The sequence below is a fragment of the Bacillus niameyensis genome (genome assembly GCF_001375535.1).
GTDB lineage: Bacteria > Bacillota > Bacilli > Bacillales > Bacillaceae_C > Lederbergia > Lederbergia niameyensis.
Genome location: NZ_LN831197.1, coordinates 1141160 through 1198830, shown reverse-complemented (window position 1 = coordinate 1198830; position 57671 = coordinate 1141160). Strand labels below are relative to the sequence as shown.

Annotated in this window: 50 protein-coding genes (1 of these 50 cut by a window edge); 38 read left to right on the top strand and 12 right to left on the bottom strand. The window is 36.3% G+C overall.

Annotation, left to right across the window (positions count from 1 at the left end; translation table 11 throughout):
- From BN1243_RS05945 to addA, 4 genes are all read left to right on the top strand, one after another.
- A protein-coding gene (locus tag BN1243_RS05945) for a S9 family peptidase (RefSeq protein ID WP_062105315.1) crosses the window boundary here: on the top strand, positions 1 to 1445 show its 3' portion. The gene continues 547 nt to the left of window position 1, outside the view; 1445 of the gene's 1992 nt are visible here — the last part of the coding sequence; its start codon lies off the left edge, out of view; the stop codon is at positions 1443 to 1445.
- 174 nt (positions 1446 to 1619) lie between these two features.
- Positions 1620 to 2228, top strand: a complete 609-nt coding sequence (locus tag BN1243_RS05940; RefSeq protein ID WP_062105314.1) for a TVP38/TMEM64 family protein — start codon at positions 1620 to 1622, stop codon at positions 2226 to 2228.
- Positions 2229 to 2369: 141 nt separating this feature from the next.
- The gene (addB, locus tag BN1243_RS05935; RefSeq protein WP_062105313.1) at positions 2370 to 5885 is read left to right on the top strand and encodes a helicase-exonuclease AddAB subunit AddB; all 3516 of its coding nucleotides are present in this window, start codon (positions 2370 to 2372) and stop codon (positions 5883 to 5885) included.
- Positions 5857 to 9606: a helicase-exonuclease AddAB subunit AddA gene (gene addA, locus BN1243_RS05930; protein ID WP_062105312.1), complete on the top strand. Its 3750-nt coding sequence runs from the start codon at positions 5857 to 5859 to the stop codon at positions 9604 to 9606. The genes addB and addA overlap by 29 nt, the downstream gene beginning before the upstream one ends.
- A 41-nt stretch (positions 9607 to 9647) precedes the next feature.
- Here the strand turns inward: addA and BN1243_RS05925 are convergent, their stop codons facing one another.
- Genes BN1243_RS05925 through BN1243_RS05900 form a run of 6 tightly spaced genes read right to left on the bottom strand, consistent with a single transcriptional unit; the run spans position 9648 to position 11567 of the window.
- A complete protein-coding gene (locus tag BN1243_RS05925; RefSeq protein ID WP_062105311.1) occupies positions 9648 to 9866 on the bottom strand; it encodes a spore germination protein in 219 nt (72 codons plus the stop codon).
- Between the two features lie 21 nt (positions 9867 to 9887).
- Positions 9888 to 10262 (bottom strand): spore germination protein GerPE, encoded by a 375-nt coding sequence (locus BN1243_RS05920; RefSeq protein ID WP_268258063.1) that lies wholly within the window; start codon positions 10260 to 10262, stop codon positions 9888 to 9890.
- Positions 10243 to 10437 (bottom strand): hypothetical protein, encoded by a 195-nt coding sequence (locus tag BN1243_RS05915; protein WP_062105309.1) that lies wholly within the window; start codon positions 10435 to 10437, stop codon positions 10243 to 10245. The genes BN1243_RS05920 and BN1243_RS05915 overlap by 20 nt, the downstream gene beginning before the upstream one ends.
- Positions 10434 to 11057, bottom strand: a complete 624-nt coding sequence (gene gerPC / locus BN1243_RS05910) for a spore germination protein GerPC (protein WP_062105308.1) — start codon at positions 11055 to 11057, stop codon at positions 10434 to 10436. Before gerPC ends, BN1243_RS05915 begins: the two co-directional genes overlap by 4 nt.
- Before the next feature lie 32 nt (positions 11058 to 11089).
- Positions 11090 to 11314 (bottom strand): spore germination protein GerPB, encoded by a 225-nt coding sequence (locus BN1243_RS05905; RefSeq protein ID WP_062105307.1) that lies wholly within the window; start codon positions 11312 to 11314, stop codon positions 11090 to 11092.
- A 31-nt stretch (positions 11315 to 11345) separates the two neighbouring features.
- Positions 11346 to 11567 carry a spore germination protein gene (locus tag BN1243_RS05900; protein WP_062105306.1) on the bottom strand — a complete coding sequence of 74 codons (222 nt, stop codon included), beginning with the start codon at positions 11565 to 11567 and terminating at the stop codon, positions 11346 to 11348.
- Positions 11568 to 11805: 238 nt separating this feature from the next.
- Between BN1243_RS05900 and BN1243_RS05895 the strand changes: the two genes are divergently transcribed.
- From BN1243_RS05895 to BN1243_RS05880, 4 genes are all read left to right on the top strand, one after another.
- Positions 11806 to 13014, top strand: coding sequence for a DUF418 domain-containing protein (locus BN1243_RS05895; RefSeq protein WP_062105305.1), 1209 nt, complete (start codon positions 11806 to 11808; stop codon positions 13012 to 13014).
- A complete protein-coding gene (locus tag BN1243_RS05890; protein ID WP_062105304.1) occupies positions 12995 to 13891 on the top strand; it encodes a fumarylacetoacetate hydrolase family protein in 897 nt (298 codons plus the stop codon). The genes BN1243_RS05895 and BN1243_RS05890 overlap by 20 nt, the downstream gene beginning before the upstream one ends.
- Before the next feature lie 91 nt (positions 13892 to 13982).
- Complete coding sequence (locus BN1243_RS05885; RefSeq protein ID WP_062105303.1) at positions 13983 to 14354, top strand: YisL family protein; 372 nt, start codon at positions 13983 to 13985, stop codon at positions 14352 to 14354.
- Positions 14355 to 14553: 199 nt separating this feature from the next.
- On the top strand, positions 14554 to 15957 hold the full coding sequence (locus tag BN1243_RS05880; RefSeq protein ID WP_062105302.1) for an alpha-amylase family glycosyl hydrolase: 1404 nt from the start codon (positions 14554 to 14556) through the stop codon (positions 15955 to 15957).
- 66 nt (positions 15958 to 16023) lie between these two features.
- On the opposite strand, the gene BN1243_RS05875 is transcribed toward BN1243_RS05880, so the two are convergent.
- From BN1243_RS05875 to BN1243_RS05870, 3 genes are all read right to left on the bottom strand, one after another.
- Complete coding sequence (locus BN1243_RS05875) at positions 16024 to 16515, bottom strand: YajQ family cyclic di-GMP-binding protein (protein WP_062105301.1); 492 nt, start codon at positions 16513 to 16515, stop codon at positions 16024 to 16026.
- A gap of 103 nt (positions 16516 to 16618) precedes the next feature.
- Entirely contained in the window at positions 16619 to 16753 is a 135-nt protein-coding gene (locus BN1243_RS21540; protein WP_084781825.1) for a DUF3941 domain-containing protein, read from the bottom strand.
- Positions 16754 to 16814: 61 nt separating this feature from the next.
- Positions 16815 to 17675: a DegV family protein gene (locus BN1243_RS05870; protein WP_062105300.1), complete on the bottom strand. Its 861-nt coding sequence runs from the start codon at positions 17673 to 17675 to the stop codon at positions 16815 to 16817.
- Positions 17676 to 18091: 416 nt separating this feature from the next.
- On the opposite strand from BN1243_RS05870, the gene yjfP reads away from it, so the two are divergent.
- The 3 genes from yjfP (at position 18092) to clpB (ending at position 22085) form a co-directional block, all read left to right on the top strand.
- On the top strand, positions 18092 to 18877 hold the full coding sequence (gene yjfP, locus BN1243_RS05865) for an esterase (RefSeq protein ID WP_062105299.1): 786 nt from the start codon (positions 18092 to 18094) through the stop codon (positions 18875 to 18877).
- Between the two features lie 75 nt (positions 18878 to 18952).
- On the top strand, positions 18953 to 19261 hold the full coding sequence (locus BN1243_RS05860) for a metal-sulfur cluster assembly factor (protein WP_062105298.1): 309 nt from the start codon (positions 18953 to 18955) through the stop codon (positions 19259 to 19261).
- 202 nt (positions 19262 to 19463) lie between these two features.
- A complete protein-coding gene (gene clpB / locus BN1243_RS05855) occupies positions 19464 to 22085 on the top strand; it encodes an ATP-dependent chaperone ClpB (RefSeq protein ID WP_062105297.1) in 2622 nt (873 codons plus the stop codon).
- A gap of 278 nt (positions 22086 to 22363) precedes the next feature.
- On the opposite strand, the gene BN1243_RS05850 is transcribed toward clpB, so the two are convergent.
- Positions 22364 to 22549, bottom strand: coding sequence for a DUF2929 family protein (locus BN1243_RS05850; protein ID WP_062105296.1), 186 nt, complete (start codon positions 22547 to 22549; stop codon positions 22364 to 22366).
- 250 nt (positions 22550 to 22799) lie between these two features.
- Here BN1243_RS05850 and BN1243_RS05845 point away from each other — a divergent pair, with 250 nt between their 5' ends.
- From BN1243_RS05845 to BN1243_RS05820, 6 genes are all read left to right on the top strand, one after another.
- The gene (locus BN1243_RS05845; protein ID WP_062105295.1) at positions 22800 to 23375 is read left to right on the top strand and encodes a hypothetical protein; all 576 of its coding nucleotides are present in this window, start codon (positions 22800 to 22802) and stop codon (positions 23373 to 23375) included.
- Between the two features lie 146 nt (positions 23376 to 23521).
- Complete coding sequence (locus BN1243_RS05840; protein ID WP_062105294.1) at positions 23522 to 24454, top strand: beta-ketoacyl-ACP synthase III; 933 nt, start codon at positions 23522 to 23524, stop codon at positions 24452 to 24454.
- An 80-nt stretch (positions 24455 to 24534) separates the two neighbouring features.
- Positions 24535 to 25770, top strand: a complete 1236-nt coding sequence (gene fabF / locus BN1243_RS05835) for a beta-ketoacyl-ACP synthase II (RefSeq protein WP_062105293.1) — start codon at positions 24535 to 24537, stop codon at positions 25768 to 25770.
- Between the two features lie 242 nt (positions 25771 to 26012).
- Positions 26013 to 26801 (top strand): DUF2268 domain-containing putative Zn-dependent protease, encoded by a 789-nt coding sequence (locus BN1243_RS05830; RefSeq protein WP_062105292.1) that lies wholly within the window; start codon positions 26013 to 26015, stop codon positions 26799 to 26801.
- A gap of 84 nt (positions 26802 to 26885) precedes the next feature.
- On the top strand, positions 26886 to 27110 hold the full coding sequence (locus BN1243_RS05825; RefSeq protein ID WP_062105291.1) for a YuzI family membrane protein: 225 nt from the start codon (positions 26886 to 26888) through the stop codon (positions 27108 to 27110).
- A gap of 56 nt (positions 27111 to 27166) precedes the next feature.
- Positions 27167 to 27916 (top strand): YjbA family protein, encoded by a 750-nt coding sequence (locus BN1243_RS05820; RefSeq protein WP_062105290.1) that lies wholly within the window; start codon positions 27167 to 27169, stop codon positions 27914 to 27916.
- Between the two features lie 155 nt (positions 27917 to 28071).
- Here BN1243_RS05820 and trpS read toward each other — a convergent pair whose 3' ends face one another.
- The gene (gene trpS, locus BN1243_RS05815) at positions 28072 to 29061 is read right to left on the bottom strand and encodes a tryptophan--tRNA ligase (RefSeq protein ID WP_062105289.1); all 990 of its coding nucleotides are present in this window, start codon (positions 29059 to 29061) and stop codon (positions 28072 to 28074) included.
- 262 nt (positions 29062 to 29323) lie between these two features.
- On the opposite strand from trpS, the gene BN1243_RS05810 reads away from it, so the two are divergent.
- From BN1243_RS05810 to pepF, 5 genes are all read left to right on the top strand, one after another.
- Complete coding sequence (locus BN1243_RS05810; protein WP_407638880.1) at positions 29324 to 30499, top strand: putative glycoside hydrolase; 1176 nt, start codon at positions 29324 to 29326, stop codon at positions 30497 to 30499.
- 438 nt (positions 30500 to 30937) lie between these two features.
- The gene (spxA, locus tag BN1243_RS05805; RefSeq protein ID WP_062105288.1) at positions 30938 to 31333 is read left to right on the top strand and encodes a transcriptional regulator SpxA; all 396 of its coding nucleotides are present in this window, start codon (positions 30938 to 30940) and stop codon (positions 31331 to 31333) included.
- A 448-nt stretch (positions 31334 to 31781) separates the two neighbouring features.
- Positions 31782 to 32441 (top strand): adaptor protein MecA, encoded by a 660-nt coding sequence (mecA, locus tag BN1243_RS05800; protein ID WP_062105287.1) that lies wholly within the window; start codon positions 31782 to 31784, stop codon positions 32439 to 32441.
- 70 nt (positions 32442 to 32511) lie between these two features.
- Complete coding sequence (locus BN1243_RS05795) at positions 32512 to 33729, top strand: competence protein CoiA (protein WP_084781824.1); 1218 nt, start codon at positions 32512 to 32514, stop codon at positions 33727 to 33729.
- Between the two features lie 94 nt (positions 33730 to 33823).
- Positions 33824 to 35644 carry an oligoendopeptidase F gene (pepF, locus tag BN1243_RS05790; protein ID WP_062105285.1) on the top strand — a complete coding sequence of 607 codons (1821 nt, stop codon included), beginning with the start codon at positions 33824 to 33826 and terminating at the stop codon, positions 35642 to 35644.
- Positions 35645 to 35819: 175 nt separating this feature from the next.
- Here the strand turns inward: pepF and BN1243_RS05785 are convergent, their stop codons facing one another.
- The gene (locus BN1243_RS05785) at positions 35820 to 36272 is read right to left on the bottom strand and encodes a YkyB family protein (protein ID WP_062105284.1); all 453 of its coding nucleotides are present in this window, start codon (positions 36270 to 36272) and stop codon (positions 35820 to 35822) included.
- A gap of 186 nt (positions 36273 to 36458) precedes the next feature.
- Here BN1243_RS05785 and BN1243_RS05780 point away from each other — a divergent pair, with 186 nt between their 5' ends.
- The 16 genes from BN1243_RS05780 (at position 36459) to BN1243_RS05705 (ending at position 57501) form a co-directional block, all read left to right on the top strand.
- On the top strand, positions 36459 to 36719 hold the full coding sequence (locus BN1243_RS05780; protein WP_062105283.1) for a YkuJ family protein: 261 nt from the start codon (positions 36459 to 36461) through the stop codon (positions 36717 to 36719).
- A 99-nt stretch (positions 36720 to 36818) separates the two neighbouring features.
- Positions 36819 to 37265 (top strand): cyclic-di-AMP-binding protein CbpB, encoded by a 447-nt coding sequence (gene cbpB / locus BN1243_RS05775; RefSeq protein WP_062105282.1) that lies wholly within the window; start codon positions 36819 to 36821, stop codon positions 37263 to 37265.
- 102 nt (positions 37266 to 37367) lie between these two features.
- Entirely contained in the window at positions 37368 to 38240 is an 873-nt protein-coding gene (locus tag BN1243_RS05770) for a LysR family transcriptional regulator (RefSeq protein WP_062105281.1), read from the top strand.
- A gap of 43 nt (positions 38241 to 38283) precedes the next feature.
- On the top strand, positions 38284 to 40647 hold the full coding sequence (locus BN1243_RS05765) for a tripartite tricarboxylate transporter TctB family protein (protein WP_062105280.1): 2364 nt from the start codon (positions 38284 to 38286) through the stop codon (positions 40645 to 40647).
- Complete coding sequence (locus BN1243_RS05760; protein ID WP_062105279.1) at positions 40644 to 41576, top strand: ABC transporter ATP-binding protein; 933 nt, start codon at positions 40644 to 40646, stop codon at positions 41574 to 41576. The genes BN1243_RS05765 and BN1243_RS05760 overlap by 4 nt, the downstream gene beginning before the upstream one ends.
- Positions 41573 to 42400: an ABC transporter permease gene (locus tag BN1243_RS05755; protein WP_062105278.1), complete on the top strand. Its 828-nt coding sequence runs from the start codon at positions 41573 to 41575 to the stop codon at positions 42398 to 42400. Before BN1243_RS05760 ends, BN1243_RS05755 begins: the two co-directional genes overlap by 4 nt.
- A gap of 17 nt (positions 42401 to 42417) precedes the next feature.
- Positions 42418 to 44010 (top strand): hypothetical protein, encoded by a 1593-nt coding sequence (locus tag BN1243_RS05750; RefSeq protein WP_062105277.1) that lies wholly within the window; start codon positions 42418 to 42420, stop codon positions 44008 to 44010.
- An 8-nt stretch (positions 44011 to 44018) separates the two neighbouring features.
- Positions 44019 to 45020 carry an AAA family ATPase gene (locus BN1243_RS05745; RefSeq protein ID WP_062105276.1) on the top strand — a complete coding sequence of 334 codons (1002 nt, stop codon included), beginning with the start codon at positions 44019 to 44021 and terminating at the stop codon, positions 45018 to 45020.
- The gene (locus tag BN1243_RS05740; RefSeq protein WP_062105275.1) at positions 45017 to 45883 is read left to right on the top strand and encodes a DUF58 domain-containing protein; all 867 of its coding nucleotides are present in this window, start codon (positions 45017 to 45019) and stop codon (positions 45881 to 45883) included. Before BN1243_RS05745 ends, BN1243_RS05740 begins: the two co-directional genes overlap by 4 nt.
- Positions 45884 to 45892: 9 nt before the next feature.
- The gene (locus BN1243_RS05735) at positions 45893 to 47677 is read left to right on the top strand and encodes a vWA domain-containing protein (RefSeq protein WP_062105274.1); all 1785 of its coding nucleotides are present in this window, start codon (positions 45893 to 45895) and stop codon (positions 47675 to 47677) included.
- Positions 47661 to 50435: a VWA domain-containing protein gene (locus tag BN1243_RS05730; RefSeq protein ID WP_062105273.1), complete on the top strand. Its 2775-nt coding sequence runs from the start codon at positions 47661 to 47663 to the stop codon at positions 50433 to 50435. Before BN1243_RS05735 ends, BN1243_RS05730 begins: the two co-directional genes overlap by 17 nt.
- 409 nt (positions 50436 to 50844) lie before the next feature.
- Complete coding sequence (locus BN1243_RS05725) at positions 50845 to 52599, top strand: ABC transporter ATP-binding protein (RefSeq protein WP_062105272.1); 1755 nt, start codon at positions 50845 to 50847, stop codon at positions 52597 to 52599.
- 8 nt (positions 52600 to 52607) lie between these two features.
- Positions 52608 to 54434 carry an ABC transporter ATP-binding protein gene (locus tag BN1243_RS05720; protein ID WP_062105271.1) on the top strand — a complete coding sequence of 609 codons (1827 nt, stop codon included), beginning with the start codon at positions 52608 to 52610 and terminating at the stop codon, positions 54432 to 54434.
- 131 nt (positions 54435 to 54565) lie between these two features.
- Positions 54566 to 55726, top strand: coding sequence for an MFS transporter (locus BN1243_RS05715; protein ID WP_062105270.1), 1161 nt, complete (start codon positions 54566 to 54568; stop codon positions 55724 to 55726).
- Positions 55727 to 55962: 236 nt separating this feature from the next.
- A complete protein-coding gene (locus BN1243_RS05710; protein ID WP_062105269.1) occupies positions 55963 to 56820 on the top strand; it encodes a CvfB family protein in 858 nt (285 codons plus the stop codon).
- A gap of 24 nt (positions 56821 to 56844) precedes the next feature.
- On the top strand, positions 56845 to 57501 hold the full coding sequence (locus BN1243_RS05705; RefSeq protein WP_062105268.1) for a potassium channel family protein: 657 nt from the start codon (positions 56845 to 56847) through the stop codon (positions 57499 to 57501).
- Positions 57502 to 57671 lie beyond the last annotated feature (170 nt).

Below are 57671 nucleotides of genomic sequence, written 5' to 3'. Positions count from 1 at the left end.
AAACGGAAAAACTGGAACAATTAACGGAAGGTGAGTATAATTTCCGACTTGAAACATGGTCTCCAGACGGAAAATTCCTAGTTTATACGGCCGATTTGTCAGAGGATACGGATTTCTCCTTTACAAATGATATTTATTTGCTGCATATGGATTCAAGGCAAATACGAAAATTGACAGAAGGTACAGGTATGTTTCATCAAACATCATGGTCACCAGATTGTCGTTATCTTGCCTATGTAGGAAGCGAGCGTGAATATGAAAATGCAACTCAAGCAAAATTGTGGATTTATGACTTGGAAAATGACACAAAGGTATGTATAACAAGTGACTTTGATGCTCCAATTGGAGATTTTGTCGTTGGAGATTTTTTGCAAGGAACCGTATCTCCTGGTGTACAATGGCTGGCAGATAGTCGAAGCTTTTATTTTCAAGTGACAGATTATGGTAATACATCTATCTATTTCGGAAACGTAGATGGTGAGTTATACCCAGCTTTCAATGATAAGCAACATACCTATGGTTTTTCTCTTGATGCCGATAGTGATAAGGCGGTTGTCGCGATTAGCACGCCTACAGAACCAGGTGACCTTTATTACGTAAATTTACAGTCTGGTGATAAAGAACGGTTGACTGAGGTTAATCAGAACTTTTTAAGTACACGAAAATTATCGGTACCTGAAGAAATTGAATTTGCTGGGAAAGATGGCTGGACGGTTCATGGCTGGATTATGAAACCAATTGGCTGCGAGGAAGGGGAAAAATACCCGCTTATTCTAGAAATTCATGGTGGTCCACATGCGATGTATGGGAATACTTATTTTAATGAATTCCAAATTCTAGCGGCTGAGGGGTATGCAGTTCTTTATGTCAATCCGCGAGGCAGTCATGGGTATGGACAGAAATTTGTTAATGCGGTTCGAGGTGATTATGGAAACGGAGATTACCAAGATTTAATGGCTGCAGTTGATTATGCCATCGATACATATGATTATATTGCTAAAGATCGATTAGGTGTAACTGGAGGAAGCTATGGTGGCTTTATGACAAACTGGATTGTTGGCCATACGAATCGCTTTAAAGCAGCTGTTACCCAACGCTCTATCAGTAATTGGATTAGTTTCTATGGTGTAAGTGATATTGGATACTATTTTACAGAGTGGCAAATTCTAGCTGATTTGAGTGATATTGAAAAGCTGTGGGGGCACTCACCGTTAAAGTATGTGAATCATGTCGAGACACCGCTATTAATCATCCATAATGAAAAAGATTATCGTTGTCCTATCGAACAAGCAGAGCAATTATTTATCGCATTAAAACGTCAGAAGAAAGAAACGAGGTTTATCCGCTTCCCTGAATCGAATCATGAGTTATCACGGAGCGGTAAACCGACATTACGAATTAATCGTCTTGAATATATTCGCGATTGGTTTATCAAATATATATAAAGTAAAAAAGCAGTCGATTCAGGCTGCTTTTTTTAGTGCGTAAAAATTGTTACAACCCTGTGAATTTATGCTTTTTCATAAAAACTGTTACTAGGGAAATTTTGAATTGAATTAATTTATGGTATAATTTAAGGGATTTTCCACTATTTTGTAAGAATGGATCGAGGAATTAGTATGGATTTTCAATCGATTAAGGATTGGTTTACATTAGAAAATGTTGTTGATTTAATTGATCAATATCGCTCGTTCGGGCCATTGCCAGGTGTCTTATTACCAATGTTAGAGGCTTTTTTGCCTTTTTTACCATTGTTTTTATTTGTTATGGCCAATGCTAATGCTTTTGGATTAGGGCTTGGCTTTTTATATTCATGGCTTGGTGCAGCAATAGGGGCACTTTTAGTATTTTTACTTGTAAGAAGATACGGAGACACGCGTTTTTTTCGCTTTTTGCTAAGAAGGAAGAAAGTTCAAAGTTTAACTTTATGGTTAGAAAAACGCGGGTTTGGACCATTATTTCTATTATTGTGTTTTCCGTTCACCCCATCCGCACTTGTAAATATAGTAGCAGGGATTTCGAAAATTAGTATTTATCAATATATGATTGCAGTCTTTGCTGGAAAAGCAGTTATGATTTTCACTTTAAGTTTTATTGGACATGATATTGTTTCACTGATTAAACAACCGATTCGTACTGGAATTGTTCTCGTCGTTATCTTAGTTCTCTGGTATATTGGTAAGAAGATTGAAGAGAAACTGAAAGAGAAGGGACTTTCTGAAGGATGAACTAAATATTAAAAAGGCAAGCACTGCTTTAGCAGTGTTTTTTACTGGAAACAACTCGAACGTATGTTTTAATATAGGGTTTTGTGATATAATAGCACTATTATTAATAACATAGTGTTCCAAGCAAAAGGGGTTGGAGATATGTCACTTCGTTTTGTCATTGGTCGATCGGGATCAGGTAAGACAACTACGATTTTGAATGAAATAAGAGAAAAGTTAATAGGGAAACCTGAAGGTGATCCTGTATTATATATTGTTCCAGATCAAATGACTTTCTTATCCGAGTATCAGCTTGTCAACTCACAAGAGTTATCGGGAATGATTCGTACTCAAGTATTTAGCTTTACAAGACTCGCTTGGCGAGTTCTTCAAGAAACAGGCGGTGTAAGTCGTCAACACATTTCCAGTACGGGCTTAAATATGTTGATCAGAAAAATAATAGAAGATCATAAAGATGAACTAACATTATTTAAGAAAGCATCTGATAAAACGGGATTTATCCAACATGTTGAAACAATGTTAACGGAATTTAAACATTATTGTATTAAACCGAAGGAATTAAAGGAAAAGCAAGAGCAATTAGTTTTTGGAGCTTCTACACGTGTACTTGCTGATAAATTACATGATTTAGAATTGGTATATAGCAAATTTGAGCAAGCATTAGTAGGAAAATACATTGGCTCAGATGACTATTTACATCTACTCGCAAATTCAATTAGTGAATCTAATTACTTGAAAAATGCTGAGATCTACATTGATGGCTTCCAAAATTTTACCCCACAGGAATATTTAGTGATTGGGGAGTTAATGAAAACATGTAAACGGGTTTCAATTGCCCTTATGTTGGATCGGCCTTTCAAATTTGGAACGAGACCAGATGACTTATACTTATTTAGAATGACAGGGGACACTTATTCAATTTTGTTTGAAATGGCAAGAACAAATGAAATTGAAATAGAAGACGATGTTTATCTTGCTGATTCGCCAAAATTTGAAGATAAAAGTTTACAACATCTCCAAAGTCAATTTGAAAAACGCCCATCTAAACCTTATAACGAAAAACCAGCTATTGCCTTAAAAATTGCAACTAATCGACGTGCAGAAATAGAAAGTATCGCGCGAGAAATTCGTAAATTAGTCATGGAGTCAGGGTATCGCTATCAAGATATTGCTGTTCTTATAAGAAATGGGCAGGATTATCAAGAAACGCTTCAAACGGTTTTTCGTGATTATGATATTCCATTTTTCCATGACCAAAAAAGAACGATGTTAAATCATCCATTCATTGAGTTTATTCGTAGCTCACTAGAAGCAATCAGTAGTCATTGGCGCTATGAACCCATTTTTCGAGTGGTTAAAACGGAGCTTTTGTTTCCAAGTGAATCTAAACCAGAATTGATTAGAGAGAGAATGGATAGGCTGGAAAATTATGTCCTTTCGCATGGAGTAAAGGGTGAGCAATGGACGAATAAGCGAAGATGGCCTTATAAACGCTACGTTGGGCTTGAAATGGAAAGAGTAGTTCAAACGGATGCAGAGAGGAAAATGGAAGATGAAATTAATGATTCACGAGATCTCGTAATTCAGCCACTATTAAAGCTTTCTAAACGCTTGAAAGGTGCACAAACTGGTCGGGGACTTTGTGAAGCAGTTTATCGTTTTATTGAGGAACACGATATTCCTAGTAAATTGGAAGATAAAAGTTTCGCGGCAGAAGAAAAAGGTCAATTAGTCTCCGCAAGGGAATATGATCAAGCCTGGAATACAGTTATAGGATTATTGGATGAATTTGTTGAAGTTTTGGGAGATCAAAAAATCTCGCTTCCGAAATTTATTGCAATATTAGATTCTGGTTTAGAAGCAGCAAAATTTTCTTTAATACCACCTGCGCTTGACCAAGTTTTTATTGCTGACATGGAGCAGTCCCGTTTGTATGGAATTCGAGTTGCTTTTGTTGTTGGTCTAAACGATGGTGTATTGCCAAAGGCTCATGGAGATGAGGGAATACTATCAGATGAAGATCGCGATGCTTTGGTAAATGTTGGAATAGAAGTTGCACCAAGTGGGAAAAAGAAGTTATTAGACGAGGATTTTGTTGCTTACCGAGCTTTTACTACTCCGCAGAGCCGATTATATATATCTTACCCTTTAGCAAATGATGAGGGGAAAGCAATGCTTCCTTCCCCATATGTAAAAAGGATAAAAGATATATTCCAAGAAATTGAAGAGAATTACGAAGTGAATGATCCTGGGGAATTGGCAGAAGAAGAACAATTCGCCTATATTTCTCATCCAACAACGGCAATTGCCTATTTATCTGCTCAATTGCAATTGAAGAAAAGACATTACCCTATACCTGACTTTTGGTGGGATGTATTTAATTATTATATGGACAATCCTCAATTAAAACGAAAGGCAACCCGAATTTTATCTAGTCTTTACTACCGCAATGAAGTAGTTCAGTTATCAGAGACAACGAGTCAGGATCTATATGGGAAGGAAATATTGGCTAGTGTTTCCAGAATGGAAATGTTTCATGGTTGTCCATTTTCTCATTTTAGCTCGCATGGACTTAAGCTTCATGAAAGGGATGTTTTCAAGCTCGAAGCGCCACATATTGGAGATCTATTCCATGCAGCACTTAAATGGATTGCCGATGCTATTGAGAGGGAAGGATTATCATGGGCTAATCTCACTGAACGTGAATGTGAGAGGTTTGCAAGAGAGGCTGTCAAACAGCTTGCTCCAAAACTATTTAATCAGATTCTATTAAGTTCCAATCGTTATATTTACATTATGAGAAAACTAGAAAGGATTATAACGAGAGCATCGCTGATTCTTGGTACTCAATCCAAGCTAAGTGGATTTAAACCTGTTGGGCTTGAGTTAACCTTTGGACCAGCAAAAGAACTTCCGCCACTTTCTTTCACACTAAAAAATGGGACGAAAATGCAACTGCAAGGGCGGATCGATAGAGTCGATAAAGCGGAAGATAATGATAACATTTATTTACGTATTATTGATTATAAATCCAGTTCTAGAGAAATTGATCTTAATGAAGTGTATTATGGGCTGTCGTTACAAATGCTCACTTATTTAGATATTGTGTTAACCCATTCTGTTAAATTAATTGGAAAGAATGCACTTCCCGCAGGTGTACTCTATTTCCATGTGCACAATCCGATGATCAATGGAGATGATATAACGACAATCGAGGATGTAGAGAAAGAACTATTAAAAAAGTTTAAAATGAAAGGATTATTACTTGGGAATTCACAAGTTATCCAGTTAATGGATAGTAGCTTAACCACAGGTAGTTCAGATATTGTTCCGGCAGGCTTAAAAAAAGATGGGAATCTTACGGCAAGATCAAATGCTGCTAGTAGGGAAGATTTCGGTGCGTTACAGAACTATGTTCGAAATTTATATCAACAATCAGGTGATCGGATTGTTTCAGGAGAAGTTGAAATTGCGCCGTATCGATTAGCTGATCGAACTCCTTGTCAATTTTGTCCATTCAAACCAGTTTGTCAGTTTGATCAGAATTTAGGGGGAAATGATTATCGTGAAATACCTAAATGGCCATTAGATGATGTACTTGAAAAGATGAAAGGAGTCGAAATTGATCATGAAAACAGCGATTCCAATAAAGCCTAATACTGTTCATTGGACAGATGACCAATGGAAGGCGATTATGGCAAAAGATCAAGATATACTCGTAGCGGCTGCAGCAGGCTCGGGAAAAACAGCTGTCTTAGTTGAAAGGATTATTCAGAAAATATTAGCTGAAAAGGATCCCATTAATGTCGATCAATTACTAGTTGCAACTTTTACTAATGCAGCAGCAGCTGAGATGAGGCATCGAATTGGAGAGGCGTTGGAAAAGGCGATTAGTCATGATCCGTTATCCTCTCATCTACGCAGACAACTCGGGCTATTAAATAGTGCGGCTATCTCCACACTTCATTCGTTTTGCTTAAATGTTGTTCGTAAGTATTATTATTTAGTTGATATTGATCCAGGATTTCGAATAGCGGATCAAACTGAATCAGATCTTCTGCGAGATGAAGTACTTGATGATTTATTTGAAGCTCAATACGGTTTAGAAGAAAACGAACGTTTTTTTCGACTAGTAGACACTTTTACTAATGATCGAAGTGATCTTGCCTTACAGGAACTGGTCCTTAAACTCTATGATTTTTCACGTTCACACCCAAATCCTGATCAATGGCTAGACAGAATTATTGAAATGTATGATGTTACAGAGGGTATGAGTGTTGAGGAGTTGCCCTTCATAGATGTATTAAAATTTGATATATCTTTACAATTATCGGCTGCTAAAGAGAATATAAGTCAGGCAATGGAATTAGCTAGAATGCCAGGGGGACCAGCCCCTAGATTCGAGAACTTCCAAGATGATCTATTGATTATCGAAAATATCGAACAAGCTGCGTACGAGGGATGGGAGCAATTGTACGATGTTATGAATCAATGGAAATTTTCTAGAGCGAAACCATGTAAAGGTGATGAGTACGACCCGAATCTAGTTAAAGAGGCCGATCAATTAAGAAAGAATGCCAAAAGTGCCCTTGAAAAATTGCAGAAAGAATTCTTTTCGAGAAAACCTGAATATTTTTTGAAAGATATGCGAGGGATGAAGCCGGAATTAGAGAGTCTCATTGAGCTAGTTAAACGATTTTCAAGACAGTTTGCAATAAAAAAGGCTGAGAAAGGTATTGTAGACTTTTCTGACCTAGAACATCTTTGTCTTGATATTCTAGTTGAGCAACAAGCTGGTGAGCAGGAGCCTCAACCATCGGAAGTAGCTTTTTCTTACCGCAGTCAATTCACAGAAGTATTAGTCGATGAATATCAAGATGTCAACATGGTGCAAGAAACGATTATTCGATTAATTTCAAACGGCGAAGAATTCAATGGTAATTTGTTCATGGTAGGAGATGTCAAGCAATCTATCTATCGTTTTCGTCTAGCAGAGCCTAATTTGTTTTTGGATAAGTATATTCGTTTTACTTCAGAAGGTAATGAGACGGGTCTCCGTATTGACTTATCTCGTAATTTTAGAAGTAGAAGTGAGATTTTAGATGCAACAAATTTTTTATTCAAACAAATCATGGGAACTGGAGTTGGTGAAATTGAGTATGACGAATCAGCCGAACTCGTGAAAGGATCGGCTTATCCAGTCATATCTGACAATCTTTATCCTGTAGAGATAGCAATCCTTGATCAATCTGAAAAATCAGAAGTGGATCAAGAGGGAACAAATGAAGAAAGTTTTGATAGAGTTGAGCTTGAACAATCGCGTCTAGAAGCTCGTTTTATATCCCGAAAAATAAGGGAAATCATTGATGAGCGGAAACCTATTTATGATTTAAAAGCTAAAAACGAGCGACCAATTCGTTATAAGGACATTGTTATCCTTGTTCGTTCTTTAAGTTGGGCATCGGATATAATGGAGGAATTAAAAGCGGCTGGAATTCCAGGCTATGCAGATTTATCAAATGGATATTTCCAAACAACGGAAGTTTCAATCATGATGTCTTTACTAAAAATTATCGATAATCCGGATCAAGACATTCCTCTCGCTGGAGTACTTCGTTCACCTATTGTCGGATTGGATGAAGAAGAGCTTGCCTATATTCGTTTGCAATCCAAGAGGGGGAGCTATTATGAAGCAGTTAAAAAATTTGTTTCTACATCAGCAGACAATCGTTATATCCATGCCTGGGAGTTAACTTCCGAATTTATAGAACAACTAGGAAAATGGCGAGGTTTAGCAAGAGAAGGGGCCTTGTCACAATTGATATGGCAACTTTATCGTGATACTGGATTTTATGAATTTTCTGGGGGACTTCCAGGAGGGAAGCAAAGACAAGCTAATTTACGAGCGTTATATGACCGTGCTCGCCAATATGAAGAAACCACTTTCCGGGGGTTATTTCGTTTCTTACGGTTCATTGAGAGAATGCGAGAACGTGGTAATGACTTAGGAGTTGCACATGCATTAGGCGAAGAGGAAGATGTCGTCCGAATTATGACGATTCACTCTAGTAAAGGGCTAGAATTTCCGGTTGTCTTTGTTGGAGGAATTGGCAGGAAATTTAATATGAGAGATATTAATAGTAGCTATCTATTTGACAAAGAGTTTGGATTTGCTAGTAAATATGTGGATTCTGAAAAAAGGATTTCATACACTTCTTTACCGCAAATTGCTCTACGGAAAAAGAAAAAAATGGAACTTCTTGCGGAAGAGATGCGTGTCTTATATGTAGCTATGACAAGAGCAAAAGAAAAACTCTACTTGGTTGGCAGTGCCAAAAATGCCGATAAGGAAGTTAAGAAATGGTTAAAGGCTGCTCATCATTCGGACTGGTTGCTTCGTGATCATGATCGTTCGAGTGCTGTCTCTTATTTAGATTGGCTAGGAATGGCTCTAATGAGACACGAGGAAGGCTCTGATTTTTTTCCTGAAAAGGGAGAAGGGCATTATTTAGAACATCCTTCTTTATGGAAAATGGACATTTTTTCTAGAGAGGATTTCTCAGAAGAGCCGACTAGAGAAGACAATATGGAAGATGAATGGCTTAATACAATAAAAGCCGAAAAGCCATTTCTGATGACTTCTGCTCGAAATACAGAAGTGATATCCAGACTACAATGGAAGTACTCTCATAGCCAAGCAACAAGTAAGATGTCTAAACAATCCGTCACGGAATTAAAAAGAATCTTTGAAGTTAATGATGAAACGAGTGACACAAGATTTATTAAACGTGATCCTAAAGCAGTTTATGATCGGCCAAAATTTATGAAGGAAAAAGGGCATTTATCGCCGACGGAGTATGGTACGGCAATGCATACTGTTATGCAACATATTCCATTAGAAGACGTTCCGACTTTATTATCTGTTCAAACTTGTTTAGCAAAGTTAGTTGAGAAAGAGATACTTACAGCAGAGCAGGCTGAAATCGTTTCATGTGAACAAATTGTTCGTTTTTTTGAAACAGAAATTGGACAGAAAATGCTTTCAGCACGTAGTATACAACGAGAAGTTCCTTTTACAATTGGGGTTCCTGCTAAAGAGGTATACATTGATTGGGATGGGGAAAATGAAAATGTATTAGTGCAAGGAATTATTGACTGTATATTGGAGGATGAGACTGGGGTCTATCTAATTGATTATAAGACCGATACGATACACGGGAAATTTGCTGGTGGTTTTCCTAAAGCAAAGAACACATTAGCTAATCGGTATCGCACACAGTTGAATTTTTATGAACGGGCAATCCAAGAAATTCTTGGAAAAAAAGTAATAGGTAAGTATTTGTATTTCTTTGATGGTGGTCATTTTTTGGAAATGTAAGAAAAAGCTGCCCTGCAACTTTTATGTTGAGGGGCAGCTTTTTAATTATTCCCAAAAGTTGGTTGATCAATTAGATTAGGATCGATCATTGTTGTCACACTCACACCATTAATGGTGGTTACAAGTGCGCCGGAACTGCTAGAGCCAGAACCAGTACTTGCTTTACTAGCTGATTTTGGTGAAATGACAGCAGTATCACCGAAATGAACAGTGCCTCCTTCAATATTAAATATTTGAATCGGTCCTGTAATAGCTGGCATAGACTACAGACCTCCTTTCTGTTATTCAGGAAGATGTCTAATATGCTTAACGCGGGATTCCATATAGGCATTGTTTGTATTTCCAACTTGAACAACGGCAGATGCTGACATACCAGTGATTTTTATATGATTCACATTTATATTAGGTAAATCATGGTGTTTGTGAATGATGGGAGCGGAAAGTGATGATATTGGTAGTGGAATGGGCTCTGAAAAAGTCGGATAGGCGGAAAAACTCCCTTCATTTCCTAAAAAAATAGAGTGTTGTCTATGGTCAGCTAGTGCTTTGCTACTTGCTTTCGTTTGTATGGAATCACCAATCTCCAAAACTGAACTAAATATGATGTTATTCACAAATATAGTCTGAACGATCGAATTACGTTGCCACAATTTCATCTTCCTCAGTTATAGGTTCAAAAGGACCGATAATTAATGATTCTGGTGGAGTATCAAATGTAGACGCTAATTGAATCATATTTGCATCCCCAATTAGCAATAGTGAGGAAGTAGTAACCCCCATAATATCAATATTCCCAACTGATAATTCCCGATTTACAACATTAAGGATCATTTATTATCGTCCTTTCCATTTTCAGATTGATTTGTTCTAACATTTTTCGGCAATTGTGTAATGAAAGTATGGATTCCCCTCTGAACATCATTTACTATTGCTTTATGAATTTGTTCCTGCAATTCTTCTTCAGAAATTTCTTTAGTATTTTGGCTTCTAAATTGTTGCAAATAAAAGTCGACTCTTGCAGGCAATTGCCTCTGAATATCCTGTTTCATAAGTTCATAATAGCTCTTATCGATTTCGTACCCAGCCTGTTCCTCAACATCTTTTACCATCGTATCGAATGTCTGGTCGATATCCTTAGTCAATCTGCGTAGTAAAGGTTCTTTGAGTATTTCAGATGAAGAATTAACTGCATTGTTGTTTATTTGTCCAGGAACTGATAACTCCTCAATTCCTCCTAAGTCGGCTGGGTTTAACCCAATATTTAATGTTCCTTCTAGGGTTTCAACCTTCAATTGGTCAAATTTATATTCTAGCCTTTCTACAGTAATCGCTGGTTTTTCCTTCAAAGCTTGAAGTTCTTGCACTAACGACTGAACAGAAGATTTAAGAAGATCAATTTCTTTTTGTTGGCGTTTTGTATAATGATAGAGTTGTTGAAGATAATGATCCATTATGAAACCACCTTTTCAGTAAATCATCACTATTAAGTAAGGGGGACAAGGGTTGGTTGTTGGGTTGCCTCTTCGAATTCTGTAGCAATTTCTCCTTTTGGTACTTGAGGTGCGGCCGCTTTAAAACCACCTGTATTATACAAATGAGCCGAGGGGGTGATGATACCAGAAGTACCTATTTGAAGGACGGAAGAATTCGTGATCGCTCCAATTTTGATCGTTTGAATACAAATGGTTTGCTGGACATTAATTTTCATAACCTTTCCTCCGAAGAATTAATAATCTGATTTATAAAGTAAACATTATAGGTTGATCCATAAGGTCTGCATCATACGTATAAGTTGCAGAGTTATGATTAATAATTTCGACTCTGTCGCCAGTATTGAAGGATCCTGCTCCCGCGAACACTTTAGAAGTGGATACAGGATGTACCTGGAAAACATCCCCTATATTAAAAACCCCAGATGAGCCCATACTGACTATTTGAACTGCACCCACAAATCCAGGCACAACGGATCACATCCTTTATTAAAAAGTATCCTGTCTTTATCTTGATTTACTTACTGCAGAACCGTCCCCATCAACAATTAACAGAAAATTTAGAGTGCTGAGGGAGAGAAGAAAGCTCCACTGATTGAAGTTTCACTTTATCTTTTAATCTGTTTCAAAATATAGTATGAATACAGATAGAATTTGTGATTCACGGATTGGGAAGTTACAATAAAGATTAGAAAAATATAGGGGGAGTATGGAATTGAAGCAAAAAATTGGCCCTACTTCATCATTAGAGCGGATTCAGTCGCTTGATGTATTAAGAGGCTTTTCATTGTTAGGTATTTTACTTGTTAATATGATTAGTTTTCATTCACCAATGAGTTATTACAACCCATACGAATGGTGGAAATATGGTGATTTAGACGTCTATATGTGGATTGATATCCTTGTTCAGGCAAGTTTTTATCCGATATTTGCAATGATGTTTGGTTATGGAATGGTGATTATGCAAGAACGTTCCAAATTGAAGGGCACTTCTTTTTGGAAAATATCGGTTAGGAGATTAATTGTTTTACTTTTGTTTGGAGTCATTCATGCCTTTTTGATTTGGCATGGTGATATTTTAATCACATATGCAATTATGGGGCTTTTATTATTACCATTGTTACGATTGTCAGGGCCACTTTTACTAGCGATCGGCACAGCGGTATACATATTGCCACAATTATTAATGGGGGGACTGCTTGTACTCATTTCTCTATTGGATACTACAACACTTGCAGATTTTACCGATATTTTGAGTTTACAACAATCTGAAGAAGTTTATGCGAATGGCACATTCTGGGAGATTACGATACAAAGATTCCAGGATTGGTCATATGGAAATGGCGCAGGGAACTTCATCGTATTAATTTTTATGATCTTGCCGTTAATGATGATAGGTGCAGGTGCAGCTAAGTTAAAATGGTTAGAGAAAGCGCATAATCAAAGAAAGAAATGGCTCATTATATTTATTGTCTTTCTTATTTTGGGTTTAACTGGAAAAATGCTTCCGTTACTATTTGAACCATCGATTAGCATCCAATACATTCAAGATATGATTGGCGGTCCTTTATTAGCGATTTCTTATATAGCTTTAATTGTTATGATCATGTCTAATAATTTTATGGCAAAACTGTTCAAACCATTAGCATCTGCGGGAAGAATGTCCATTACACTTTATTTAACACAATCACTTATTGGAACGTTGATTTTCTATCAATACGGATTAGGGCTTTATGGACAAATCTCAATGAGTTCAGGGACATGGCTTGCGATTGCCATTTATGTTATTCAAGTAATACTAGCGGAGCTATGGTTATCAAAATTTAAATATGGTCCAATTGAAAAATTATGGCGAACATTAACATATGGACGCATAAAGAATAAGGAGAAAAGAGAACATGAAATTCATCACATATGAGTTGAATGGCATTGAAAATTATGGTGTCTTGAATAGGGAAGAAACAAGTGTATGGAGATTGGATATCCTTTCTGAAAAAAGTGGCATATTTTGCCCAGCTACGATCATTGATGGGATTAAGCAGGGAAAAGATTTTTTAGTTTGTATCAATAAGCTAATTGAATGGGGAAACAATCACTCGCAAGTAGATTATTTACTTCCATTGGAAGAAATCAATTGGTTAGCACCAATTCCGCGACCGCAGAAGAATATTATGTGTGTAGGGAAAAACTATCGGGAGCATGCAATTGAGATGGGAAGTGAAGCAGATATTCCTGAGCATGTCATGGTGTTTACGAAATCTCCAACATCAGTAATCGGTCATAATCAAGTTATCGATGCACATGAGCAAGTAACAAGTGAACTTGATTACGAAGGTGAACTCGCTATCATTATCGGTGCAAAAGGGAAAAATATCCCTCAAAATAAAGCATTAGATTACGTTTTCGGTTATACAATATTAAACGATATAACAGCTCGCGACCTTCAGCGTCGTCATAAGCAGTTTTTTATTGGTAAGAGTTTGGATACTTCTTGTCCAATAGGGCCGTGGATTGTCCTAAAGGAAGATATTTCTGATCCTGGAAATTTAAACATTTCAACAAAGGTGAACGGTGAAATTCGCCAAAATTCTAACACTAAACACTTTATTTTTCCGATTGAAGAAATAATTTCTGTATTATCGGAAGGAATGACGCTGGAACCAGGAGATATTATTGCTACAGGAACCCCTGCTGGTGTAGGAAAAGGTTTTAAACCTCCTCGTTTTCTAAAATCAGGTGATTCAATCGAGATTGAAATTGAAGGAATAGGCAAATTGAACAATATTGTGAAATAGTGGGATAAGCTTTGTGATTCTTAATCTGATTGTGGTAAGATGAGGAAAATATTGTCTTTCCAATGGGGAAAATAGAATAGGAGGAAACGGGATGTTCGATAACACACATGCCCATATCACAACATGGGTGATTGGCCTTATCCTGTTTATTGTTGCAATTGTTTTGCACAAGAGCGGAAAAGAGAAAGCGATGAAAGTTGTCCAAATGATTTTGCGTGTGTTTTATTTACTTATTCTCGCAACTGGCATTACTTTATTCGCAAAACACAGTGATTTTGATCCGGCTTTATATGGTGTGAAATTTCTGTTTGGTGTCGTAGTAATCGCAATGATGGAAATGGTTTTAATCCGTACAAAGTTAGGGAAAAAAACAGGTATATTTTGGGCAGTATTAATTATTGCTTTTATTGCCACATTCTACCTTGGTGCAAGATTACCACTTAATTGGAACTGGTTTGCTTAAGATAAAATTTTAATTTGTAAGGTGCGATCTTCTTTTGGATAAAGTAGATCAAAACAGACTTTACCATTATAGCTGGACAGATTGGCATTTACGGTCCATCTATTACTTGCCAAAGATGGGAGGCAATCTAACCGTAATGCGGGATTAAATAAGACCGCCCCGTGCGGTTTTTTTCATTTATTATAAGGTGGGGGAAAGTTTGATAAAGAAAATAATCGGGATCATTCTGTGTGCTCAATTACTTTTAGTTCATTCTACATTTGTTCGGGCTGATCAAGTAGAAGAGCGGTCTTGGGATAACGAAATTATCTACTCATTGATGATTGATAGATTTTCTGATGGCGATAGCACTAATAATATTGATATAAACAGGAGAGATCCTCTAAGTTTTCATGGGGGAGATTTTCGTGGAATTATCGACCGTTTGGATTACTTGCAAAAAATGAATTTTACAGTTATACAGCTTTCTTCCATATTTGCTAATAGGGAAGGCGGCTTTCATGGAGAGTGGGTAAAAGACTATTTTCAGCCTGATCCCCATTTTGGAACAGTTGATGAATTGAATGAACTCGTAGATGAAGTACATAAGCGTAATATGAAAATAATCATTGAATTTCCAATTATGCCGAAAGAGGAATATTCTGATCTGGAGGATGCAGTTCTTAATTCGGCGAAATGGTGGAAGGAAAATACGTCCATTGATGGTTTTAAAATGATGAATATTAGTGAGCTTTCACTGGAGTTTTGGAAACTTTTCAATAAAGAATTGAATGTAAATGAAGAATCTTTTTTTATCAGTGCAGCAGATCAAAATTTAACAGCAGATGAATTATCTTTATATGCAGATGCTGGATTTGATAGCCTTGTAAATGTTCCATTAAATGAACCCCTTCGTTATGCTTTTGCTAAACTAGATCGACCTTTAGAAGATTTAATGTCATTGGAGCAACAAGAGAATTCTTATCCGATTATGCTGGAAGCCTTTCTTGATAATCAATATTTAAAAAGATATACCCGTGAGATGATCGAACAGGAAACTTATCCTGGTTCGGCTTGGAAACGAGTATTAACCTATTTATATACGCAGCCCAATATACCTGTTATATATTATGGTACTGAAACTGGCATGGATGGAAGTTCGGCTCCTGACAATACACCATTAATGAGCTTTCAGGCAAATCAGGAAATGTTGGATTTCGTTTCTAAACTGGGGGAAGTCCGTCAAAGTCAAAAGGCATTAACAAAAGGGACGTTGGAGTTGCTATATGAAAAGGACGGAATGATTGTATTTAAGCGAGAATATGAGTCTGATACGGTGTTAGTCGCTATTAATAATACGACGGAAGATCAAATGGTTCGTATTCCTAAAAATCAATTGGCTAACGATAAGGAATTACGGGGCTTTCTTGAAGATAATTTAATTAGGAGTTCTGACAAGGAGTATCCTATTTTTGTTGAAAGAGAACGAATGGAAATCTTCAAAGTGGTAGATGAGACTGGATATAATCTCTTTTTCATTCTCGCGATTTTTATTGTATTTATTTTGTTCGGACTGTTTTTATACGTGGCTTGGAAACGTGGGAAAAACAGGATTCCCGAATAAATAAAAAACAACAGGTAGAGTTTTTTTGCCTGTTGTTTTGTTATGCGTCCAGCAACGTATTATCTTTTAGCGATAATTAACAAATTGTACATCAATTGGTAGTTCGGCAGAACGGATGATGCTCATTACTTGTTGAAGATCATCTCGGCTTTTTCCTGTCACCCTTATTTGCTCATCTTGAGTCTGACTTTTTACTTTTAGTCCGCTACTTTTAATAAGTGCGTTAATTTTTTTAGCATTATCCTTATCAATACCTTGAACTATTTTTGCACGTTGACGAACAGTTCCGCCAAAGGCATTTTCCATTTTTCCGTACTCCAAGTTTTTGATTGCAACTTCCCGTTTAATTAGTTTACTAATGAGGACGTCTTTTAATTGTTTCATTTTAAATTCGTCATCCGAAACAAGTACGAGTTCATCATTTTCTAAAGATATTTCGCTTTTGCTGCCTTTAAAATCATAGCGAGTTTGAATTTCTTTTAGTGCGATATTAATGGCGTTTGAGACTTCGGATAAATCGACTTTAGAAACAATATCAAATGAATTTTCCTTTGCCATTCTTCTACCCCCAATTGCTTTTCTTTATTATAAAGGATTTGAAAAGGTGGAACAACTTAACTGTATTCGTAAAAAAAGGGAGCATTGATAGCTCCCCCCTAGATTAAAGATGATCTGTTTTTTTAGAATACTGATGTTTTCCCGCTTTACGATTTTTTTCACGGAGATTATTTTTTTCTTCATCCGCTGCCTGATTGTCTCTTGCTTTCTTATCATTGTCAGAAGTATTGTAGCGCATTGGAAAGTCTCCTTTCGTGAGAAGTCGCAAATTAGTCTTCCCATCTATTCACTGAAAAATGTTATGCTTCCTTATCATTCAAGAAAAAGATTGCTAAAGTTCCGGGACCAGCATGTGAAGCAATAACAGCTCCAATTATATTAATGTAAAATTTCTTCGTTCCAAAACGTTCTTCGATCATCCGTTTCATTTCAAAGGCTAATTCTTCATCGTCTCCATGACTAATCCCAATCGTTTGGTTGCTAAGATCAACGCCTCGTTCTTCCATCACATCCAAAATACGCTTTAATAATTTCTTTTTCCCGCGTATTTTTTCAATAGGAACCAGTTTGCCATTTTCAACATGAAGAAGTGGTTTTATATTTAATAATCCACCAAGAAAGGCCGAAGCTTTAGAAAGGCGCCCACCCCTAGCAAGGAAATCTAAATCTTCTACAGTGAATAAATGCTCCATATGTTCGCAGAGAAACTTTATCTCCTCAACAATTTTTTCTTTAGGAAGACCTCTTTGATTTTTTTCTACTGCTGCTTGTACACATAAACCGTAACCAAGAGAAGCACATTTTGAATCAATGATCGTTAAATCCAGGTCCGGGTAATTTTCTTTAACTTGTTCATGCACCATAACAGCTGTTTGGTAAGTTCCAGAAAGTTCAGAAGAAAAGGCAATGTATAAACCGGGTTCACCAGACTTTGCCAAATCAGTAAAAACTTCCTCTAGAAATTGTGGAGAAGCTTGTGATGTCTTAGGCATTTTACCAGAGCGGATTTCTTGATAAATCTTTTTTGGGACAATTGTTTCTAAATCTAAGAAGTTTTCTTGATCTAAATGGACTTGTAGAGGAATTAATCTAATATTATGCTCTTGAAAATAGGCTAATGGTAAGTCTGACGCACTGTCAGCAAATAATTTAATGGACAACCTAACCCACCCCTAATAATGTATAATAATTTCGGTTTAAAATAATTCTAAGAAGTATTTTTACTTTTTCATCTAGCTTCAGCGCCCAGGAAACTTCTACGCTTCAGCTTTTCTTTGATCTAGCTTCAGCGCCCAGCGACTAGGAAACTTCTACGCTTCATCCTACGATAAGTCAACATCGATTCGTCCTATCGGACTCATCGTGTTTCCTTTATCTCGTCAGAAGCTAGAAAGTTTCTACGTCGCTAAACGGGCGCTTACGCTTTTCTTTCAGTTTACAGATTTTAGCTGGAAAGTACAATCCACTATTTCCGAAAGGAGAACATTTTGTACCAAATCTTGTAAGAATGATACAATGATAAAGTGAAATATCAATAATTCTTGAAGAAGGTTAAAGATGTAAAGGGGGAGATAAGATGATTGAAATTCATAATGAATCCATAGAAGATATTCCAATTCTACATATTGTAAAAGACGAAAACAAAAATAAAACATTACCGCTTATTATTTTTGTTCATGGCTTTACTTCAGCTAAAGAACATAATCTTCATTTTGCCTATTTACTTGCAGAAAAAGGGTTTCGAATCATTCTCCCAGATACGATGCTCCATGGCGAAAGAGCTGGAAACCAGAATCCGAAGGAAACAATGTATTACTTTTGGAAGATTGTAGTTCAAACAATATCGGAACTGGAAGTTTTAAAAACGCATTTTGTGGAAAAGAAACTAGTTGATCCTGAAAAGATAGGTTTAGTCGGGACATCAATGGGAGCAATAGTTACATTTGGTGCACTCACCCAATACAAGTGGATTAAAGTTGCAGTATCGTTAATGGGAAGTCCCTATTATGAAAAATTTGCACGAGCGCAAATTGAACATTTGAAAAAGGCCGGTGTTCAAATGCCATTTTCTGATGAGGATTTAGAAACAGAATTTGTGGCTTTAAGGCCATTTGATTTAACTGCTCAACCTGGGCTCTTAAGTGAAAGACCACTTTTAATTTGGCACGGGGAACAAGATCCAGTCGTTCCTTTCCAACCAACATTTGATTTTTATCAACAACTTCAGGAACATTATAAAAACCATCCAAATGATATAGATTTCATCGTTGATGAACACGCTGGTCATAAAGTGAGCCGTGAAGCGTTGCTCAGGACAGTTGCCTGGTTTGATAATTATCTCATAGAAAATGATAAGAAATAGCTATCTTTTTAGTTTGATTTTTATATTCGTTTGGTATGATAGAGGTAGACTCATATTAATAAGGAGTGGTAGATAATGGATGAAGGATTGAAGGAAAATCTTTATGGCGCTCTAGAACAGGTAATAGACCCTGAACTGGGCATTGATATAGTGAATCTAGGACTTGTTTATGATGTGGATTTAAATGATGCAGGACTAGCAAAGGTAACGATGACGTTAACTTCAATGGGGTGTCCACTAGCTCCAGTTATTGTTGACCAAGTAAATGCTGCCCTTGCGGATATTCCAGAAGTTAAGGATGTCGATGTGGACATCGTCTGGAATCCTCCGTGGACGAAAGATAAGATGTCTCGCTATGCGAAAATTGCACTAGGCATTTCTTAAACTTGATCTAGCACTCTCTGACAGGCAGACGTACTGAAATTGGTAAAATGCTTGCGCTTTTCCTGCGGAGTTGCGCTCGTTTTTAGAACTCCAACGCTGGGGAAAAATAAGGCGGAAGCTCCTTCTAAAGGAACTTCCGCTATTTTTATCCCGCATTAGCAGGTTTGTTCATTCACATTATTAAATATTGGATGTGATTTTAATGGATTTAAGTAAAATGACGATGACAGTTCAGGATGCTTTTATAGAAGCCCAACAATTAGCTGTAAGCTTAGATCATCCAGAAATTGATATTGTTCATCTTTGGAAGGCGTTATTGGCAAGAAAAGACAGTCTGCTTTTATCCTTATACGAACATCATGGACTCGATAAGGAAATGCTCTTATTTGAAATAGATCAACAATTAGACGAAAAGGCACAGGTTACTGGGGCTGGAGTTAAAGGTGGTCAATACTTAAGTTCAGATTTACAAAATCTTCTCAATGCGGCTGAAAAAGAAAGAGTTTCATTCAAAGATGATTTTCTAGCAGTGGAGCATTTTGCCCTTGCATTGATGGATAATAAAAACTATAAATTGGTACGATATCTCATAAATAAAGGGATATCAAAACAAAAACTAAAAGTTGAAGTTGACGAAGTGAGAGGGGGACAGCGTGTGACATCGCAAAATCCAGAGGCTACATATGAAGCCCTAAAAAAATATGGAAGGGATCTAGTTGCAGAAGTTAAATCAGGTAAACTCGACCCAGTCATTGGCCGTGATCAAGAAATAAGAAATGTAATACGAATTTTATCAAGAAAAACTAAAAACAATCCAGTTTTGATTGGAGAGCCTGGGGTTGGAAAAACAGCCATCGTAGAAGGATTAGCACAGCGAATTGTGAGGAGAGATGTTCCTGAAGGTTTAAAAGATAAAACTATTTTTTCACTTGATTTAGGCTCATTAATTGCAGGTGCTAAATTTCGTGGGGAATTTGAAGAAAGATTAAAAGCGGTATTACAAGATATTAAGAAAAGCGAAGGAAGAATCCTTTTATTTATTGATGAAATTCATACAATTGTTGGTGCGGGAAAAGCAGAGGGTGCAATGGATGCCGGTAATATGTTAAAGCCAATGCTTGCAAGAGGAGAGTTACACTGTATTGGCGCAACAACCTTGGATGAATATAGACTTCATATTGAGAAAGACTCTGCACTTGAAAGGCGTTTTCAGAAAGTTGCTGTTTCTGAACCAACAGTGGAGGACACGATCTCGATTTTAAGAGGGCTGAAAGAACGATTTGAAATTCATCATGGAGTGAATATTCATGATAGGGCGCTTGTTGCAAGTGCTGTTCTTTCACACCGCTATATAACAGAACGGTTTTTACCTGATAAGGCGATTGACCTTGTCGATGAGGCATGTGCTAATATTCGCGTCGAAATCGATTCGATGCCAAGTGAACTAGATGAAGTGACACGTAGAGTGATGCAATTAGAAATCGAAGAAGCTGCTTTACGTAAGGAAGATGATGAAGCTAGTAAAGAACGATTAAGTAATCTTCAAAAAGAGTTGGCTAATCTTAAAGAAATGGCCAATGAAATGAAGATGAAATGGCAATCGGAAAAGGACGAACTTATAAGAATTAAAGAAAAACGGGAAGAAATAGAGAAGTTGCGCAGAGAATTGACAGATGCTGAAAATGAATATGATCTCAACAGAGCGGCGGAACTAAGACATGGAAGAATTCCTGCGGTTGAGAAAGAATTAAGGGAGCTTGAAGAAGGTTTAGCTAATCATCAAGAGGATGAGAATCGCTTAGTTAAAGAAGAAGTAACCGAAGACGAGATCGCCGAAATCGTTTCCCGTTGGACAGGAATCCCCGTTATGAAATTGGTTGAAGGTGAAAGAGAAAAATTAATAAATCTTGAAAACATCTTGCATAAAAGAGTGATAGGTCAGGATGAGGCTGTTGAGCTAGTAAGTAATGCGGTACTGCGTGCTCGGGCAGGAATAAAAGATCCTAATCGACCAATTGGTTCATTTATTTTCCTTGGACCAACTGGTGTAGGGAAAACGGAATTGGCGAAGGCACTCGCAGAAACGCTATTTGATAGTGAGGAGCAAATGATTCGGATTGATATGTCTGAATATATGGAAAAGCATGCTGTTTCGCGGTTAATCGGTGCACCTCCGGGATATGTTGGGTATGAAGAAGGCGGACAGTTAACGGAGGCAGTAAGAAGAAAGCCATACTCTGTTATTTTGCTTGATGAAGTAGAGAAAGCACACCCTGAAGTATTTAATATTTTATTGCAAGTTCTAGATGATGGAAGAATTACAGACTCGCAAGGTAGACGAATTGATTTTAAAAATACAGTCATTATTATGACATCTAATTTAGGATCAGCATTTTTACTTGATAGGAAAGACGATAGCGATCTTATTGATGAAGAAACAAAAGAATTAGTAATGGGACAACTACGGGCTGCATTTCGGCCCGAATTTTTGAATAGGGTCGACGATATTGTAATATTCAAGCCTCTAACGTTAAATAATATTATTGGAATTGTGGAAAAGTTAGTTAATGAATTACGAGAACGTTTAAATGATCAAGATCTCAAATTAGCAGTAACAGATTCTGCAAAAAAATTCATTGCAGAAGCAGCCTATGACCCGATTTATGGAGCAAGGCCATTAAAAAGATACTTGCAAAGTCAGCTTGAAACAATACTGGCAAAGGAAATTATTGCGGGAAAAGTCCGGCCATATGATACGATTCTTGTAGATATTAGGGATGGAGCTTTAAATGTTTCTGTTGAGGGGCAAATGCACAACCGCTAGTCTAGAGCTAGATGTTCCTGTGTGCTGTAAGACTTACACTTCAAGCGGTTATTAACAATTACTAAATGTTACGTTTTATCCCGCATTAACTGGCTGTAAGACCCCACTATAAGAATTCGAGGAGAATGCAAGAATTGTAAGTGGGGGATCAACAGCCAGTAAAAGCCCGATTGGTTCAACTAACAATCAGTGGGGGATGAAAAAAACCCCCACTGATTGAAGTTTCACTTTATCATTATTAAGCAAAATAAAAACTCGCTAGTTTCTTAGCGAGTTTTTTAATGTTCTTCGGATGGCTGAGTAGTTATTGATGCCATTCCGATTAAATAAACAAAAATAATGATACCAATAGAGAGCAATGAAGCGGTTGTGAAACTATAAGGGGCGCCTGTCATTGAACTAATAACATAAGAAAGCACATGAGAAAGAATAAATCCCCAAATAACACTCATAATTAATTTCATGGAACATTTCCTCCAATTCAACTACTGAATAAATGTATGTACACAAATCGTTATTTTCCAACAAAATCATACCATAGAAAGAGAGAATAATAAAGTGAAACTTCAATTAGCTTCGATTTTCGAAACGTAAAGAATGTTAGTGTAAAGGGAGAAGAAAGTCATTTCTAATTTTTGAGAAAGCTACATCAAAATAGGTCATTGTCCTAGATTATTGCATACGATAGTCATATATAAAAAGGAGTTGAGTATTGTGAAATCTGCGATGGTAATTGGCGCACGACAAGACCTTGGCTTTGAAATTTGTAAAGAGCTCCTTAACGAGGGAATGATTGTACATGCAAGGGATTTTTCAGAATGGCAAACGGAACAGCATGAGGAGAGATGGCTATTTATTGGGAGAAATGCCAACTTAGACTATTCCACCCTGAACAAAAAAGATATGGATAGAAAAAATATAGATTATTTATTTATTCCTTTAACAGACTTTTATGTAGGTTTACGAGAAGACATTCATAACCAAATAATTTCTTTATTACGGCACTATTTTGCTGTTGAAGCTATAAAGTCTACTATAGTTATTGTCCAGCCTTCCGTTATGGAGAGAGAATGGGAAGATTTGTATCTAAAGATGGAAGAATGGAAAGTAGAAATGAACAAAAGGAATTGGCACATTGCTGAATATTATATTGGAATGTCTGAACATGATCAGACAAAAGTTTATTTTAAATCAGATGAAAAATGTGAATGGGTATTAGGAAATTCTAGAGAGCGAGAAGGCCATTTCATTAAAAATATTTTAGAACATTTAGAAGGAATAAAGAGGTAATTTCTTTTATATATCAGCCTCAGTAAGAAAGTAGTTATTGGAAACAATTCAGTTCCAATTTACAATAAATTTTTATGATGATATAATTAGGACCAAGTCATAATAATTGATAACAAACATGTGTGAAAGAAAGTGGGGTCTGCAACATGGGAATAGGAATAATTGGAATCGGTAAACATGTACCAGAGAAAGTTTTGACCAATCTAGATTTAGAGAAAATAATGGATACTTCAGATGAATGGATCAGAACGCGGACAGGAATTGAGGAAAGAAGAATTGCTGCCGATGATGTAGATACATCAGATATGGCCTTTATCGCTGCTCAAAATGCAATCGCCGACGCTGGTCTAACGTCAGAAGATATCGATTTAATTTTAGTTGCAACCGTGACTCCTGATCAGCCTTTTCCAACAGTTTCCTGTATGTTACAAGAAAAATTAGGGTGTTCAAATGCAGCCGCCATGGATTTAAGCGCAGCATGTGCTGGATTTATGTACGGTATTATAACAGCGAAACAATTTATTGAAACTGGTGCTTATCGAAATATTCTAGTTGTAGGGGCAGAAAAGCTTTCGAAAATTACAGACTGGAACGATCGAAATACTGCTGTATTATTTGGTGATGGAGCAGGCGCTGTTGTTATAGGTTCTGTTTCGGAAGGACGGGGAATTTTGTCCTTTGAGCTTGGAGCTGATGGAACAGGTGGTAAATTTCTTTATCAAGATGAATATATCATGATGAACGGTCGTGAAGTTTTTAAATTTGCTGTTAGAAAGATGGGAGATTCATCCGTTAATGTTATAGAAAAAGCGGGACTCACAAAAGAAGACGTTGATTTCTTAATCCCACATCAAGCCAATATTAGAATTATGGAATCTTCTAGACAGAGATTAGAACTTCCAGAAGAAAAAATGTCAAAAACGATTCAAAAGTATGGAAATACGTCATCGGCCTCCATTCCTTTGTCACTTTTCGATGAATTAGAGGCGCGTAAAATTAAAGATGATGATATTATTGTAATGGTTGGTTTTGGTGGCGGTCTTACATGGGGAGCAATTGCGATTAAATGGGGAAAATAAAAATAATCCATAATATCGTATAAAATTGATATATAATTTATATCTTAAACTTCTTTTAATATTAAAGGAGCTGGATCAAAGTGAAAAGAAGAGTCGTAATAACTGGGGTTGGATCTGTAACACCTGTTGGAAATGATGCAGCAACAGCGTGGCAAAATGTGTTAGCAGGAAAATCTGGTATTGGTACAATGACAAGATTGGATCCTGAACAATTTTCAGCTAGTGTTGCTGCAGAAGTAAAAGATTTTGATATTGAAAAATATGTTGAGAGAAAAGAAGCACGGAAAATGGATCGCTTTACCCATTATGCATTAGCTTCAGCTTTTATGGCTGTTGAAGATGCTAATCTTAAAATTGAAGATCATAATGCTAATCGAATTGGAGTATGGATTGGTTCAGGAATTGGCGGAATGGAAACTTTCGAAAATCAGTTTGAAACATTCCAAAAAAGGGGATATCGTCGAGTAAGTCCATTCTTTGTCCCGATGATGATTCCTGATATGGCAACGGGGCAAGTTTCCATTTATTTAGGAGCTAAAGGAGTGAATTCTTGTACAGTTACGGCATGTGCAACTGGTACAAACTCTATTGGCGATGCATTTAAAGTAATTCAGCGTGGCGATGCCGATGCTATGATTGCAGGTGGAGCCGAAGCGCCAATTACAAAAATGTCTTATGCAGGTTTCTGTGCAAATACAGCTTTAACTACCAATCCTGATCCGAAAACAGCAAGTCGCCCATTCGATTTAAACAGAGATGGATTTGTTATGGGTGAAGGTGCAGGGATTGTCGTCCTTGAGGAATTGGAGCATGCCTTAAAACGTGGTGCAAAAATCTATGCGGAAGTTGTTGGGTATGGGTCTACTGGGGATGCTCATCATATTACTGCACCTGCTCCAGGTGGAGAAGGTGGAGCTCGAGCAATGAAAATCGCCATTGAAGACGGTGGGCTCTCCCCAGAAGACATTGATTATATCAATGCACATGGGACAAGTACTGAATATAATGATAAGTTTGAAACAATGGCAGTAAAAGAAGTCTTTGGTGATCATGCAACTAAACTGGCGATTAGTTCTACGAAGTCGATGACTGGTCATCTATTAGGTGCTGCAGGAGGAGTGGAAGCCATATTCACGGTGTTAGCCATTAAAGATGGGATTCTTCCTCCAACAATCAATTATGAGACACCTGATCCTGATTGTGATTTAGATTACGTTCCGAACGAAGCGCGAAAAGCCGTTGTCAATGCAGCGATTAGCAACTCCCTAGGATTTGGTGGACACAACGCAACGCTTGCGTTTAAAAAATATGAGTAAAAGAAGTTCGATAGTATAAATACGTACAGCTCTTAGAGGGTAATGGAAAATTTAATAAGTTTACAGTGAAAAGGTATAACTCCTTCATAATAATGGGGAATTATACCTTTTTTACTTAACTTTGAATGATCAATGACAAATCATAATAAATTTTTTAGACTTATACATAGTTCCAAAAGAAAAGCTATGTTGTTCACCTCCTGCATTCTTTGTTAATAAAATAAGAAGAGGAGGGATGAACCATGGGGGTAGTGGCTACAGATGAGTGGTTGGAAAAATATTATGATCAACCTGAAAAGATGTGCAAAATGGCTAAACCGGAAGTTAAGGACGAACATGACTTTTATCGATACTTAACCCAGTTTGGTATGTATCAGCCATTTCGCAATGGTATGCGCATGCTAGAAGGGTTAAAGGAAAAAGAGGTGTGGAAGCAACTTGATATTATTTATAAAAAATATCGTAAAAAATGGAATGGAACTCCAGTAGACATTTATGTCTTTCCAATTAACCAGTCCAATCGATTTTTTATGCGACAACTTAAAGGTCGTTCGGGCCTTTCTTTTTCCGATAAAATATTTTTATTTATTTCTGACCAATTAGATGAAAAAGACCTAGAGGCTCTTTTCGTTCATGAATACCATCATGCAACGCGCATGACAAATTATAAAAAGAAACCGGAAGATTATACATTGCTTGATTCGGTTATTTTTGAAGGGTTTGCGGAAGTGGCGGTATTAAATAGCTGTGGAAAAGCACATACGGCCTATTGGACAGATTTTTATTCAGAAAACCAGTTAAAAACGTATATAGAGGAATTATATTTACCTAATTTTGACATTACACGCAAAAACGTGAGGCATGATGAATTGTTATTTGGAGGGAAAAATAGAATTCCGACCATGCTCGGGTATGCAGTTGGTTATGAAATCTCAAAAGGATTTATTAAATCAAACCAAGTAACGATAGTAGATACATTTACTATTTCATCCAAAGAAGTAATGGAAAAAAACAGTTTATTTGGTTCTTAGCATGTTACCCTTAGGCTCACATATATATAGAATGGGACAAGCGAAATTTTTTTAGCAAATACCATTGTACAGGACGTGCCTAAAATGATAATACGTGCAATTTTATTTTTAATAGGCTTCGGATTGACCGTTGCGGGCGGTGTTAGTTTAATTGGATATTTAAACTTGTTAGCAATGGGGAACAGCTTTTTAGACTATATAAGTTTTGCTGTGAAAAGACCAGAGTGTTACCTTTTTCCAATCGGTATCTTGTTTATTATGGGGTCATTAATAAATAAAAAGCCAGATCAAACCCTTAGAGAGGAATAATTTTACTTAAGCCTGCCTATACTGATTGACAAATAGTAATGAAGCGAGGGATAAGGATGCTTTATCTTCATGATGTATGGGTGAATTGGTTTGAAGGGGAAGAGAATGGTTACAACGTTTGCCATTTTCACGAATGGAGACGAGGAGAAGACGTCATTGAGCTCCTTGATCAAGTACCACTATTATTAATAGAACCAACCTTATACTATTACATTGAAAACAATATGGCTGAACTTCCAGAGCAACTAATGAGCGATATTTACAAAAAAGCATATTTAAGAAAAAACCACGAACGAATTCAATTGGAATATTGTTTTGTAGTAACAGATGGTAAAGGAATTCTTGCAGTTGATACTCTCGGCTATAATATTCCATTGAGAAAAAGTAGACTCATTCCACGTCAGGAACAATTGGTGTATGAAATGATAAGTCAAAATAAACCAATACCATATAAATTTGATGTGGCGCAAACTAAGAAAGAGCATCATATATTATCTCCAGAACCTGAAGTAATGTATGGGTTAACAAGAAAAGAGCGCCAATTAAAACATTTAATGTTTATGGCTTTAGATCAGCTCTACACTTCCAAAAATACGCCTGAAATTAGATACTGGTATACTGAATGGGCGCCACAGCGATATAATGAAATCCAAACAATGCAATTTGAAGAAGTCTGGACTAGCCTATTTGAAGAAACAAAAGAGGGCTGGTCAGAAAAACACCTCATGTTATGTGAAAATTTAATAAAGGGTCAGCCATTTTTTGAGAAATTATGGGATATGGAGTGTGACTCTAAAGTAAATTAGTTATTTCCTATAAACATTTTATAAGTTTTCTATGAAAACAGAAGCTCCCACATAGGTGATGAAAAGCATGACGGGGATTTCTATGTCTGTTTGTCTATCGCTTGTGCAGAGCCCCAAAAAAGAGCCGATCTCCCTTGAGTTCGGCCCCTTTAAATCTATCTTCTTTTCCTTCCAAGTCCCATAGCATTTTCCATTTTCTTCAACATTTTATTCGCTTTAGCAGCAGCTTTTTCTGCACCAGCATCAAGAATATCATCCAATTCCTGCGATTCAAGCAAGTTTTTACAACGTTCCTGGATGGGTGATAATGTATTTATAACAACCTCTGCTAAATCAGCTTTAAAATCTCCATAACCTTTTCCTTCATAAGATAGTTCAATATCTTCAACGGATTTATTTTCCAATATCGAGTAAATAGAAAGTAAGTTAGAAATTCCAGGCTTATTTTCACGGTCAAACTTTACAATACCATCAGAATCAGTAACTGCACTTTTGATTTTCTTTTCGATTTGTTTAGGCTCGTCCAATAAAGTAATAAAAGCTCGTTGGTTTGCATCCGATTTACTCATTTTTTTAGTAGGTTCTTGTAAAGACATAATCCTTGCCCCTACTTTTGGGATTCTAACTTCTGGAATAGTAAAGATATCGTTATAACGATTGTTAAATCTCTCCGCTAAATCCCTAGTTAATTCTAAATGCTGCTTTTGATCTTCTCCGACTGGGACAAGATCAGCACCATATAATAAGATGTCAGCAGCCATTAATGGCGGGTATGTAAGTAAACCTGCGGAAACAGCTTCTTTTCCAGTTGATTTATCTTTAAATTGCGTCATTCTTTCCAGTTCTCCAATATAAGCGATACATTGGAGCATCCATGCAGCCTGTGCATGAGCAGGGACTTCCGATTGGATAAAAAGTGTTGCTTTGTCAGGGTCTAGTCCAGCAGCAATATAAAGGGCAGCTAATGTTCTAATGTTTTTTCTTAATGTTAATTTATCTTGTGGTACAGTTATTGCATGTTGATCAACAATAGAGAAATAACAGTCATAGTCATTTTGAAGCTCAATAAACTGACTAATCGCACCTATATAATTTCCAAGTGTAATAACTCCACTTGGCTGAATTCCTGAAAAAATTGTTTTCATTCAATAAAGCCTCCTCAAAATATACAAACTAACTTCTTGTTTAGCGGGATTTGCATCTGGGAATATATGCTTAGTAAGCGACATTATTAGTAATTATACCTGCTGCGATTATCACATTCAAGCAAGGTTCAATTGGATTGTTTTCAAAGTCTAAAAAGATTGCTAAAATAAGCAGACATGATTGTTAATAATTAGACAAGATTTTTATAGGGAGAGATACATATTGAATCGAAGGAAAATGTATACATCGATTGGATTGTCGATGGCATTATTATTACAACTTCAGTTAGGGGCTGCTGCTGCAGAAAAAAATACAGAACATGCAGCACTGTTTAAAGAAAGGCAAGTGTCTGTGGAAAGAAAGCTTCTCCCAGAAATTTTGCCTCGATTTGTTTTCGATTCGGGTCGAAAATTCGAATATCCTGATGCTATAAGGGGAATTTATGTAACCGCCCATTCTGCAGGTGGAAGCAAGTTTAATGATTTGGTTGAATTAGTAGATTCTACTGACCTAAATGCAATGGTCATTGATATTAAAGATGATTTTGGAAAAATAACATACGAAGTTCCGAAGGACTCACCTTTTGCTGACATATCGGAAAAGTTAATTAAAGACCCTGAGAAAATGTTAGATACATTAGAGAAAAAACAAATATATCCGATTGCTAGAATAGTAGTTTTTAAGGACTCCACTTTACCAAAAACAAGACCAGATCTTTCTTTTAGAGATGGGGATGAAATTTGGACAAACAACAGAAAAGAAGCATTTGTTAATCCTTTCCTAAAAGAAGTTTGGGATTATAATGTGAGCATTGCCATTGAAGCGGCAAAAATGGGATTCCAAGAAATTCAATTTGACTATGTCCGTTTTCCAGAAGGGTTTGAGAATCGGGATGAAACCTTATCCTATGGACTAGGAGAATACGAAAATATGGATGAAGATAATGTCCAGAAAAGAGTACATGCGGTTACCGATTTTGTCGCCTATGCAAAGGAACAGCTTCATCAATATGGAGTAAAAGTATCAGTTGATATTTTTGGATATACAGCAACCCTTCCTGAAGCTCCAGGGATCGGTCAGAACTTTACGAAGATATCTGAAAATGTGGATGTGATTTCCTCCATGATTTATCCAAGTCATTGGACATCTTATTTCGGCATAACAAAACCAGACTTAGAACCATATAATCTCGTAAAAGAATATGCAAAAGTTGAGAATGCAAAACTGAAGGAATTGGACAACCCGCCTATATCACGTCCATGGCTACAAGACTTTACGGCCTCTTATTTAGGAAAAGGAAATTATCAAGTATATGGTAAAACACAGGTAGAAGATCAAATAAGAGCACTTTATGATGAGGGAATTACAGAGTTCCTTTTATGGAATGCAGGAAACACTTATTCTAAAAATGTAGACTACACTGTAGGTAAAGAATAGGGGACAAATTTTTTATTTCGTATAAAATATCTGTAGGATACTTGAACAATAAAAAAGCTGGGATGGAAAGTGGATGCCGACTTATTGAAGGTTCACTTTTTCACAACGGAAAATATCGTATTGGAGACCAATTTTAGGGAATAGTAGAAAAAGGAAATGTTTAAAATTTATCTTTTGAGGTATAAAATAATACACGTGGCAAAAGTATAACAGGTATGAAAATATATTGTAACAGATCGGAAAAATTCCTCTAAACACCTGTTCAACCTACATTGAATAATGTATAATACAAGTATAGGTTGTTTTGTTTATGAGGAAGATAAATCAAAGTTTTTCTTTGCTTTTACATATATAAATGAAACACTGTTACTTTTAGTATTTTCTATATTTCAATAGATAGACAAGAATTTAAATTCTTATCAGGAGTGTGAGTTCTATATGGTAACGTTGTACACTTCACCAAGCTGCACATCATGCCGAAAAGCAAGGACATGGCTTGAAGAGCAAAGTATTCCCTATAAAGAAAGAAATATTTTTTCAGAACCGTTAAGTCTTGAAGAAATTAAGGAAATTTTGCGAATGACGGAAGACGGCACGGATGAAATCATTTCAACCCGTTCGAAAATATTTCAAAAGCTCAACGTCGACTTAGATTCATTACCTCTTCAACAGTTATTCGAATTAATTCAAAAAAATCCTGGTCTATTGAGAAGGCCGATTATTTTGGATGAAAAGCGACTTCAAGTGGGATATAATGAAGATGAGATTAGACGATTCTTGCCTCGTAAGGTAAGAACTTATCAATTGCGTGAAGCGCAAAAGATGGTTAATTAACGCTTATATTATAAAACAGGGGCTCATACCATGAAGCTGGAATACTGCTATCGGTATAGCCTTCTTTTTTTCTTATAAAGATTACATTTATGAAATATTTACCTCCGTGAAAATTTTGAAAATTAGCTTGATTTTCATGACTATGTTAGATAAAATAATCAAAACATGGATAAAGTGAAGCTTCACATTGTGTAGTTTTCCACCATGGCGTTAACTATTGCTAATGATGTGCATCTGATGGTCCATCTTAAGGCGCTGTCTCAGACAAAAGATAGGCATTTGAGGATTTTTAAAATGGGGATAGCTTTTGTTTCCAATTTGGAGATGCTTATCATAAAATAGGAGTACAAGGAGAAATATATATTAAATTTGGCATTGTGATAAGCCAAAAATCTCCGGTACGGGATCGTGATCCCTTCACCAACTATTAAAGAAGGGAGTGTTGATTTTGGAGATTGAACGAATTAATGAAAACACAGTAAAGTTGTATATTTCTTATGTTGATATAGAGGAAAGAGGCTTTGATCGAGAGGAAATTTGGTATAACCGTGAACGAAGTGAAGAATTATTTTGGGAAATGATGGAAGAAATTTACGATGAAGATGGATTTATTTCAGATGGACCTCTCTGGATCCAAATTCAAGCACTGGATAAAGGGTTAGAAGTACTCGTAACAAAAGCTCAACTTTCAAAAGATGGTCAAAGATTAGAACTGCCAATCCCTGATGAGCGTCCAGAATCCCTTCCAATTGATCATGATATTGAAAATATCCTCGATCAGAATTTTCATGTTAAACAGTACGATCATTCTGATGTAGTTGAATTTGAATTTGTTATTGGTTTTAAAGATTTAGAAGATCTAATATCGCTTGCCAAAAGACAACATTCAACCGAGTATGAAACTAAACTATACTCATACAATAATCACTACTACTTATATGTTCATTTCTCTGAAGAAGTTTTTGATGAGGATGAAATCGAAAATGCCTTAAGTATTCTTCTTGAATATGGTGAGGAAAGTAGTTATACAGTTCATCGTTTAAGTGAATATGGCAAAATTGTTTTTAGTGAGGATGTATTTTCACAACTAAACCAATATTTCGTGTAAAAAAACCGATTTCTTATTAGGATCGGTTTTTTTTGTCTTTTTTTTTATTAGTAAAGGCTTTTTATGATTAATGTCGAATATATATCCATTGAAGGGAAGTGATGCATTGTTAACAGCATTAAACGAATCTGGAAATTTGATTTCACTTGTAGACAGTAGTGAGATTCCAGATAAACAGCGGAAAATGGCATTTTATTGTCCGGCTTGCAAAGAACCTCTCATTTTAAAGGCGGGAGAGATCCGAATACCACACTTTGCCCACAAGAAAAACTCCGAATGTACTACTATTGTCTCTGAACCTGAAAGCCTCCCACACTTAATGGGGAAGCAGCATTTATTCACCTATTTAAAAAATCGCGGTCTTGAAGTTTATTTAGAATATTATTTAGCGGATATAAAACAAAGACCCGATTTGTTGTTCAAACAAAATGGAGAATATTTTGTAGTAGAATATCAATGTTCCCCAATACCGCGAAAGCTTTTGCAATCAAGGACTGAAGGTTATTTGAGGATGGGAATTGTTCCTTTTTGGATTATTGGTGGTCTTCCGTATAGAAAACAGACTAAGAAATTATATACACTCTCTGATTTCCATTGGTCTTTAGCAAAGATTAAATTGAAAGAAGGTTTAACACTAATAAGTTATCAAGCAGAAACAAAGCACTTTCACCAACTTTCGCAAATTACTCCAATTTCCTCATCAAAGGTGGCAGCTTCACTTAAAACATACTCCATATATGATTCAAAAGTTAAAAATCAATCGTCTATAGAAAAGCAGCAATGGTTAGCGATTTGGCTTGAACAAAAGGGAAAATGGTTACAAAGTAAAGTTCATTATGGAAATTTTATTCAAGATCATTTTTTAAGGGAAGTTTATACTTCGAGTCACAACCCTTTTCTACTTCCACCTATATGTGGAACCCCTGTCCAATACTTATATTTTTTTCAATCCCATCCAATTGAATGGCAATTTTACATTTATTATGATTGCATAGTTTCTTTAAAAATAGGACAGCGCATTTCTTTAAATTATGTATATCAGAGAGTGTCTGATCGAATAAGAAAGAAACATATAGTAGTTCGAAATTTTCCTTTGGATAAAAAGATAAATTGGAAAATGACAGTAAAGTCATATTTTAAACTCTTAACAACAAAGGAATATTTTGAGAAAGTAGGTGAAAACTTATTTGAGATTAGGAAAAAAATCATTCCTCCAAGAAATATTGAGGAGGCAAATAATATGGAGAATGAGTTTTATCATCAACATGTAAAAGATACTCTAGTCTGATTCTTTGCTGATTACGTATAATTCGTATAAAATAAAAAATGGAATATAATAGAAGAGAGCACTCGGTGTGCTTATTCAAGAATGGAGGATGACTATGACCGAGAAAACCATTGTCAAAACGCTTCCTGCAAGGTCAGATATAAAAGAGGAATTGACTTGGAGACTTGAGGATATTTTTGCATCAGATAATGCATGGGAACAAGAATACAATGAAATTAAGGAATTAGTGAAAAAAGCAGGAGAATTTAAAGGGACGTTAAGTGAAAGTGCGGACAAACTTAATATAGCTCTTCAATTTCAATCTGAGGTCTTCGAAAGAATGGGTAGACTCTATACATATGCCCATATGAGGTATGACCAAGACACGGGGAATTCCCATTACCAGGGCCTCAATGCCAGAGCAGAAAGTTTATATTCGATTGTGGCAAGTGAATTTTCTTATATTACACCTGAGATTTTAGAGATGGAAGAAAGTAAAATTTCCCAATTCTTGGATGAAAATAAAGAACTGCAACTTTACCGACAAGCGATCGATCGGATTAATTTACAAAGAGGCCATGTCCTTACAGCAGAACAAGAGGCGTTGCTTGCTCAAGCATCCGATGCCATTGGGTCTGCAAGTACAACATTTGGTATGTTGAATAATGCTGATATGGAATTCCCAGTTATTAAGGATGAAGATGGAAATGATGTGCAGATCTCGCACGGCAACTTTATTCGCTTTTTGGAAAGCCAAGATCGTTCTGTACGTGAGAGCGCTTTTAAAAAGGTATATGAAACATATGGGAGTTTCAGAAATACATTTGCGAGTACTTTAAGCGGTACAATAAAAAAGGATAATTTTTATGCTACAGTTAGAAATCATCAATCTGCTCGTGAAGCAGCATTATCCGGAAACAATATTCCAGAAAGTGTTTATGATAATCTTGTTGGCACGGTTAATAAAAATTTGCATTTACTACACCGTTATGTGAAGCTTCGTAAAAAAATTCTAGGTGTAGATGAACTCCACTTTTATGATTTATATACACCACTTGTAAAAGATTTAAAAATGGAAGTTACTTATGACGAAGCAAAGGATATTGTCGTTAAGGCACTTGCTCCACTTGGAGAAGAGTACACGAACATTCTTAAAGAAGGCTTTGAAAATCGCTGGGTAGATGTAGTTGAAAACAAAGGAAAACGGAGTGGGGCATATTCATCAGGAACATATGGAACGAACCCTTATATCTTAATGAATTGGCAAGATAATGTTAATAATTTGTTTACTCTTGCTCACGAGTTTGGCCATAGCGTTCACAGCTATTACACTCGGAAACATCAGCCATATCCATACGGAAATTACTCTATTTTTGTAGCAGAAGTAGCGTCTACTTGTAATGAGGCACTTTTAAATGATTATTTAATTAAAAACACTGACGATAAACAGAAACGACTTTATTTAATTAATCACTTTTTAGAGGGATTCCGTGGTACTGTATTCCGTCAAACTATGTTTGCTGAATTTGAACATTTAATCCATCAAAAAGATCAAAATGGAGAGGCTTTAACTCCAGATTTATTAACGAAGGAATATTATGCATTAAATGAGAAGTATTTTGGAACGGATATCCATATTGATGAAGAGATAGGTTTAGAGTGGTCCAGAATCCCGCATTTTTACTACAATTATTATGTTTATCAATATGCGACTGGATTTAGTGCAGCGCAAGCTCTGTCCAAGCAAATACTTGAGGAAGGCGAGCCAGCTGTAAGTCGTTATATAGATAACTTCTTAAAAGCGGGAAGCTCAGATTATCCTATTGAGGTTCTGAAAAAGGCTGGAGTAGATATGACAACTTCGGAGCCGATTGAGGCTGCATGTAAAGTTTTTGAAGAAAAATTGAATGAGATGGAAGAACTGCTAGGTTTGTAGCATAAAAAATAAAAAACGGGCCGTCAAAAAGAGGAAGATAACTCACCTTTTTGGCGGCCTTAATTTGTTGTTTAAACAGGAGGCGAAAAAAGTTTCTTTTTCACCTCCTGTTTGATTTGCGCAGCTAAGATGACAACCTAGCTTGTCATCGCTAGTTGGATGCTTCTGCTTTTTATTAGAAAAAACTATCCCCGAGTTTTTTGAAAATGGGTTTTTGAGTATTCAAAGGAGTTTGTTCATTATCTTCTTTCATGCCGGTATATTTTTGTAGCAGTAGTTTAGCAGTATTTAGAGACATGCGGGTTTTCGGATTGCGGGAATATTGATCGAGATGCCCAAGATGAGGCAATATTTCTAGATCATATTTCGTGGGCGGGATATGAAATGAATAATCACCACATTGAACTAAAACATCTGATTGTTGCTGACTAAACTTTGGATTTCTAGAAAAGTGAAGACCGATTTTCTCGGCTTTTTTTTCCATAATCATTTTATTAAGAGCTTTCTTTTTTAGGGTGTAAAGGTATTTGGGGTTTAAGGCCGTTTTTGCGTGACGATTAACAGTAAAAATAGCCTGTGAAAGGTTTGTTACAGTCGGTTCCAAAATATTTTTGGTTCGATAATCCATTTAAGAGTGCACCTTTCCATATTATTTGTTACCTAGTATACCATCGTTTGTTGAATAAGGAAAGTATCCAATTTTAGTTCTTTTTCGTCTATTTAAAGAACTTAAGACTTTTAGTGCTACTGTTTGCAATCACACTACAATCTCTTTTATAATTACATTGTCTTGCAAAGAAAGGAGTTTAACAAAATGTCTCAGTTATTAAGTATTATTCAACGTCTTCAAACAATGCAACAACAAGGTGATCATGAGGAAGTACAGCAACGACTGTTTGAGGTGAACGGGAAAACTCTCTGCCAAGTAAAATATTATCCAGCTACAAGTATGTATGAAGTGGAAGAATATAGTAAAGATAATGAAAAACAAAAGTATCAATTTGACGATATTGACATGGCGGCTATAGAAATTTTTGAGATTGTTCAAGAGGAAAAAGAGCAATCAGAAAAATAAATTCAGTTTCCGCTGTAAAAATTTACAATAAAAGCGTTTTCCTTTCGGGATTATGTTAAAATATGAAGAGAAGAGATTATCTAGAGATGGGGGATTTAAATGATTTCTTTGAAAAGTCATGAATACATGAACCCGAACATCAGTGATTATATAATCCCGTCTGAAAAAGTAGCCCACGTTCAACTCGGAAATAGCCTAGAACACGCTCTACTTGTGTTAACTAAAAGCGGGTATTCTGCAATACCTGTATTGGATGCTCGTTTTAAATTGCATGGCTTAATCAGTTCTCCGATTATAACGGAATCACTCCTTGGGTTGGAAAGAATTGAATTTGAAAAATTAACCGATAAAAAAGTGGAAGATGTAATGCAAATCCACATACCTAAGATAAAATTGGATGAGAAGTTTGAAAAGGCACTAGATTTACTTATCGATCATCCCTTTTTATGTGTAGAAGATCATGCCGGTTATTTTGAAGGGATTTTTACAAGAAGGGCACTTTTAAAGGAATTAAGGAAAGATCTTGGTAAAATGCACCATCAATAATGCTTTATTTTTTCTCGGCTTCCACTTCATGTTGGAAGCCGAATTCATTATCTACTGGTCATCCATATAATAGTGGAGCTAACATATAGAGGAGAATTTTTAATGTCATTATCCGATTTTTATTTATTAGTGGTTCTAGCACAAGAGTCAAATATGAGAAAAGCTGCAGAAAAATTATTTGTTACGCAGCCTGCACTTTCCCAACGATTACAAGCGATTGAAAAACAATGGGGTGTACAACTATTTTTGCGATCAAGAAAAGGTTTATTGTTAACACCCTCTGGAGAAATAGTTGTTGATTTTGCTAAAAATATTTTGGATAGACAAGAAAAATTAATGGAAGAAATCCAAGAGCTTCAAACTAACGTACATGGAACATTGAAAATTGCTTGCGCTTCCATTGTTGGTCAAAATTGGCTTCCAAAAGTGTTAAAAGAATTTGTTAAAAGATACCCTCGTGCAAAAATTTCACTAATTACAGGATGGAGTAGTGAAATCTTAAAAAGCCTTTATGAAGGGGAAGTTCATGTCGGCATTATCCGTGGTCATACTGATTGGAAAGGGGCAAAATATCATCTTTTTGACGATAGCCTTTGTTTAGTGGATAGAGAGATAAAAAACGTCGAGGAAGTTTTAGAGACAGATCGTCCATTCATTCAATTTAAGAGTGACTCAGATTATTATCAAGAAATACAAAACTGGTGGCATAGACGATTTAAAACTGTTCCAAAACGAACAATAGTAGTGGATCAAATAGAAACTTGCAAACAAATGACATATAATGGAATTGGATACGCTATTTTACCTGAAATTACACTAGCTAAATCTGAAACAGATGTTTATAGAATTCCGTTAATGGATGATAAGAATAAGCCGTTGACACGCGATACTTGGTTGTTAGGTTACGAATCATCGTTTGAGCTTCGTCAAGTAAAGGCCTTTTTGGACATTGTCCAGGAGTATATAAAGAAGTAATTTTTAATAATCCGCTTATGCGGCATGTTTCTAGGGGGTTCTCATGATAATCCATAAAAAAGTACTCTTCTATTCTATGACCTTAATTTTTTTATTATTTACAATTTTCTCGCCGCCTGTACAAGCTGCTCCGAGATCACTTGACATGACTATTCAAGAGGGTTTCAACGGTATGGTGAAAAATGGGCGTGGGTATCCTGTTACAATTACTTTGAAAAATACCGGGGCTGACTTCAGTGGCGATATGTTAATAGACTTCGCCGTCGACTATAATTTAGGAGGTCAGAAAGCTATAAGAGTAGAACTTCCTCAAGGAAGTGAAAAAACATATGAAGTCATTATACCAGGAGCTTCATATGAACAAGCAAATTTTGGAAATGAACTTATAAAAGTCTATGAAAATAATTGGAAAAAGGGGAAAAAGGTTAAACTCAATGGAACAAATAAATCATCTGCTCGCATGCTTGAACCTCATCAACCAACGATAGGGTTATTAAGTGAAAATCCTGATCGTATGAGGAATTTGCAACTGATTCGCTTGAATGATGAACAAATTACAGTCGTTCCTTTATCAAAAGAGAGTATCCCAACAAATGAGAGTGGATTGGAATTCTTCGATTACCTCATTATAGATGATTATTCGATTGGAGAATTGTCGGACCAGCAGCAGGAAGCCCTCGTAAACTGGGTAGAGAGCGGAGGAAGTTTAATTGCGGGTGCTTCATCTAAAGGGAACCATGCGTTTGGTGAGCTATCTCCCTTATTACCACTACAAGAGAAAGCGGAAGAAACGATTTCTGATCTTTCTTTTTTAGGTGATCAAGCAAAAAATGATTTATCCTCAATAAAAATTACAACAGGTGACTTACTAGCTAATGCTGAAGTTGTAGAAAGCTCAGAAGAGTATCCAGTCGTGATTAAAACGAGTGTAAACAACGGTGAAATCTTGCAAACTGCATATTCAATCGGTGAGGCTCCTCTCTCTGGATGGAATGGATATGCTGATTACTTAGAAAAGATTCTCCTTTCGATTCAACCTGCTTTTGGACAGAAAACAGACGGAATTTATCAGTCAATTTATTGGGATATTGGGGAGACCAATGAATTGTTCCCATCCTCTAACTTTTCAATCGCTGCTGTAATCCTGATCATGATTGCCTACATGGTTGTTATTATTCCGATCATGTATTTTGTCTTAAGGCATATGGACATGAGGGAGCATTCATGGTGGCTAATTCCTGTCATCTCTATATTGCTCTCAATTGGGATTTTTGCTATTGGAGCGAAGGACCGGTTAGCTAAGGCGCAACTTTCAGAGTTAGGCTTATTAAGGGCGGATGGTCAAGGGAATTTAACAGGTCCATACTCGGTTGCCATTTTTTCGAATCGTAGTGGTGATTATGAGCTTTCACTTCCAAGGGAAGAATTCAAAGGTGTTCCAGTAAACTCTCAAGATAGCATCATTGATCGCGTCAATCATGTTGTTTTAAGTGAGTCAGTCTCAAAGAATGATTATTATTTTTCAGATGTGGACTATTGGTCAGGGAGATCAGTCGTAGGAATAGCGAATAAGCAATCAATTGGGCAACTAAATATAGACTTAGCTATACACGGAAGTGAATTGAGAGGAACAATTGAGAATCAATTTCCGTTTGATTTCGAAGAATTGTATATTTGGACTGGTGCTGAGATTTATGAATTGGGGGCTATCAACGAAAATCAAAAAATCGAAATTAATCAGTCTTTAACACAAACACTTATGACAAGACCAATTGATATTGGGAACTTATCATATGGCTTAAATCAGGAACTTGATGAACTGAAAAAAGAACATTTGAGGAGTGCATTAGTCCATTCGGATGCAATCCTTTCGGAAAATTCCCCAATTGTATTTGGCTACACAAAATCAAATGTTTTAGAAGCTGATATTAAAAATAAAAAAGCAAAAAATGAACGATTACAAATGATTTATCAAGCATTTCAAGCGGACGGTGAAGTGACAGGACCGTTTACGATTACTCCAGATCAAATTGGTGTTGAGATCAAGGTTATTAGTGGGCATATTTTAGAACCGCTAGATATGTACAATGAAGTTGCTCTTGAAAATGGTGAATATGAGCTTAATTTGAGCCTGCCTCGACAAATTCATTATAGTAAAGCTGCTATCGACTTTATTGATTATGTCGATTATGGATACTCTCGTCATGAACTATCATTTTTAGATCAAGAATCAGGGGAGTATGTGGATGTGGATGATCAAAACCAAAGCGATGTTTTAGGGGATCGTCCGGAACGATTTATTTCCGAGCAAGGACAGATAATAATTAGGCTTAAAAAAACAGATGGGGAAGAAAATCCGTTTTTTAGTTTTCCTGAATTTACTGTAAAAGGAGCTGTGAACCCATGATTGAAATTAATGAATTAACGAAAAGATATGGCTCGTTCACAGCTTTGGATTCTTTAACGATCCAAATTGATAAAGGATGTGTATTTGGAGTTGTTGGTCATAATGGTGCTGGAAAATCAACATTTTTTTCGATTTTAGCAACTTTACTTGCTCCAACATCTGGCACAGCCTTTGTTAACGGGGCCAGTGTTACAACAGACCCTAAGAAGGTAAGGGGATTTATAGGTTATATGCCTGATTTCTTCGGTGTCTATGATCAATTGCGAGTAAATGAATATTTAGATTTTTACGGAGCGAGTTATGGAATTCCTTCTCGTGAACGAAAAGAATTAATTAAACAGCTCCTTGAATTGGTGAATTTAACAGGAAAAGTGGACGCCTATGTGGATGTCTTATCTCGGGGGATGAAACAGAGACTCTGTCTAGCCAGATCACTTATCCATGATCCTGAAGTACTTATTCTTGACGAACCTGCGTCTGGTTTGGATCCTCGAGCCCGGATTGAAATGCGAGAAATACTGAAAGAACTGAAAAATATGGGGAAAACGATTTTAATTTCCTCACACATTTTACCTGAGCTATCGGAAATGTGCGATCAAATTGGAGTGATTAATCAAGGGAAATTAGTAGCACATGGAACTGTTTCAGATATCCAACAACAACTGCAAGCTGAAAAGGTCATTATTGTAAAATTAAGTGAACAACTAGATAAAGCGACAGCCTTTTTTGAAGATGATCCAGCGGTTTCGAAAACTGTCAATCTCGAAAATAACCTACTTCAATTCCATTATACTGGAACTGACGAAGATCAGATTCAACTTCTAAAAAAAGCAATCTTAGCAGATTTACCCATTGTTAGTTTTAAACAATTGGAATCTAATTTGGAAGACGTGTTTATGGAAATTACGAAAGGAGTGGATCTATTATGAAACAATTTTTAATAAATCCTGTATTAAATAAAGAATTCAAGCTGAGATTCCGCTCTTTTCGTACCTTTCTTGGATTATCTTCATATTTGGTTGCCATCGGAATTGTCGTTATCGGCTATATTCTAATGAGTAGATTAATAAATGGCGGATCGCAATTTGTAAGACCTGAAGAGAGTCGACTCATGTTTATGATTCTAGCCTATATTCAACTAGGACTAGTATTATTTATAACTCCAGGCTTAACAGCTGGAGTTATCAGTGGAGAACGGGAAAAACAAACATTGAATATTCTACTTACAACGGTACAAAGTTCTACAAGCATTATATTAAGCAAATTAACATCATCGATATCATATTTGTTGTTAATGATTATTGCTAGTTTACCTTTTTATTCGATTGTTTTTCTTTTCGGAGGTGTCTCTCCGATTACTTTAGTAAAAATATTTGGGTTTTATTTATTCTCCATTTTTGTGTTTGGCAGTTTTGGTGTCTTCTTTTCTACGATGATTAGAAGAACAATTGTAGCAATGATTTCCACCTATGGGATTAGTTTATTTTTAACAGGAGGAACAGCTTTTTTATACATGATCACAACGGGTTATACAATGTCTCAAAATGCCGCTGTGTTTTTCCCCTATATATTTGCTATTTTTAATCCAGTTATGGCGTTCACTGTTTTATTTGAACCTGATATGAATGAATTTATCACAACTCAAACAGGTGTTAGTTTTCCGTTCATTTGGAGTTATTTCATCGTTTATTCAATGCTAGCGATAGTTGCGTTATTAATTAGTATTAAAAGGCTTAGACCTAAAATGCGCTAATAAAAGGGTGACAGGCAATGGATTCAAAGCAATTATTTTTTCAACTGCTTTATAAAGTACGATCACAATTACGATTGGAATACTCAGTTAAGCAATTTCAACAACTTTTTATGTTATCGTCATGCCTTCTGTTTATACTGCTGCTCTTTTCACGTTTTTTCATTGTTGTTCATTTGATTAGCTATACAATCATCGGTATATGTATCGTTCTTTGTTGGTACTTATATTTGGCTAGGAAGAAGTTCCCCACCGACTATGATGCAGCGTGTGTTTATGATTTATATACTGGGGAAGATCGGACAGCAACAGCTTTATCGTTCATTCAATATTCTGAAGAAGTTTATGAATGGCAAAGAAAAGATGCCATTGCACACATGAAAACAACGGAACAAAGCGTTTTACAAAGGAAGAAAAAATACATTTATCCATTGCCGATCTTTATTGCGCTATTGCTATCAGTTTCCTCCATACTAATGATTATATTTCCGAGCGAGCATATGGAAGCAGCAAAACTGAAAAAACATGAATTAAAGTTAATTCAAGAAATTGAAAAAAACTTAAAAAAGGCAGAAAAGGAACAAACAGAACCAGTTACTAAAAATGAACTAGCTGCAACTGTTGAAAAATTGCAAACTTCAAAAAAAGCAGATGATGTTCTTCAACAACTAATCAAACAAAGAGAAGAACTTGAATTAAAAAAGGTTGAAGCGAAAGAACAACTGTCGCTACTTAACAATACACAAAATCTATTGCAATCTGTCGATTTAACGGGACTTGCTCAAGCACTACAGCAGAATGATCTAGCTCAACTCAATAAAGAACTTGCAGATTTAAAGAAAAATTCATTAACTGATGAACAAAAAGAAATGCTTGCCCATTTAAATGATGAGAAGGAATTTTCCGAAAACACTGTGGCTGAGTTAGCAGAAAAACTTAGAACAGCTAGTGAAAATGTAGATATGGCTAACCAAGTTGAAATAGCTCAAAAAATTATAGATCAGCAAGTTCGTGATCTATATGAAAATATGCTTGCTAATCAAATGAATCCTACTACTAATTTAGCGCAAATACCTAGTGAAGGAGACCAGCCATCTCAAAGTGGGCAACAACCGCCAGTAAGTTCTGACAATCCTGGAACAAGTTCATCCACACCCGGGGATAATGCCCAAGGTCAAGGCCAAGGCCAAGGTCAGGGCCAGGGTCAAGGTCAAAGTCAAGGCCAAGGTCAGGGCCAGGGTCAAGGCCAAGGTCAGGGCCAGGGTCAAGGCCAAGGTCAGGGCCAAGGTCAGGGTCAAGGTCAAGGTCAAGGTCAAAGTCAGGGCCAAGGCGCAGGTCTTGGGTCGGGATCAAGAGAGCTAACAATTCCAGAAACAATCGATGGCAAAGTCAATATCGAGGTAGATCAGGGGGAAGTTACAGGAGATGGCAGTCCTCAAGAGCAACGAGAAGGTAACGGACCAGTATTAAAAGGGTCCATCCGACCATATGAGGAAGTGTATAAACAATATGAAGAAGCTGCTCGCCAAAGTACAGAGCGGACACAGCTTCCGAAAGAGTTAGAAACAGTTGTAAAAAACTATTTTTCAAAGATAAAGCCGCCTGAGGAGTGACCAATTTAATGGAAAATGTCCATGAAAGTGATTTTGAACAAGCAACAATTAAATTAAGAGATGCTAAACAGGAAATACAAAGTTTTATTGTTGGGCAGGAAAATGTAATTGATCAAATGCTCTGGACAATTTTCTCTGGAGGGCATGCCTTGCTTGAAGGGTTACCTGGACTTGGAAAAACGATGCTCGTTCGTACGATATCCCAAGTCCTTGATTTGAGTTTTTCACGTATCCAGTTCACACCTGATTTAATGCCATCTGATATAACAGGTACGATGATGATTCAGCCTGATGATGCTGGTAAACAAATATTTGAATTTTATAAAGGCCCACTATTTTCAAATATTGTTTTAGCTGATGAAATTAACCGTGCTACTCCAAAAACTCAAAGTGCATTACTAGAAGCAATGGGTGAAAAGACAGTCACAATTATGGGAGATACAAAAAAAATGTCAGATCCTTTTTTTGTCCTTGCAACGCAAAATCCTATTGAAATGGAAGGGACTTATCCACTGCCTGAGGCCCAATTAGATCGGTTTACGTCCAAAATACTAGTTTCATATCCAAATAAACGTGATCTAAAGGAAATTATCCTCCGCACAACGGGAATAGAGCAACCTGTATTAGAAAAAGTCATGACTATTCAAGACGTTATAAATATACAATTACTCGTTAAGCAAATTATTATTTCTGAAGAAATATTAGAAATGGCAGTTCAAGTTGCATCTGCTACACAACCTACAGATCCTGATTCCCCTGAATCCGTAAAAAAATATGTGCAATATGGGTGTGGTCCGCGCGGTCTTCAAAGTATAATCGCTCTCGCAAAAACACGAGCGCTTATTTCGGGGCGCTTTCATGTTTCAATCGGTGATCTGAAAACAGTGGCTAAACCAGCACTCCGCCATCGGTTATTATTGAATTTTGAAGGAGAAGCAATGGGGATATCAACTGATCAACTGATTGAGGAAACCATCGAAAAGATTCAAACTAAAGGTGTCGCTAAATGAGCTTAAAACATGAGTTTTTATCTAGACTTAGAAAATTACGAATTAAGTCGGAGCTAAAGAGGACTGGAACCCATAAAGGCATTCGTCGTTCTTATCGGTTTGGATCTTCACTCGAATTTTCTGATTTTAGAACGTATCAACCTGGTGATGATATAAGACAAATTGATTGGAATGTATATAGTAGAACGAAACGGCACTATATAAAAAGACATTTAGATGAGCAGGAAATAAAAGTAGCCATTTATCTAGATTGTACATCATCTATGAGAGCATCTGCCTCGAAGTGGAAGCTTGCGAAAGAAATAGCTGCTTCATTTAGTTTTGTTTGTTTGGAAAATGAAGATCGACTAGTGTTTAACCCGATTTCTTCTAGTCCTCTACGGGGAGCCGAAAGGAAAGGAAGCAATTATTCTAAATCAGTCGTATATGAAATTATGAACTTATCAGTCACTGATAAGACGACGTCCTTTGTTAACGAACTAGATAAGAGTATTCAAAAGGGCAGGCAAGTAACCATTATTATTACAGATGGAATGGAAAGCCCATCAACTTTTGAACAAGTGCTTCGCAAAATTGCGTTTATGAAAACTCAAATTTATTTTATTCAGGTTCTTAGTAATGAAGAATTATCTCCATCATTTAAAGGTGATGCAAAATTAGTTGATAGTGAACAGGACTTAGAAATTAATATTAGTTTGGATCCCAAACTACTTCTAGCCTACCAGCAAAGGTTAATCAAACATAATGCAGAATTAGAAAAAGCATGTACCCGTGTAGGTGGATTGTATGTATTAGTTAAAGATGACCTACCAGTTGAAGGGATTATATTAAAAGACTTTGTTTCGTACGGTATTTTGCAATGAGGTGACAATATGGCTTTTCTGAACCCTGCATTTTTTTCCTTATTTATATTCGTAGCTGCTGTTCTAGTTTTTTATATGTTTCGAAAACAATATGAATCTATCGTGATTCCCTCCACATTTCTTTGGGAACAAGTAATGAATGAATGGCAAGCTTCTCCTTGGTTGAATAAACTTCAAAGAAATTTGTTGTTATTTCTTCAACTATTAATTTTGATATTATTAATGTTTGCTCTTGTACGTCCTTATTTTATGGTGAAGGGAATTGCGGGAGAGCATATTTTTATGATTATTGATACATCTGCTTCAATGGCGGCTATACATAATGGAAATACTAGATTTTCTGAAGCGAAAGCCCAAATGGATTCATATTTAGAACAAGTGGATGGACAAGAAATTACATTAATTACCGCTGGTTCAGAACCGAAATTAGTTATAAATAAAGAAAAGGACATCAGTTTGATTAAACAGTCCATTAAAGACCTAAATATTTCCTATGAATATAGCGATGTAAAAAAAGCGATACGACTTGCAGCATCGTTAGCAAGTCAAGAGGACGCTAGCTTTTTTGTTTTTTCTGATTCTGTAATTGAAGCGGATATTCACGATCTTCCAGAAAATTCTCCGATTACAGTTATTAATAATGGAAATAAGGGGAGCAATATTTCCTTAAAATCTTTTGGGACGGGAATTTTTAATGATGAAACTAGGGCTGTCGCTGTAATCGAAAATCAAAGTGATGAACCGGCAACTGTAAAATTACAAGTACAAACTGAAGATCAACTTTTTTATGAGCAAGAAATAACGATAGATCCAGCTCAACAAAAGTTTATGAATATTGAAAGTCTTCCTTCACGCGAGTACTATAAGGCGAGAATCTTAGTCGATGATGATTATAAAGTTGATAATGAATTAATTGCTATCCACAAGTTAAAAATGCTCAAAGTTTATGCCCTAGGTGAGGTTAGTCCATTTATCATTAGAGGACTCGAAAATATTGGTTATGAAGTTATTCAATTGAAAGGAACCCCCGATGAACAAGACATACAAGATGGAATAGTTGTCACTGAAAATCTAGCTGTTCAAAATTGGCCAAAACGTCCTGTGCTGGCAATTACTCCTGAAACAGGAGATTCTGTAAAATTACAAGAAAAAGTTGAAACAACAAATGATCCGTTATTTCAATATGTTGATATCGAAAAAGCTTACATTGAATCCGCCAATTCTTCTGATACATTTTCCATACCGGTTATAGCTAAAAGTGGTAGTTTACGACTTATTCAAAAAGGGACAATTGACGGTTTACCAGCTATAGTCATTCATTTTTCATTAGAAGATTCAGATTGGCCGCTCCACCCAAGTTTTCCAATCTTTTTATATCATTCTGCAGAGTGGCTAACTTCTCAAGATACTTTTATTGATTTTTTTCAGCCGGGAGAAGAGCGCTGGATGAATGCGAATGGAGAGAGTGGAGAATGGAATGTTTTTAATGAAGAAGGAAAATTTGTTCAATCTTATAATTTGAATGAGGAGAGTTTTATTGCTCCGGAACATCCAGGACTTTATCAATTAATGAGAAGTGCGGATAGAAAGTATTTTGCAGTCAATTTGGATGAACGAGAAAAAACAATTCTGTCTGAACCATCGTTTAGTCTGAATCAAGAAACGGAAGATGAGGATAGCTTAGGGAATTTGACGACACGCCCATATGAACAAATATGGTTTTGGTTTGTTCTGCTGGCTATTCTGATCATGTTTATCGAATGGGAGGTGACTCGACGTGGGTCTAGAGTTTAAACATCCCATTCTGTTGCTTCTGTTGTTACCAGCCTCACTTGTTATTTATTTATTTGTTCGTCATGCAAAAGTCTTTACGAAAACAGAAAAAACAGTAATTGCATTTTTAAGAAGTTCGAGTTTCGGTTTGTTAATAATTAGTTTGGCTGTACCCCAAATTTTAATGAAGACCGATGAATACCATATAGTCTTTGTTGCAGATACATCTGCGAGCATGAAAGGAACAGATGAAGAAATATTAAGCTGGATCGAAAAGAGTGTGGAACATAAAAAGGAAAAAGATCAATTTGCTATTCTGGCTTTAGGCAAAGATGCTGCACTTGAACAAGCATTCTCTAATAATCCAGACATCATCCAAACATTTTCAACTCGAGTGGACCGATACGACACAAATTTTGAAAATGGTTTGCAACTTGCACAATCTCTTTTTCCATCAGGACAGAATGGGAGAATTGTTCTTTTTTCTGATGGAAATGAAACGGCAGGTTCCATTTTAGAGGCAGCGAATTTATTAAAACAACGAGGAATAGTATTGGATTATGTTAAGATTCAAGGAAATATAGGAACAGACATGGCGATTACAGAATTTGCTGTTCCATCTGCACTATATGAAGGCGAAACCGTGCAGATGAAAATGAAAATTACGAGTAATTATGCGAAAGAAGCGAATGTCCGGATTTATTTAAATGATAAGGAATTGCTTCAAGAAAAAGTAGAGGTAAAAGAAGGGACTAATTCCTATACATTAACGCATAAAGCCGAGGAAACAGGGCTCTTCATTTATAAGGCAGTCATTGCAGCAGAGGATGATACCTTTCCAGAAAATAATACTTTATCTGCTATTTCTAACGTCAAAGGAACACCAAAAATTTTAGTTGTTCAACAGGAAGCAGAAGTTAATTATCTTGATTTGCTTAAATCTACTGGATTAGTTGTAGATTCGATAACTCCTAAACAACTTCCATCTGCACTATCAGGTTATTTGCATTATGATTCCATTATTTTCAATAATATTTCGGCTACTGATGTCGGTGAAAATAAAATGGCGTTAATCGAACAAGCGGTAAAGGAATTCGGTACAGGATTCGTTATGGCTGGTGGAGATAACAGCTATGGTCTTGGTGGATATTTTAAAACACCTATTGAAGAACTATTGCCAGTCTATATGGAAGTAAAAGGAAAAGAAGAAATTCCTTCTCTTGGTCTTATCATCGTGTTAGATCGATCAGGTAGTATGGAAGGAGAAAAATTACTTCTTGCTAAAGAAGCAGCAGCAAGATCTGTTGAATTACTTAGAGAAAAAGATACACTCGGTTTCATCGCGTTTGATGATCGCCCATGGGAAATTATTGAGGCGGCGCCTCTGCAGGATAAAGAGGATGCAATCGGACAAATTCGCTCGGTTACATCTGGTGGAGGGACCGAAATTTTTACTGCTCTTCAAAAGGCATATGAAAGACTTACTCCTCTAGAATTGCAACGTAAGCATATTATACTTCTAACAGATGGACAATCTGCAACGACTGAAGATTATCAACGGTTAATTGAAGAGGGGAAAAGCGCGAATATTACTTTATCTACCGTTGCACTTGGTCAAGATGCAGATAAAAGACTACTTTCAACATTAGCTGAAAATGGTTCGGGGAGATTTTACGATGTTATAGATGATTCAACAATCCCAAGTATACTTTCGAGAGAAACTGCGATGATTACACGAACTTATATTGTAGATGACCCTTTTTACCCTGTTATCCATAATCAACCAAATTGGAATTCAATATTTGAAAATGGTGTTCCCGAAATGAATGCCTATATTGCTGTTACACCGAAAGATACTGCTCAAATTATTCTATCTAGTACAAAAGATGATCCTATACTTGCTGAATGGCAGTACGGATTAGGAAGAACGGTAGCTTTTACTTCAGGTTTAGATGCTCAATGGGCGGGGAGTTGGACAACATGGGAGAAGTGGCCGTTATTTTTGAATCATCTTATAACAAGAACTTTACCAACTTTCAATGATGAACCCTTTGCGGTACATGTGAATATTCGCGATAGCCAAGCGATTATTCAATTAACATCTTCTGATGGTGATATGGCCCCTATTGAAGTAGCTATTGTGTCACAAACTGGAGAGGCAATGGACGCGAGTACAAAAATGATTTCACCTGGGAAACACGAAGTAGCGATAGAGCAGGTTCCGGGGGAATATTTTTTGAGGATTAAGCAAATGACTGAAGATGGAGAAGAAAAACTATATAAAACTGGATTTACTATTCCTTATTCAGACGAACTTTTAGATAAAGAAGCTAACTTTTCTCTTTTGGACGAAGCTGTCGCCCTAACAGGCGGGAAGGGATTAGAAAATGAAAAAATGGCTTTTTCCCCGTTACCTGAAAGGTCTGTGAAACACCAGTCTATTGTCCAATGGCTAGTTTTCATTGCATTTTTATTCCTTTTTATAGAAATTGCAATTAGGAGATTTGGACTGAATATGATACATCGGTTGTTTAAGCGTGTTAATATGCAACAGCCAAAAGAACAGAGTAAGGGGCTTAATGTAGAAAATCTACAAAAAAAAGTGGAAAGGCATACTGAAGAAAAGAGAAGGAAAGGAAAAGTAGTTCATAACAAAAATAATAATCTTAAATTGGATCCTAAGAGACCAACATTAAAAGAAACTGAAAGTGACAAGGAAAAAAATAGACAGGAACAGATGAAAAAGTTGTTGGAGGCTAAGAACAAAAGGAATCAATAAATAATGTAAAGTCCATCTGTATTATTTTGCTGAAGCCTTTATTGGCCACGTCTTTCCTCCAAATTTGGGACAATCGAATTTCTGTTCTTCATACAAGATAAAAAGTTCATATTTTTTGAAGGTGCCCATATTATTACAAGGGCATCTTTTTTTTTGCTCACATCAATAATTATTTTAGCATTTCTCTGGCATTTCAAAATAAAAGGATTATAATGATTATGGCTAAAATAATTTACTTTTTTGAGGGGATCTGATCATTATTACATAGAAATTTTCACTTCAGACTTTAGACGTAAGGGCTATCGGATATTGGAATGAAATTGATTATTTTTACTAAAAACAGTGGAAAAATATTTCGGTAACCGATATATTTAATATCATGGCCGACTGCCATAAGGGAGGGATTTACATGGAGACATTTAAGAAACTAAGGCAATACTACTGGCCATATAAAAAGTACTTTTTTATCTCGACCATTTTTTTGCTAATTGTAACAGCGATTACAGTCATTTATCCTATTGTTCTTCAGCTTACAATTGACAATGTCATAATAAGTGGACAATATGATTGGATATTGCCATTAACTCTAGGGTTTATGGCGATAATGGCCGCAAAAGCAATTGCAACATTTTTCCAACAGTATACGGGTGATTTATTCGGGATTAAATCAGTGTACAAAATGCGGAACGTATTGTATGAGAAATTACAGTACTTACCGTTCCGATATTATGATAATGCGAAAACGGGTGACCTAATGTCACGATTAACTGCCGATGTTGAGTCCTTTCGATTCTTTCTATCATTCGGATTTGTGGAGATCCTTCGACTTGTTTTGCTATTAAGTGTTACGTTTGGTGTTATGTTTTATTATTCTGTGCCATTGACAATCGCGACAATGGTTTCACTACCATTTTTGTTTTTTGTTGTTTATAAGTTTGATAGGGCAGTACATCCAGCTTTCCGTAGTATTAGAAGATCTTTTGGAAAGCTTAACACGAACGTACAAGAAAGTATTTCGGGAATTAACACAGTTAAATCTTTATCCCGTGAGGATTACCAAACCGATAAATTTAATCATTCTAATGAAGATTACAAGGATAGAAACATCTTCACATCGAATATTTGGGCAAAATACTTTCCTTTAATGGAATTACTTGGGAATATCTCTGTAATTGCACTTCTATCGTTCGGTGGTTATCTCGTTATCAATGATTCTCTTAAGCCAGGGGAATTAGTTGCTTTTTATAGTTTAGTTGGGTTTATTTTATGGCCGATCATGAATCTTGGATTCACGGTAAATATGTTTTCTCAATCTAAAGCATCTGGTGAAAGGCTTCTGGAAATTCTTGAAGCGAAAGAGGATATTGTAGATAAAGAGAATGCATATGCCCCACAACGTCTTCAAGGAGAAGTTGAATTCAAAAATGTGTCGCTTCGTTATGCGGGTGAAGACAATCGCGCTCTAAAAAATATTAACTTTAAGGCAGAAGCTGGAAAGATTATCGGTCTTGTCGGTGCAACAGGATCAGGAAAAACAAGTATTACGCAACTTATAACAAGATTTTATGAAGCAGAGTCGGGTGAAGTGCTAATCGATGGGAAAAATGTGAAGGATTATTCCATTCAAGCTTTACGTAAAAACATCGGTTTTGTTCTTCAAGAAAGCTTCCTATTCTCATCAACAATTAAAGCAAATATTGCATATGGTCGACCTGATGCAAAAATGGAAGATATTATTGATGCTGCCAAAAGAGCAGATGCCCATGAATTTATCACTCAGTTGCCTGATGGATATGATACCGTTCTTGGAGAAAGAGGTCTCGGATTATCCGGTGGACAGAAGCAAAGAATTTCGATCGCTAGGTCTATCTGCCTTGATCCAAGTATTTTAATACTTGACGATGCAACAAGTGCAGTTGATATGGAAACGGAGTTTAAAATTCAAGGAGCGCTTCGAGAAGTAATGAACGGTAGAACGACATTTATTATCGCTCATCGAATTTCCTCGCTCAAACACGCGGATGAAATTCTTGTACTGGAAAACGGTGAAATTGTCGAAAGAGGGACTCATGATCAATTAATCCATGAAAATGGTCCATATGAGCGTGTCTATAAAATTCAATTCCAGGACCAACAGGCAATTTTGCAAGGCCAGAGAGGGTGAGCAAAAAGATGAAGAAAACAAAGAAAATAAATCCACTTGTGATGGAACGTTTTCACTATTCTACGGAACAATTAATTGATAAACCATTTAACTGGAAACAATTGTATCGTTTATTAGATTATTTGAAACCTTATTCCAAAAATTTATTGCCTGCATCAATTATTACTGTACTTATTACAACAGCAATTAGGTTAATCATTCCAATTTTGATTGGTGTTCATGCTTTAGATAAGGCGATTAATACTCAGAAAAATATTCCATATTTAATGTGGATTGTTGGGATCATTGCTGTTCTTTATGTAATCAATTATGTTGCTAATATTTATCGGATCAAATGGAGTAATGAATTAGGTCAGCGAGTAATCTATGACCTCCGTAAACATTTATTTACGCATGTTCAAGGATTATCTCATCGCTTTTTTGATCAACGTTCTGCCGGATCGATTCTAGTAAGGGTAATGAATGATACTAATTCATTACAGGATTTGTTTACAAATGGCGTAATCAACGTGTTTATGGATATGTTAATGCTTTTTGGAGTTATTATCATTCTCTTTACATTAAGTCCGCAGTTAACATTAGCAGTACTTGTTATTCTGCCATTAATGTTCCTAATATCCACAACGCTAAGAAAAACAATTCGTCGAGCTTGGCAATATATGAGATTAAAACAGTCTAAATTAAACTCTCATTTAAATGAAAGTATTCAAGGTATTAGAGTGACACAAAGTTTTACACAAGAACAAGAAAACATGGCGTTCTTCGATGGCGTTAACACTGAAAACTATGAAGCTTGGAGAAATGCAACGAAAAAGAGTGCCATGTTCCGTCCGCTTGTTGATTTAACGAATGCTGTAGGTACAGCGGTACTACTTTGGTATGGTGCACATTTGATACAGGCAGGATCATTATCATTAGGTACTTTTGTATCATTCGCTTTCTACATTGGTATGTTCTGGGAACCAATCTCAAGATTAGGTCAACTCTATAATCAATTATTAATGGCGATGGCATCTTCAGAAAGAATTTTCGAGTATTTAGATGAAAGGCCGATTGTTCACGAAAAGAACAATGCAATAGAGCTTGAGGACATTGCCGGACATATTCAATTTGATCGTGTAGAATTTTCATATGATGATAAACGAAAAGCTTTAAAAGGAGTATCGCTCGAAATGTTGCCTGGTCAGACAATCGCACTAGTCGGGCATACGGGATCAGGGAAATCAACAATTGCGAACCTCATTACTCGATTTTATGATCCTACAGCAGGGGCTGTCAAAATTGATGGGCATGATTTGCAAGATGTTAACCTAAAAAGTTTGCGCCACCAAATTAGTGTCGTTCTTCAAGATACGTTCATTTTCTCTGGAACGATTATGGAAAATATTCGGTTTGGAAATCCGATGGCTTCCGATGAGCAAGTAAAAGCTGCAGCAGAAGCGATAGGCGCTAATAGATTTATTGAGCAACTGCCTATGGGATATGACACAGAAGTAGAAGAAAGAGGAAATATATTGTCTGTAGGTGAAAGGCAACTTCTTTCTTTTGCAAGAGCACTATTAGCCGATCCTCGTATTATTATTTTGGATGAAGCTACAGCAAGTATTGATACTGAAACAGAAGTGCAAATTCAAAGAGCCTTGCAAACATTGTTAAAAGGAAGAACATCCATTATCATCGCACATAGGCTATCGACGATCAGAGATGCTGATAAAATCTTTGTTCTCCAGCAAGGTGAAATTATTGAAGAAGGAAACCATGATCAATTAATGGTTCATAGAGGCGAGTACTACCGTCTAATTGAAGCGCAATTTAAAGTTATGAAGGCAATATAATATAAAACAAGGGGAGGATTGACCAGTAATCGGTCTCCTCCCTTTCTTATTAGATTCTTCCATTTAAAGAATAGATTTTAAAAGTTAAAATAGAAACATATACAATCTGTTCATTCCAAGGGGGCACATCAATGTTGCACATATCTTTATTTAACTTCTTTTATTATTGGACCGTTTCTATCATTAATGCATTTTTACCACTACTGTTTAGGTATAAAGGTATGAGTCCTGCAGAAATTGGTGTTGTGCTCGCAGTTGGTCCTATTGTGGCGATTTTTTCCCAGCCACTTTGGGGAGTAATTTCAGATAAGAAAAGAACAATCAAAAAGGTAATTGTTCTGCTTTTGATTACAACCTTTATCGTTAGTTTCGGAGTATTTTTTAGTCCCTCAATGTCATTTCTAATTGTTTTCATGATGATTTTTCATTTTTTTATGTCACCGATACAGCCATTACTCGATAGTTTATCTACTAAATTTGCCAAGGATAATGGTGTAAGCTATGGCTCCATTCGGGTGTGGGGTTCAATAGGATTTGCAACGGCTTCCCTTATTTTAGGTATTATTATAGGAAAAGTAGGAATCCAATACCTTTGGATCATATACTCGCTTATTATCTTTTGTGTCTTGTTAATCTCTCTAAAGCTTACCGATAGTGAAGCAAATAGAAAGCCGCTTACATTAAAGGGATTTCAAAAAGCATTCAGTAATTCCCGATTACTGGGAGTTTTAATTGCTGTACTTTTTATTGCCATTCCACATCGAATGAATGATGGACTATTAGGAATCTATTTACAATCACTTGGTGCTTCTGAAGGCAAAATCGGACTAGCCTGGACTTTTTCTGCGCTAAGTGAAGCACCAGTAGTGGCGATAATGTATGTACTTATGAGGAAAATCCCTTTATTAGCTCTTATAAGTATGGCAGGATGTTTTTATACATTACGTTGGTTTTTATATAGTATTTTGACAGATCCGCTTATGATAATTATGTCACAAGCTATGCATAGTGTTACATTTGCCATCTTTATGGTGGCGACACTACAGTACATTGCTCAAATTATTCCAGAGGAAATGCTTGCTACAGGTCAAACAGCTTATTATGCCACTTTTAGTGGACTAGCTTCTATTATCGGTAGTTCCTTAGGCGGTTATTTTATGCAATATTATGGAGGGAATTTTATTTATAAAATGGGGGCTGTTTCCGCTTTGGTTGGTACCTCAATCTTTTTCATACTATTTTTGCAAGATATGAAAAGGCAGAAGCAAAATATGTTCGACCAGAAAGTATAAAATAGTTGATTGGTAGATACTGGCTATATTGGCGATCGAAATATGAAGTTTCTTAAATAATATCGGATTAACTATTGTGAAACACTAATTCAAAATCGAAGAGAATCAAAAAATTGTAAGTTAGTGATGAAAGAAACTCCCACTAATTGAAGTTTCACTTTATTTTGTTTCTCTTTCAGACATGGTATAATTTGAGCTATTCATTGAAAGCAATAGAAGAGCGGAGGATTATTAACATGGAAGCTGGGATAACAAAAACTCTTAAAGTTGTGCGTGAGGCCCCATTTGGCTTTTTTCTAACAGATGGAGAAGAGGATGTCCTTTTGCATCACACCGAGGTCTCTATACCGATTCAACTTGAACAAGACCTTGAAGTGTTTTTATATCAAGACCATGAGGGAAGATTGTCAGCCTCCCTTACGATACCGAAAATTCAAGTTGGGAAATATGATTGGGCCCAAGTTGTTGGAGTTACAAAAAAGTTAGGGATTTTTATTGATATAGGGCTACAAAAGGATATATTAATTTCTCTTGATGATTTACCTGAGGATATTCATTTATGGCCAACAGTAGGGGACAGGCTATATTGCACATTAACAAGAAATAATAAAAATAGATTATTTGGTAAGATAGCTCCAGTAGAGGAAATCGAATTAATATCAGTTGCTGCCAACGAGAGCTTGTTTAATAAAAGTATTAAAGGTACAGTTTATCGTATTCTACAAATTGGTTCATCTATTATAACGGAAGAAGGCTACTTAGGTTTTATTCATGAATCGGAGCGAAATGAAGAACTTCGGCTTGGCCAACAAGTTGAAGGAAGAGTAACTAATGTAAAAGAAGATGGAAGCATCAATGTCTCATTATTACCGAGAACCCATGAACGTCAACATGATGATGCTTCATTAATTTACGATTATTTGTTAGGACGGGGAGGGAGTATGCCTTATTCTGATAAAAGTTTGCCTGAGGATATAAAGAGGCGCTTTAATATGAGTAAAGGAGCATTTAAACGTGCTTTGGGGAAACTGATTAAAGAAGATAAGATTACTCAAGAAGATGGTTGGACACACGCTAAAGATCAGAATAGTTGATTGGGAAAAAACGGAGGAGTTACGGTGAGAAAACAATTTGCTGTCATTGGGCTCGGCCGGTTCGGAGGGAGTATCTGCTCCGAATTGATCGAGCAGGGAATGGAAGTACTAGCCATTGATAAAAGTGAAGATAGAGTCAATGCGTTTGCAACGATTGCAACTCATGCGGTAATCGCGGATACTACGGATGAATCTGTTTTGAAGAACATTGGAATCCGAAATTTTGATCATGTGATTGTAGCAATTGGTGAGGATATTCAGTCAAGCATCTTAACTACGCTTATGTTGAAAGAAGTTGGCGTGAAATATATTACGGTCAAAGCACAAAACGACTATCATGCAAAAGTGCTACGGAAAATAGGGGCAGATCGAGTTGTTCATCCTGAAAGGGATATGGGGAGAAGGATTGCTCATTACATTGTTTCTAAAAATATCTTGGATTATTTAGAACTATCGGATGAATATAGTATTGTTGAAATTCAAGTAAATGAAACACTTGCGGGGTATTCCCTAGTCGAATTAGATGTACGAGCTAAATATGGTATAAACATCGTTGCTATTAAAAGGGGCAGAGAAATACTTGTCACACCACCTGCAGAAGCACCACTACAACAAGATGATATACTCATCGTCATCGGAGCCGATACAGACATAAACAGATTTGAAAAAAAAGTGTTATAAAACGAAAAGCGTAAGCGCCCGTTAAGCGACGTACAAACTTTTTAAGCTTCTGACGAGATAAAGGAAACACGGCGAGGAACGAGCCGATGTTGACTTATCGTAGGAAGAAACTGAAAGTTTGCAAGTCGCTGGGCGCTGGAGCTAGCCAACGAAAAGCGTAAGCGCCCGTT

Excerpts from the sequence above, each read along its gene's own strand:
- BN1243_RS05940 (WP_062105314.1), top strand. The coding sequence starts at position 1,620 with ATGGATTTTCAATCGATTAAGGATTGGTTTACATTAGAAAATGTTGTT.
- addB (WP_062105313.1), top strand. The coding sequence starts at position 2,370 with ATGTCACTTCGTTTTGTCATTGGTCGATCGGGATCAGGTAAGACAACT.
- addA (WP_062105312.1), top strand. The coding sequence starts at position 5,857 with ATGAAAACAGCGATTCCAATAAAGCCTAATACTGTTCATTGGACAGAT.
- BN1243_RS05925 (WP_062105311.1), bottom strand. The coding sequence starts at position 9,866 with ATGCCAGCTATTACAGGACCGATTCAAATATTTAATATTGAAGGAGGC.
- BN1243_RS05920 (WP_268258063.1), bottom strand. The coding sequence starts at position 10,262 with ATGAAATTGTGGCAACGTAATTCGATCGTTCAGACTATATTTGTGAAT.
- BN1243_RS05915 (WP_062105309.1), bottom strand. The coding sequence starts at position 10,437 with ATGATCCTTAATGTTGTAAATCGGGAATTATCAGTTGGGAATATTGAT.
- gerPC (WP_062105308.1), bottom strand. The coding sequence starts at position 11,057 with ATGGATCATTATCTTCAACAACTCTATCATTATACAAAACGCCAACAA.
- BN1243_RS05905 (WP_062105307.1), bottom strand. The coding sequence starts at position 11,314 with ATGAAAATTAATGTCCAGCAAACCATTTGTATTCAAACGATCAAAATT.
- BN1243_RS05895 (WP_062105305.1), top strand. The coding sequence starts at position 11,806 with ATGGAATTGAAGCAAAAAATTGGCCCTACTTCATCATTAGAGCGGATT.
- BN1243_RS05890 (WP_062105304.1), top strand. The coding sequence starts at position 12,995 with ATGAAATTCATCACATATGAGTTGAATGGCATTGAAAATTATGGTGTC.
- BN1243_RS05885 (WP_062105303.1), top strand. The coding sequence starts at position 13,983 with ATGTTCGATAACACACATGCCCATATCACAACATGGGTGATTGGCCTT.
- BN1243_RS05875 (WP_062105301.1), bottom strand. The coding sequence starts at position 16,515 with ATGGCAAAGGAAAATTCATTTGATATTGTTTCTAAAGTCGATTTATCC.
- BN1243_RS21540 (WP_084781825.1), bottom strand. The coding sequence starts at position 16,753 with ATGCGCTACAATACTTCTGACAATGATAAGAAAGCAAGAGACAATCAG.
- yjfP (WP_062105299.1), top strand. The coding sequence starts at position 18,092 with ATGATTGAAATTCATAATGAATCCATAGAAGATATTCCAATTCTACAT.
- BN1243_RS05860 (WP_062105298.1), top strand. The coding sequence starts at position 18,953 with ATGGATGAAGGATTGAAGGAAAATCTTTATGGCGCTCTAGAACAGGTA.
- clpB (WP_062105297.1), top strand. The coding sequence starts at position 19,464 with ATGGATTTAAGTAAAATGACGATGACAGTTCAGGATGCTTTTATAGAA.
- BN1243_RS05850 (WP_062105296.1), bottom strand. The coding sequence starts at position 22,549 with ATGAAATTAATTATGAGTGTTATTTGGGGATTTATTCTTTCTCATGTG.
- BN1243_RS05840 (WP_062105294.1), top strand. The coding sequence starts at position 23,522 with ATGGGAATAGGAATAATTGGAATCGGTAAACATGTACCAGAGAAAGTT.
- BN1243_RS05830 (WP_062105292.1), top strand. The coding sequence starts at position 26,013 with ATGGGGGTAGTGGCTACAGATGAGTGGTTGGAAAAATATTATGATCAA.
- BN1243_RS05825 (WP_062105291.1), top strand. The coding sequence starts at position 26,886 with ATGATAATACGTGCAATTTTATTTTTAATAGGCTTCGGATTGACCGTT.
- BN1243_RS05820 (WP_062105290.1), top strand. The coding sequence starts at position 27,167 with ATGCTTTATCTTCATGATGTATGGGTGAATTGGTTTGAAGGGGAAGAG.
- trpS (WP_062105289.1), bottom strand. The coding sequence starts at position 29,061 with ATGAAAACAATTTTTTCAGGAATTCAGCCAAGTGGAGTTATTACACTT.
- BN1243_RS05810 (WP_407638880.1), top strand. The coding sequence starts at position 29,324 with ATGGCATTATTATTACAACTTCAGTTAGGGGCTGCTGCTGCAGAAAAA.
- spxA (WP_062105288.1), top strand. The coding sequence starts at position 30,938 with ATGGTAACGTTGTACACTTCACCAAGCTGCACATCATGCCGAAAAGCA.
- BN1243_RS05795 (WP_084781824.1), top strand. The coding sequence starts at position 32,512 with ATGTCGAATATATATCCATTGAAGGGAAGTGATGCATTGTTAACAGCA.
- pepF (WP_062105285.1), top strand. The coding sequence starts at position 33,824 with ATGACCGAGAAAACCATTGTCAAAACGCTTCCTGCAAGGTCAGATATA.
- BN1243_RS05785 (WP_062105284.1), bottom strand. The coding sequence starts at position 36,272 with ATGGATTATCGAACCAAAAATATTTTGGAACCGACTGTAACAAACCTT.
- BN1243_RS05780 (WP_062105283.1), top strand. The coding sequence starts at position 36,459 with ATGTCTCAGTTATTAAGTATTATTCAACGTCTTCAAACAATGCAACAA.
- cbpB (WP_062105282.1), top strand. The coding sequence starts at position 36,819 with ATGATTTCTTTGAAAAGTCATGAATACATGAACCCGAACATCAGTGAT.
- BN1243_RS05770 (WP_062105281.1), top strand. The coding sequence starts at position 37,368 with ATGTCATTATCCGATTTTTATTTATTAGTGGTTCTAGCACAAGAGTCA.
- BN1243_RS05765 (WP_062105280.1), top strand. The coding sequence starts at position 38,284 with ATGATAATCCATAAAAAAGTACTCTTCTATTCTATGACCTTAATTTTT.
- BN1243_RS05760 (WP_062105279.1), top strand. The coding sequence starts at position 40,644 with ATGATTGAAATTAATGAATTAACGAAAAGATATGGCTCGTTCACAGCT.
- BN1243_RS05755 (WP_062105278.1), top strand. The coding sequence starts at position 41,573 with ATGAAACAATTTTTAATAAATCCTGTATTAAATAAAGAATTCAAGCTG.
- BN1243_RS05750 (WP_062105277.1), top strand. The coding sequence starts at position 42,418 with ATGGATTCAAAGCAATTATTTTTTCAACTGCTTTATAAAGTACGATCA.
- BN1243_RS05745 (WP_062105276.1), top strand. The coding sequence starts at position 44,019 with ATGGAAAATGTCCATGAAAGTGATTTTGAACAAGCAACAATTAAATTA.
- BN1243_RS05740 (WP_062105275.1), top strand. The coding sequence starts at position 45,017 with ATGAGCTTAAAACATGAGTTTTTATCTAGACTTAGAAAATTACGAATT.
- BN1243_RS05735 (WP_062105274.1), top strand. The coding sequence starts at position 45,893 with ATGGCTTTTCTGAACCCTGCATTTTTTTCCTTATTTATATTCGTAGCT.
- BN1243_RS05725 (WP_062105272.1), top strand. The coding sequence starts at position 50,845 with ATGGAGACATTTAAGAAACTAAGGCAATACTACTGGCCATATAAAAAG.
- BN1243_RS05720 (WP_062105271.1), top strand. The coding sequence starts at position 52,608 with ATGAAGAAAACAAAGAAAATAAATCCACTTGTGATGGAACGTTTTCAC.
- BN1243_RS05715 (WP_062105270.1), top strand. The coding sequence starts at position 54,566 with ATGTTGCACATATCTTTATTTAACTTCTTTTATTATTGGACCGTTTCT.
- BN1243_RS05710 (WP_062105269.1), top strand. The coding sequence starts at position 55,963 with ATGGAAGCTGGGATAACAAAAACTCTTAAAGTTGTGCGTGAGGCCCCA.